Source organism: Parabacteroides sp. FAFU027, from assembly GCF_022808675.1.
GTDB lineage: Bacteria > Bacteroidota > Bacteroidia > Bacteroidales > UBA7332 > CAXXIC01.
This window is the reverse complement of record NZ_JAKZKV010000005.1, coordinates 57,672-115,342: the sequence shown is the minus strand read 5'-3', so window position 1 is coordinate 115,342 and position 57,671 is coordinate 57,672. Positions and strand designations below refer to the sequence as shown.

Sequence of the window (57,671 nt, the reverse complement as noted above, 5' to 3'; positions counted from 1 at the left end):
AAAAGCAGACTTTGAGAAACTCGAACTAAATGCGGGTTATGCAGTCGGACTTGAGCGTGCCCGTGCAGACAATGACGGTTGGCACAAACAAAAAGGATTTTTATCGGAAGCTCGAGTAGAATACCGAGGTCTTGGGATATTCAATACCTTCTATGCCGGTCATGGACAAATGTATTATCACAATCAGTATGTAAGTGCTACCGGTAATCTGCTCTATTGGGGTGATCCGATTTATCAGGCAAAGAGCTACGACCGATTGGATGGTTATATCAATTTCCTGCATACCGATGTGGTAAAAGTTCGTTTTACCTATTCGTTGCATTTTGCCGAGCACACAATGTATCATGAGCAGGGATTAAGCGTAAATTATACGCTGGGCAACATTAAAAAAACACCTGAAAAGAAATATCGTTACCTCTGGGCCGGCTGGTTCAGATAAATGTCCTTAACTTATGCAAGTAACAGTATTTTCAAAGAGATTCTACTATTTTTTAGGCGCGTGGTTTGTGATAAACCTCCTGCAGTCGATATTTACCAATCTGCATAGTGACGAAGCTTATTATGCACTTTACGCGCAACACATGGCGTGGGGCTATTTTGACCATCCACCGATGGTCGCCGTGTTGATAAAGATAAGTTCGTTGCTATTCAATGGGAATCTGGGTGTCCGGTTTATGACGGTGGTTTTACAATTATTTACCCTGATGCTGACCTGGCGCTTGATAGATGATGAAAAAGCAGATAATAAGAAGGTTACACTGTTTTTTATCCTGTCAGCAGCACCTTTTATGTTTGCAGCTTACGGCTTTATTACCACTCCGGATGCACCACTGCTCTTTTTCACTGCCTTATTTTTGTATCTCTATAAGCAATTCCTGAATGATAAGTCGTGGAAACTGGTTATTTTCCTGGGTATCGCTATTGCCGGATTGGTGTATAGCAAATATCAGGCTTCATTGGTCGTAGGTTTGGTTTTGTTATCAAACCTTAAGCTGCTTTGGAGAGGAAAAGCATGGGCCTCAATTGGAGTTGCTTTGCTTTTAGTTTTCCCTCATATTTACTGGCAAATTGATAATCATTTTCCCAGCTTCCAATATCATTTGATTGGTCGTGCGGGTGGCTTCCAATGGCGATTTTTATTGGAATATTTGCCTAATCAGCTGGCTGTTTTCAATCCTTTTGTATTGGGTGCGGTTGTCTTTGTTTTGATAAAATTCCGTCCTGCCGATTTGTTTGAGCGTGCTCTCTTTTTCATGATAGTCGGCTTTATTGCATTCTTTTGGATAATGGGAATGCGGGGGCATGTGGAACCGCACTGGACTATTGCCTGTGTGATTCCGATGATTATTTTGCTTTACAGAAAATGTCAGGAAAGTGCCGGTTTGAATAAGTATATCTATAAGGTGATTTTGCCTTCACTTGCATTGCTATTTATTGCAAGGGTGGCCTTGGCGACCGACCTTTTACCACCTAAGACCGGATTTGGAAACAAAGAGAAAAAGGCAAAAGCCATCGAATCCGTTGCCGGTGATTTACCGGTTGTTTTTACCGGTTCATTCCAGAATCCTTCGGAATATATTTTCTATACGCACAAACCTGCAACCGTTATCAGTTCGCTGGATTCGCGCCAGTCGCAGTTTGATATTTACCAATTTGAAAAAGAGTGGAATAATAAGCCGGCTTTCATTTGTGCCAATGTTCCCGGCAAATCCCAGCACTACAATATTAATGGTGTAGAGTTTGACGGATTCAGGACTGATAGCTTACAGACAGTGAATCGCGTGAAAATTGATTTTGCGCTGAAGAAAAGTGATGTTCAAATGGGGCGGTTACTGATTTTGGATTGCACGTTTGCCAATATGTATAACTACGATATTAACTTTCGCCATCATCAATTCCCGGTGAAAGTGCAAATGGCTTTGATTCAAAAGAAGAACGTTATTCTGACACCAGTGAAATTGTTGGCTCCAATCAAAAAGATTCGCTCCGGTGAGACCATTCATCGCTATATGCTGGTTAGGGTTCCGAATGTTCCTCATGGTGAATATAATCTGGGGGTAACATTAACGACTTCTCTGGGTTCTCCGCTTAACGGTCGCTTTTATAAGGTAAATATTTAACCGATGATAGATAAACTGCTGATATATAAATTTGTAAAGTTCTGTGTGGTCGGGTTCTCAGGACTCTTTGTCGATTTCGGAACTACCTGGTTGCTGAAGGAAAAAGTTCACCTGAATAAGTATGTTGCTAATTCAACGGGGTTTGTTTTGGCGGCAACCTCCAATTACTTCTTCAACCGTTTCTGGACTTTTCACAGCCAAAACAGCCATATTGTCACGGAATATTTTTCGTTTTTCTCCATTTCAATTGCCGGATTGGGGATTAATAACCTGATTATCTATCTGCTCACAGATAAATTGAGACTTAATTTTTATCTGTCCAAGCTGATTGCAGTAGGGGTAGTGACTGTCTGGAACTTTGTGATGAATTATCTTTTTACGTTCAGATAAGCCTTATTTAATTTGACATTTATAGCTCCCGGAATTTGATTTGAAGATTAAGATTCCGGGAGTTGTTTTATCCGCATGGGAAGGCTTTTGAGGATAGTTAAATTCGGGGAAAATCCCTATCTTTGCGATTCATTTTTTACGACAATATCCTATTTAGAAATAACTAAATCTAATTCATTATATGTCAGACGATAAGAAAGTCATTTTTTCGATGGTAGGGGTGAGCAAGACTTTTCCTCCCCAGAAACAGGTATTGAAGAATATTTACCTATCCTTTTTCTATGGTGCCAAAATCGGTATCATCGGTTTAAATGGTTCCGGTAAATCGACTCTGCTGAAAATTATCGCTGGAATTGAAAAATCATATCAGGGTGAAGTGGTATTTTCACCCGGTTACTCAGTGGGTTACCTGGAGCAGGAGCCTCATTTGGATGATGAAAAGACCGTAAAAGAGATTGTTCAGGAGGGGGTTCAGGAAATTGTGGATACCCTGAAAGAATACGAAGAAATCAATGAAAAATTCGGATTGCCGGAGTATTACGAAGATGCCGATAAAATGGATGCTTTGTTTGCCCGTCAGGCTGAATTGCAGGATAAAATCGATGCAACCGATGCGTGGAACCTTGATAACAAGCTGGAGCGTGCGATGGATGCATTGCGTTGTCCGCCCGAAGATCAGCAGGTGAAATTCCTGTCTGGTGGAGAGCGACGTCGTGTGGCTCTGTGTCGACTATTGCTTCAACAACCAGATATTCTGTTGCTTGATGAGCCTACCAACCACCTTGATGCTGAGTCTATCGACTGGTTGGAGCAGCACTTGCAACAATATCAGGGAACGGTTATTGCAATTACGCACGACCGCTACTTCCTTGACCATGTGGCAGGATGGATTCTGGAGCTGGATCGTGGTGAAGGAATTCCCTGGAAAGGAAACTATACTTCCTGGTTGGAACAAAAGACCAAACGCATGGAACAGGAGGAAAAGACAGCCAGCAAGCGTCGTAAAACTCTTGAACACGAGCTGGAATGGGTGCGCATGTCTCCCAAAGCCCGTCATGCCAAAGGTAAGGCCCGTCTGAACGCATATGATAAACTGCTTAACGAAGATCAGAAAGAGCACGAAGAGAAGCTCGAAATATATATTCCTAACGGCCCTCGTCTGGGAAACAAGGTAATTGAAGCAACTGATGTTTCCAAAGCTTTTGGTGAGAAGTTGCTGTTTGACAACCTGAACTTCATGTTACCTCCGAATGGTATTGTGGGTATTATCGGACCGAATGGTGCCGGTAAAACCACATTGTTTCGACTGATTATGGAGTTGGAAAAAGCAGATAAAGGAACTTTTGATGTAGGTGAGACTGTGAAAATTTCATATGTTGACCAGTCGCACAAAGATATTGATCCGCAGAAAACCGTCTATCAGGTAATTTCCGGTGGGCAGGAAACGATTAAACTGGGTGGGCGCGAACTGAATGCACGAGCATATTTGTCGCGTTTCAACTTCACCGGTGCTGATCAGGAGAAACTCTGTAACGTACTTTCCGGTGGTGAGCGTAACCGTTTGCACTTAGCCATTGCCCTGAAAGAGGAAGGTAACGTTTTACTTCTGGATGAGCCGACCAATGATATTGACGTAAATACACTTCGTGCATTGGAGGAAGGTTTGGATAACTTTGCCGGTTGCGCAGTAGTGATTTCGCACGACCGTTGGTTTCTCGACCGTATCTGTACACACATTCTGGCTTTTGAAGGCAATTCGGAAGTATTCTATTTCGAAGGAAGCTATACCGAATACGAAGAAAACAAGAAAATGCGCTTGGGTAATGTTGAGCCTAAACGGGTGCGTTACCGTAAGTTAATGGAGTAGGAGATTACCTCCGACGGACGGAGATAAAGCCTCTGAACCAGCTACCACAAACAATATAAATCATTTCAGCTCCATTTCCCTCCCCCTTTAGGGAGGGTTAGGGTGGGGTCTCTCTATTTATGGATTTCAAACTACACCACACCGACTCCAAAACCAATGCCCGTGCAGGCGAGATTACGACTGATCACGGTACCATTCTTACCCCGATTTTTATGCCGGTGGGAACCGTTGCCTCAGTGAAAGCGGTTCATATTCAGGAGTTGAAAAACGATATCAATGCCCAGATTATTTTGGGAAATACCTATCACCTTTATCTTCGTCCGGGTCTCGATATACTCGAAAAAGCTGGTGGATTGCACAAATTCAACGGATGGGATCGTCCTATCCTGACCGATAGTGGTGGCTTTCAGGTATTTTCGCTTTCGGCAATACGTAAACTGAAAGAAGAAGGAGCAGAGTTTCGTTCGCACATTGACGGTTCGAAGCATTTCTTTACACCTGAAAATGTGGTGGATATCCAACGTATTATCGGTGCCGATATTACCATGGCATTTGACGAATGTCCCCCGGGGGATTCCGACTACAACTATGCCAAAAAGTCCTTGGAACTGACTCAGCGTTGGTTGGACCGCGGTTTGAAGCGCTTTAGCGAAACGGAAGGTAAATACGGATATAGCCAGACTTTCTTCCCGATTGTACAGGGGTGTGTATATCCAGATCTTCGCCGTCGTGCAGCTGAGTATATTGCAGAAAAAGGATGTGATGGAAATGCCATCGGCGGCCTTGCGGTAGGAGAGCCTACTGAGAAAATGTACGAGATGATCGAAGTAGTGAATGAAATTCTGCCAACCGATAAACCCCGTTATCTGATGGGAGTGGGTACACCGGCAAATATCCTGGAAGCGATTGAACGTGGCGTGGATATGTTTGATTGTGTGATGCCTACCCGTAATGGTCGTAATGGTATGCTATTTACTAAAGATGGCATCATGAATATGAAGAATAAGAAATGGGCGGATGATTTTTCTCCAATTGAGATTGATGGTGCTTCGGAAGTGGACCGTCTCTATTCGAAAGCCTATTTGCGTCACCTGTTTGTCAGTGATGAATTGTTGGCCCTGCAAATTGCATCAATCCACAACCTGGCATTTTATGTGTGGTTGACACAGGAAGCCCGTCGTCATATATTAGCCGGGGATTTTGCCGAATGGAAAAGAGAAATGGTAAAAAGAGTGTCCACACGTCTGTAAACTGAGTAAGGATGTTTAAGAGAATAGATATTTACATTATCAAGAAGTTTTTGGGGACTTATGTGTTTTCCATTGGTTTGATAGTTGTGTTAGCAGTTGTATTTGACCTGAATGAGAAGATTGATAAGCTGATTGAAAATGAAGCTCCGGCAAAAGCAATCATTTTTGACTATTACCTCAATTTTATTCCCTATTTCTCTAATCTCTTTAGTCCGCTGTTTACCTTCATTGCGGTAATCTTTTTTACCTCCAAACTGGCTGATAATTCAGAGGTTATTGCTATGTTGTCGAGTGGAATGAGTCTTAACCGACTGATGCGACCGTATATGTTTTCTGCGTTGGTGATTGCGGTGGCCAATTTGCTGCTCAGTTCTTTTATTATCCCTCCGGCCAATGTTAAACGGATTAAATTTCAAAATACTTATATAAAGAATAAAGGAGTAGATTTTGCTCACAATATTCAGCTAAAAGTGGATAGTAATGTCATAGCCCATTTTGATAGTTACGATAAACCCACAAAGACCGGTTCTAGTTTTTCCCTGGAACGCTTTGATGGGAAAACGCTGAAATCGAGACTTACCGCAACTTCTATAAAATACGATACTCTTCATCATTGGGTTGTAAAAGACTATCTTATTCGTAATCTGGCAGGAAAACAAGAGCAAATAAAACGCGGAAGTTCCCTGGATACTACCATTGCGATTGAACCAACAGACTTCCTAATTTCGTTGGGGGACCAGGAAAAAATGAATACTCCTTCACTGCACAAATATATTTCGAAACAGGTCAAACGTGGATTTGCCAATATCAAGGCATTTGAAATCGAGTACCATCGTCGTTTTGCTATGGCATTTGCCTCATTTATTCTTACCACCATTGGGATTTCTATCTCTTCCCGTAAGGTGAAAGGAGGTATGGGGGTAAATATTGGAATCGGTCTTGGTTTAAGTTTTGCGTACATCTTATTTATGACTATATCGTCTTCGTTTGCTGTAAGCGGACTTACTTCTGCGGCTGTTGCAGTATGGATTCCGAACGTTATTTTTTCCGGACTGGCGCTTTATTTGTATTCTAAAGCTCCCCGGTAAGGATAAAATTCTTTCAAAGATGAAAACAATAAGTTCAAACAGCATATTATGTGCCAGTTTGTGCTGTAAAACATATTTGCATTTCGACTTATGCAAATAATCCTTTCTAATTTTACCACCCGATTTTAAGAAAATATCTGCTAAAAATGCAGATGCAAAATAATATACAATGGAAACACAACACACACTTTCCGGCTTGAAAAGAACAGACTTTCAAACCGAAATCAATGGCAAAAAAACAGACCTTTTCGTATTAACCAACAAGAACGGTTGCGAAATGTGCGTAACCAACCTGGGTTGCTTTCCCGTTTCGTTAATGGTGCCGGATAAAAACGGCAAAATGACCGATGTGGTTTTGGGCTACCAGACTATTAAAGGTTATACTGATAATCAACCTACATATCTTGGTGCGGTAATCGGTCGTTACGGAAACCGTATTGCTAAAGGTAAATTTACATTAGACGGCAAAGAATATTCATTGGCTACAAATAATGGCCCGAATAACCTTCACGGAGGAAAAGTCGGCTTTGACTCAAAAGTGTGGGATGCAAAACAGACCGATGCACAAACGCTCGAAATGACTCTGGTTTCTCCCGATATGGAAGAAGGTTTCCCCGGCACATTAACCGTAAAAATGATTTACAAGCTGACTGACGAAAATGTTTTCCACATCTCTTACGAAGCTACTACTGATAAACCGACCCTTTGCAACCTGACCAACCACTCATTCTTCAACCTTTCAGGTGCCGGTGACGAGTATGTAGGTGACCATATCATGCAAATCAATGCCTCTCTTTATACTCCTGCTGATGATGTTTCTATCCCATTCGGAGAAATCGTAAAAGTGGAAGGTACACCAATGGACTTTACTACTCCACAGACGATTGGCTCACGTATCGATGAAGACTTCAATCAACTGGTTTGGGGTAATGGTTATGACCACAATTATGTAATTGACAAGAAATATCCGGGCGAACTGGTTGTTTGTGCGAGAACAGTTTCTCCGAAAACCGGTATCGTGCTTGAAACTATCACTAACGAACCGGGTGTTCAGCTTTATACCGGTAACTGGTTGGGTGATTTCGAAGGTAAAGCCGGTAAAAAATACCCAAAACGCAGTGCATTCTGCCTCGAAACACAACACTTCCCCGATTCACCGAATAAACCACACTTCCCATCTACTGTTCTTCGTCCGGGAGAAGTGTATGGCAGCATCTGCGAATACAAATTTTCTGTAGAGAAATAATCACTACTAAATACTAATCACTAACACTTAACTAACTTAAATTTCAATGACAACACAACAAAAAAACTATGCATTGCCAATCGCAATGATGTTTGCGCTGTTCTTTATGATTGCCTTCGTGACCGGTTTGCCAAGTCCGATGGGGGTGATCGTTGCTAAACAATTCGGAGCTACCAACTTTGAGTCTCAGCTGGGATTCCTCGGTAACTTCCTCGCTTATGCTTTCATGGGTATTCCTGCCGGTTTAATGCTGAAAAAAATCGGTTACAAAAAAACAGCTTTGGCTGCAATTGTAGTAGGTTTCACCGGAGTTGGCGTACAGTTTCTTTCAGGTCAGGTCGGTAGCTTTACCGTATATCTGGTAGGTGCATTTATCTCAGGTTTCTCTATGTGTATGTTGAATACCGTAGTTAACCCGATGTTGAATACCCTTGGCGGTGGCGGTAACAAAGGAAACAAGTTGCTGCAATTCGGAGGTTCTATCAACTCTATCGGTGCTACAATCACTCCGATGTTGGTTGGTTTCCTTATGGGAGCAGCAGCCGGTCGTACCATCGAAAAAGCTAACCCTGCCTTGTTCCTGGCTATGGGTATCTTTGCGTTGGCATTTGTAGTATTGTACTTTGTAAATATCCCTGAGCCTCACCTTGAAACAGCTGAGTCTAAAAAAGAGGTTCACCACCACAGCCCGCTTTCTTTCCGTCACTTCATCTTCGGAGCTATCGCTATCTTTATCTATGTGGGTATTGAAATCGGTATTCCAAGTACAGCTAACTTGTTCATGACAGCTGGAAAGGATGCTTCCAATCCCGGTCTTGGTATTGATGCTACAATTGCAGGAAGTATTGTAGGAATTTATTGGTTGTTGATGCTTGTTGGCCGTCTGGTAGGAGCTTCAATCGGTTCGAAAGTGTCAAGTAAAGCGATGATGACGTTTGTATCAAGCTTAGGACTTGTTTTGGTAACTCTGGCTATTGTTAGCCCGCAATCTTTAGCCGTAACTCTTCCAGTTATTGGTGCTCAGGTTCCTGTTAGCGTTATGTTCCTTGTACTTTGCGGATTGTGTACATCAATCATGTGGGGTGGAACATTTAACTTGGCTGTAGAAGGTTTGGGTAAATATACTGCTGCCGGTGCCGGTATCTTCATGGTAATGGTTTGCGGTGGTGGTATCGTGCCATTGCTCCAGGGATGGGTATCTGACCACTTTGGTTACCTGAACAGCTACTGGGTAATGTTTGCATGTTTGGCTTACATGTTGTTCTATGCATTGATTGGCTGCAAAAACGTAAACAAAGATATTCCTGTAGAATAAATTTCAACCTTTCCAGTGAGGGGGTGACTTTGAGTCACCCCCTCACTAACAAAAAATAATACACACACTAACCATTCAAATTATTTATCATTCAAGATTATGAAAAACCTAGAAATCGTTCGCTCTACATTCAAAGAAAAATTCGGTACTGACGGTTCAGTATATTTTTCACCGGGTCGTATCAACCTGATTGGTGAGCACACTGACTATAACGGTGGTTTTGTACTTCCGGGTGCAGTGGACAAAGGTATGTTGATCGAATTGAAACCTAACGGAACAGATAAAATCCGTGCATACTCTATTGACCTGAAAGAATCTTCAGAATTCGGAATGAACGAAGAAGACCGTCCGGCAGAAGGATGGGCAAGATATATCTTCGGCGTTGTTCGTGAGTTGGCAAAACGTGACGGCAAAGCTGAAGGTTTCGATACAGTATTTACCGGTGATGTGCCTCTCGGCGCTGGTATGTCTTCATCAGCTGCTTTGGAAAGCGCTTATGCGTATGCTTTGAACGATATTTTCAAAATGAATATCGACAAAAAACAGTTGGTGAAAGTAGGTCAGATGACCGAGCACAACTATGTAGGTGTAAACTGCGGTATCATGGACCAGTTTGCTTCTATCTTCGGAAAAGAAGGCCATTTGATTAAACTGGATTGCAGCAACATGGAGTTTGAGTACGTTCCATTCGAGCCTAAAGGTTACAAAGTAGTATTGCTTGACTCTGTAGTAAAACACGCGTTGGTAGGTTCTCCTTACAACGAGCGTCGTCTTTCTTGCGAGCGCGTAGCTAAAGAGGTAAACAAAAAATATCCTGAAGTAGAGCACATGTGCCAGGCTAACTTCGACCAACTGAACGCTGTGAAAGAGTTGGTAAGCGCTGAGGACTTCATGCGTGCAGAATACGCGGTAGGTGAAGCTGAGCGCCTGAGAACGGCTTGCGACGCGATGACCAAAGGTGATTTCGAAACAGTAGGTAAAATGATGTACGGAACTCACTGGGGTATGAGCAAACTTTACGAAGTGAGCTGCGAAGAGCTTGACTTCTTAGCTACTGTAGCTGAAGAAGCTGGTGTAACCGGTAGCCGTATCATGGGTGGTGGCTTCGGCGGATGTACCATCAACGTAGTAAAAGAAGATCTTTACGACGGTTTTATCGCTAAAGCGAAAAAAGAATATTCAGCTAAATACGGTCACGAACCTAAAGTGTACGATGTAGTTATCGGCGAAGGTTCTCGTAAAATCTGCTAAGTTTTTTCCGCAATTCCACAGTGAGAGGGTGACTCCAAGTCATCCTCTCACTACAAAATAAGAAGCTGCTTCCATTGGGGGCAGCTTTTTTCATATCCCCTCAGCTATAAGCGATCTTGATTTTGAGAATGAAATATGCATTTGCTAAATCTGCGCCAGAGATGAGTAGTCTGTGTATAGTTCTAGGGGCTGACTGCGATAATTAAACTTGGAGGAAAAAGCGGCAACCTGTTTTAATGGATAATTTGAGGTATATAAATCTAAAAACAGTTTCTACAAAATGTAGAAATCAGAAAAGTATCCGATTCAAGCCTCTACATTTTGTAGAAACCGGAATGATATCCTGTTCAACCTCCTACATTTTGTAGAAGGTCGAAAGAGTCTTCGTTCAAGCTTCTACAAAATGTAGATTCCAAAATAAACACCTAATCAGGCCTCTACATTTTGTAGAAACCCGATTAAATCCTCAATCAACCTTCTACAAAATGTAGTAACTTGATTGCCTATCTGTTCAAACTTCTACATTTTGTAGTGGCTTAAATGATTATCAAATGATTGCTATTTCTGAAATGATATTTTCTAACAACTCATTGTTGAACCATAAAAAATTGAATGATCATGGAATTTGGATCTCATCTTATCGCAAGAATAGGAGATACCTTCTTTCATAATAAACCAATCGTTCCACTCGTGAAATTTCTATCCCCCGAACGCCATATTTACTCCTCATTTGTTTTATTTTTCAGTAATCCTTCTAACTTTGCATTTAAAGCTACACGATAATTTAAAACCTTAGAATTATGAAAAACCTAGAAATTGTTCGCTCTACTTTTAAAGCGAAATTTGAAGCCGAAGGCTCCGTATATTTTTCACCCGGACGTATCAACCTGATTGGCGAGCACACCGATTACAATGGTGGTTTTGTGCTCCCGGGAGCTGTGGATAAAGGCATGTTAGCCGAAATCAAGCCCAATGGCCTTGCCAAAATCCGCGCTTTCTCCATAGACCTGAATGAATCGGCTGAATTTGGCCTGAATGAAGAAGACCTGCCTGCTGCAAGCTGGGCGAGATACATCTTCGGCGTGGTACGCGAAATCAGCAAACGCGGTGGTAAGGTCGAAGGATTTGATACCGTATTTACCGGCGATGTGCCGCTGGGAGCGGGGATGTCCTCTTCGGCTGCGCTCGAAAGCACCTATGCTTTTGCGCTGAATGATATGTTTGGTCTTGGGATAGAGAAATTCGAACAGGCAAAGATTGGTCAGGCAACTGAGCACAACTACGTGGGAGTGAAGTGCGGTATCATGGACCAGTTTGCTTCCATCTTTGGAAAAGCAGGCCATTTGATTAAACTCGATTGTCGCTCGCTTGAATATGAATATGTCCCGTTTGATCCCAAAGGATACAAACTGGTATTACTCGATTCCGTTGTGAAACACGAGCTGGTAGGCTCTCCCTATAACCGCCGTCGCGAATCGTGTGAACGTGCGGCTGCAACCATTCGTAAGAATCATCCGCAGGTGGAATTTCTCCGTGATGCAACGTTGGACATGCTCAAAGAAGTTAAGTTTGAGCTGAATGATGAAGATTATATGCGTGCTGAATATGTAATCGAAGAAGTGCAACGCTTGCTTGATGCCTGTGAAGCTTTGAAAAAAGGCGATTACGAGACAGTAGGCAAGAAGATGTTTGGTACCCACTACGGTATGAGTAAGCTCTACGAAGTGAGTTGCGAAGAGCTTGATTTCCTCAATGATATAGCCAAAGAATGTGGCGTGACAGGATCGCGCGTGATGGGTGGAGGTTTTGGTGGTTGCACCATTAACTTAGTGAAAGAAGAGCTCCACGATGCCTTTATCGAAAAAGCAACCAAAGACTTTATGGATAAATTCGGCGTATCACCGAAAGTATATGATGTGGTGATTGGCGACGGTTCGCGCAAGATTTGCTGATAATTTTCCCCAATCGGAGCGCGACGTTAAGTCGCACTCCGATTAATTAAACAGAGAACCACAGAGGCCTGGAAACTGGCTTCTGTGGTTCTTTTGTTTTTATTCAGGTGTTGTTAAATATAAAGGATTGCTCCATATTATTCTATCCCATTGACTTTTGTCACCCATAAACCGTCGATAATCGTCTTCAGTTCTATATGTATTAGGGTCAACATAAATTAATCCAACTTTTGTGGATGTGATTTTAAATAGCGTGGAATATTGTTGTTCTGCCAATTTAATAGAATAGCAAATACTATCATGAGGTGGGATCATAAATGTATCTGGATAATTTTTGTCACAACCGTTGAATAGAGCATACATATAAGTATTATTAAGAATAAGATTTGTGTAGAAGTTACAAGTCCACGTCCAGTAACCTCTTGGTTTATTTGATTTGTTGATAACAGCAATATGCAGATCATGACATTTGTGAGTAACAGAATCATCAAGTAAGCTATCATAGGAGCGTATTAAGCTGCAATGTAATGAAATCGGAAAATTATCTTTTCTATTGACGCAGCTGAAAGATAGGAATGTAAATAATAGAATAACGAATACTGAAATGCGCATGTGGAGCTCTTATTTAAATGATTTTTTACTGTCAAAGCAAAGATAGAAATTCCCAGTGTTTTATTTTATAGTCTTCATTTTTTATTACTCCGTGATTTAAAGACAATTTCCGGTGTCGGAGTGTTATAATATAGACGGAGTTGAGTCATTCACCTAAATATATTTAGCCATGAAAAGAGTATTCATTATTGCCTGTCTGGCATTGATAAGCTTCAGTACATTTGGAGAAGGCGCTGCTGACCCCGTTTATGGCAGGAGCAGAATTGGATTGACAGCTGATTTGGGTAGGGGAACCGAAAATCACACCTTGTTCGTTACGCCTGATTTTAAGAACGCAAACATTTCCCTGGGGAAGAATTACGCATTCGGTGTCAGATACGGATACGAATTGACCCGTAGTTTTGAAATGGATGGGGATATTAATTTTGAGGGAAGCACTCTGACGAACCCGGTAACCAATGTAAAAGCACGCGTGGGTTACGGCAGTGTAACATTGACGGCAAATTATGTGTTGATGTTAGGGAAAGACTTTACCAAGAGGCTGAAATTTGGAGCCGGAGCCGATTATAACTTTTCGCCCCGGTTGACGATCAGAGGGCAAAGAGTACAGAATGGCTTTGATGCAACCTGGAATTACGAAAATGCAGCCGGGTATCATGTAAATGCGATGTATGAATACTTTTGGTCTGAATCCTGGTCTGCTGATCTAGGCTTGAAATGGACAGGTATTGCCTATAAATTTAATTCGGGTACAAACCTTAGTTATCTAAAGAATGAATTCAGAGAACCCGGAGGTAATGCGATCAATGTTGTAGCCGGGGTCTATTTCCATTTCTGATAAAGGGATTAATGCATCGTAAAGAATTTACCCATGAGATATTTGAGTCTCCTGCTAATCCCGATTGTTTGCTTTGGTCATGTTTTTGCCGTACAGAAGAAGAGCGTGGAAGTCTTACCTATATCCAAACCGCTGACCATAGATGCCGTGCTTGATGAACCGGTTTATTCACAGGCTAAACCGGCAAAAGACTTTGTGCAATTGCAACCTTTAAACGGAAAACCCTCTTTCCAGCCTTCCGAAGTATTTCTTTTCTACGACCAGACCGCTATTTACGTCGGGGCGCATTTATATGACAGCGCTCCTGACAGTATCTTTAACTTTCTGACCACCCGTGATGATACGGGAATGTCTGACTATTTCGGCATTTACATTGACCCATATAATCAGGGGCAGCTTGCATTTGGCTTTTTTGTTACAACTGCCGGGGTACAGATTGACCTCAAAGCTGTAAAAAGCGATGGAGATAATGAAGATGCCAGTTGGAATGCAGTCTGGGAGAGCAAGACACGCCTTACTTCTGACGGTTGGATTGCGGAGATGCGCATTCCTTTTTCTGCATTGCGTTTTTCCGGAAAGACAGGTAATACCTGGGGCATGAATATGTTTCGCAATATCCGCCGGTATAATTCCAATAATTCCTGGAGTATGGTTGACCGCAATGTTTCGGGATTTATCCATCAGGAAGGCGAGATGACCGGTCTCAAAGATATTAAACCGCCCGTCAGACTCTCTTTCAGTCCTTATCTGGCTACTTACGCCGAAACAAAGGCCGGCGAGAAAGCCGATTTCCTCTACAAAGCCGGAATGGACATGAAATACGGCATCAACGAGAGCTTTACTCTGGATATGATGCTGATTCCTGATTTCGGGCAAATACAGTCTGATGATAAGAAGCTCAATCTGACTCCTTACGAACTTTATTACAGCGAAAAACGGCAGTTTTTTACCGAAGGAACAGAGCTTTTCCAACGGGGAAATATCTTCTACTCCCGGAGAATAGGAGCTTATCCTAAATTTGGAGGGAAAGCAGACGATGCCCTGCGGGATAATGAAGAAATCTACTACAGACCTACCGAAACCCAGCTGGCAAATGCCACGAAAATATCGGGACGTACGGCAGACGGGTGGGGGATTGGCTTTCTCAATGCCGTTTCAGTGGATTCTTATGCAAAGCTTCGCGATACCATTACAGGAAACCACCGCAGGGTTAATATTCAGCCGCTGACCAATTATAATGTTGCGGTGGTGGATAAGTCTTTGCCTCACAACTCCTATTTCAGCCTGATAAATACCAATATGATGATGGCTAATAATTCATTTATGGCCAATGTAACCGCGACTGATTTTCAGTTTCGGGATAAGAGCCTCAAATATGCATTGAAGGCAAAAGGCGCAATAAGCACACGTGGTGATTCTTCACGTGAAACGGGATATTACGGGCAGTTTTCGCTGGAAAAGAACCGGGGCAAACTGCAATTTGGCTTGAATGAATGGCTTTATTCGGATAAATACAATCCCAACGATTTAGGGTATTTGCAACGAAACAATATCATCCTCTCCGAAGGCTGGATTTATTACCAGAAGGTGGAGCCGTTTTCCATTTTCAGAGAGGTCAATGGAAATCTTTGGTGGGATTATTACCGGGTGTTTAACCCTTCGACCGTGTTTAATCACGAGATGGGATACAACCTGAATATGCTCTTCAAAAACAACTACAGTTTCTATGCCAATGGAGGTATCGGCACCGATAAGAAGGATTACTTCGAACCACGGGTGAAAGGCCGTTTTTTCTTTACTCCGCACTATTACTGGCACAATCTTAACCTGAATACTGATACCCGTAAGTCTCTCAGTTTTTATTTCCACATCGGGATGAATGCTCAACCTCATACTGATGCTTATTCCATACTTGGGGATGGTTCTGCCACATTGCGTATCGGCCAGCACACGCAACTCAATTACGGGGTGAGCTTCAACAATGCCTACAACAACATCGGCTTTACGGATAAAACGGATAACGATAGTACAATCGTTTTCGCTAAACGTAATGTCAAGGTGTTGGAAAATATCTTGAGTGCTTCCTATATGCTCAACAACCGTTCGGGACTTACGCTTCGTGTGCGCCATTACTGGTCAGGCAATGCCAACAAGAACTTTTATTATCTGCAAAGGGATGGCAATCTGCTTTCAGCAAACGATTATCAGGAGAATGAGGATCAGAACTACAACGCTTTCACAGTAGATATGATCTTCCGATGGATTTTTGCTCCGGGATCTGAGCTTTCCCTGGGATGGAAAAGTGCAGCCCTCGAAAATCAGGATAAAGTCATCACCAATTACTGGAATAATCTTACCCGATATTGGAAATCTCCGGCAAATAGCCTATCGGTACGTGTGCTCTATTATCTGGATTATAATAATCTGAGAAAGAAGAAGGATTGAGTATCGTCATTTTCAAAAAATCATTGGAAAGTTGAATCCGGGAAATATTTATTTGCTTGTGATTTTTAAAGATTGCATCCCTGGATTTTAGTATAAACTAATGTTGATCATCTGCTTATTTGCAATAAGTCTGTATTGTATGTGTTGTTTTGTGAAAATAAATTTATACTTTTGGAAAACACGATTGTGAATCAGAGCTTCTTGTTATTCAATTTGATGCTGCAAAATGCAGAACCCCGAAAAGCCCCTGATTCAAACCGCTGCAAAACGCAGGACCTTGAACGAGTTCTTTTTCAGTTTCCTGCAAAATGCACGACCTTGATTGGGATTTCATTTCGTCTCCTGCAAAATGCACGAGCTTGGTTGAGTTCTCATTTAACCTACGGCAAAATGCAGGCCCTTGAATGACATCTCGTTCGACCGACTGCAAAATGCAGTGGCAAGAATGACATCTCAGTCAGACTACTGCAAAATGCAGTACATTAAAATAGTCCAATCGTATGTTGAGAATCTTTGTTTGTATGTCCTTATTCTATTTTTTAACAGTAAAAGTAAATTATCATGGATTACATTTCATTTTCTCCCCTTCATGTAAATCATCTGACGATTGAAGGAATCTATTCGTTGAACAAATCGACGATTGAACTTGCAAAACCGGTTTCAGCAGTAATAGGGCCGATAGCTGCGGCAGCCCTTTCCTTGCTCGAATCTACTCAACAAACACTCGGTCTTAGTATGAACCAGGCGCAGAAAAGCGCGCTTTCATCCCTGATCAAAGGATTGGATAAGTCCCGCGATGGCGAGTTAGGTGAAATCAAAGGTATAGTCCGCACTTATATCCGTAGTTCGGATGAGACGAAAAAGTCTGCCGCCTCCACGCTCCATCTCTTCCTGACTCCCTACAAAGGTGTAGCTTCCCTGCCGATAAATATCGAGACCGGCTCTATCTCCGAAATGGTGGATAAATACAAAAGTAATCCGGAACTTGTTGCCGCGGCAACCACGCTCGGTGTTAGTACCCAGTTCGTAAATCTGGAAACGAAAAACAACGAGCTGAATGACGTTTATCACAATCGCAACGCTGATTATGCCGCACATGATACATCCGCGACAGATGTCAAGCCGGCTGTCATAGCTGCTTATATGCAGTTCTGTACCGCCATAGAGCAGGCGCATCATTATACGCCAAGCGATACCCTCACCGCCGTTTTCAATAAAATGGATGAGCTTCGCAAGAAGTATCATGCATTGGAAGGGAAAAAGGGAGATGCAAGTGGCGATGCTAAGGCAGATAATTAAAAAGAGAAAGGAATCCGGGGTGCGTAGTGGACGTGCTCCGGATTTTTGAAATAGAACATAGCTAATACACATTGAATTATGAAACGAGTTTATTGCATTATCATTGGCGGGCTACTATGCCTGAGTTCATTTTCTCAGAGGGTTGCATCACTTGATGTGGTGGGTGAAGCAAGTAAAATGGTTTTACCGGATAAGGGGATAATGAATTTAGAAATCAAAACGATAAAGAATAGCGAATCAGAGGCATATACGAAACTAAATGATATGTCGGGATTGGTCCTTAAAAGATTAAAAGCAGACGGTTTTAGCGATGATCAGATAAAACTTGCCGATTTCTCGATGTCAACGTTACCGGTCGGCAAAAATAAAAAAGTACAATATGAGGCTGCTCAATCCATGATCGTAAAATTCCCGTTGGATAAACAGCGCATCTTCAATATCTATTCAAAGCTAATGAAAGATAGCGTTCAGGGCGTAGAAATTTATATGCAGACTGAATGTTCTGAAGAACTGACCAGAAAAATTCAGGAAGAATTAATAACCCTCGCCCTGAAAGACGCTAAACGTAAAGCGGGAATTATTGCTGCTGAATCAGATTGTGATATATTCTCTGTGTCAAATATTGGCTACAAATACTTTTCTGATAATCGTACATTTGATGTCCCTCCACCTACTAGAAATTCAATCAAGTTTGTCCCACCAGTCCTCAAAGCTGACGCCCTGGCAAGTGAAGAAGATTCTTCAATGCCGACTAACTACTTTAGCATAAACGAGCAGGAATTTTCGGAACAAGTAAAGGTTACTTATTTGATTGGTGCAAAGAAGTAGGTGGAGTATCTCTCTTTATCGTAAGAATAAGAGGTAACTTCTGGTTCAAGTTTACAAAACTTGGACCTAAAACAAGAGCAGTTTGTAACTGCGATTCTAAGAAATAGAAAAAAAGCCGAATCATCGCAATTGAATGATTCGGCTTTTATATTATTCTCCATTAGCAGGCTTGTTCGGCTTATTAGGTCTGTTTGGTCTATTGGGTCTGTTTCCCTGCTTATTTTGATGCTGTGGCGGCGTTTTTCGTGGACGATTGGGATTCGGACGGGATGAACCGCGGCGACCTTTTGGCTTAGCGGCAATCTGCCATTCCGGCCCCTGTCCAAGTCCTTCCGGCAATGCCAGTTTCGGGACAGACATGTCGATCAGTTTCTCGATACGTTGCATCTTGTGCATATCCTTTTCATTCACCAGCGTAAAGGCTTCCCCTTTGGTATTGGCACGTGCGGTACGTCCAATGCGGTGCACGTAATCCTCTGCATCGTGAGGCACATCGTAATTGATCACCATATTGATCTCCTTGATGTCGATACCGCGGCTCATCACATCCGTCGCTACCAGTATACGAGTACGTTTCGAACGGAATCCGCGCAATACCTCTTCACGGTCGTGCTGGTCGAGGTCGGAGGAGATACCCTGAGAGGCATAACCATTACGTCGCAACGAAGTGACGATATCGTTGATTTTGCTTTTTGCCGAGGTAAAGATAATGATACTGTTGTAGTCGGGGCGCTCTTTGATGATATGGGAGAGAACTCCATTCTTTTGTGTATCATGAGTCAGATACAGATTTTGGGAAACACCTTCCGCCGGTTTTGAGATTGACAAAGAAATTTCCTCCGGATTTACAAGGATCTTCTTTGCAAGCGAGCGAATCTTCGGAGGCATCGTTGCACTAAACATCAACGTCTGGCGCTGGTGAGGAATGTGCTGGATGATTTTCTCAATATCGTCGAGGAATCCCATGTCGAGCATTTTATCTGCTTCGTCAAGGATCAGGTGCTTGATACGGGATAGCTTGATATTTCCCATCTTGAGGAATGCCAGCAAGCGTCCCGGAGTAGCCACCACAATGTCTGCACCGTTTTTAATCGCCTGCTCCTGGATTGCAAATTCCTTGCCGTCGCCACCCCCGTATATCGCCGTCGATGAAACCGACAGGAAGTAGGAGAGTCCCTGTATCTCCTGATCGATCTGAATGGCCAGTTCGCGGGTGGGGACAATAATCAGGGTGCTGGTGGTTGACGTAGGATGCTCTACGATTTTGTGCAGAATAGGAAGTACAAAGGCAGCTGTCTTACCGGTACCGGTTTGGGCACAGGCAATCAGGTCTTTGTTATCCAGTATTTTAGGAATGGCCATCTCCTGGATGGGGGTTGCATTGACAAAACCCATGTGCGAAATGGCTTCAAGTATGTTGTCGTTTAATTTAAGTTCTTCGAATGTCATATTTAGAAATGTTGAATTGTTAAGGGTTGACGTTTAAAGGATAGAATGAAAGAATTTCAGAAATGTCAACCGATAAACGTCTCAAAGGTACACAAAACCAGCCAAAGTAGAAAATATATGTTATTTAAGAGGAATTCCGAATTTGTCAAATGCCCGTTTGGTCGAGAGCCAAAGCGTCACCAATACGGAAATCAGCGAAGAGGAAAAAATTACGATCATAATCATAATCTGGTATTTGATAGCAACCGAGGGCGAACTTCCTCCAAGAATCTGTCCCGTCATAATGCCCGGTAGCGAAATCAGCCCCATTACCGCCATCGTGGCAATGGCCGGATTGAGCGATTTAATCAGCGCCTCCCGCATAAAGTAGCGTTGCGCCTCTGCCGGATGTGCGCCATTGGCCAGAGAAAATAGGTAGAGAGTCCTTTCGCGCTCAATGCCCGAGTAGAACGTATTGAGTGAAATCACGTTCGTGTTTAGAATATTCCCCAGCACCATTCCGCAAATGGGTATAAAGTATCTCGCTTCAAATGCCGATGGCAGATTCAATACGATCCCCAGAAAGAATCCGGCACAGATGACCACCGAAATCAGGATGGCCACCGAGACAGGCATCCAGAGTAATCCGATGCGCTGTTTGCTCCGTTTTACCACTGTGTATCCGGCTGTCAGGATCATAACGATTACCCAGAGCATATTTACCCACGGATTATTCAGCTTAAACAAAAACTCCAGATAAATCCCAATGAGGAAAAGCTGAATGCTCATGCGGACGGCTGCCAGTAAAGTGTCTTTGACCAATCCGGTTTTATAATATTGCAGGTAATATACCGGTATTAGCAACAATAGGTAGCCCAATAACAGGCGGGTGTATGATATGTCCATATTTGAAAATAGTTTTATAACCACTAACAGGTAAAAACTGAGTGAAGCTTCGTGAACTTAGTGGCTTAGTGGTAAATTTCTTAATTTATCGGAATGATTCGGTCAAAAGCCTCTGCAAAGCGCCGGTCATGCGTAACTATTACTACGGTAGTATTTTTCATCTCCTTCAAAAAGCGTATCACCAGATCAACACTTCCGGCATCCAGTGCAGAGGTTGGTTCATCCAGCAGTACAATCGGCTTGTCTAACAACGCAATCAGAGCAAGTAATACACGCTGCTTCTGTCCGCCGGAGATTTCATTCAGCTTTTTATGCAAAATCTCTTTTTCCAGATTGAGAGTGGTAAAAACAGACAGAATCCGTTCATCCGAAACAGTTTTCTTTCGGTTTGCCTTGAAGCTGAAAGGGGAGAGGAGCAGCTCTTTCACCGTTGGATAAGGAAATGAAATATCTTGTGGCAGAAACGCCGTTTTCGCGCGAATTGTATGGATAGAATGTGCAGAGATGGCTTCACTATCTATCCGGATTTCACCGCTTTCTGGTTGCACAAAGCCCAGAATGGCATGTAGCAGCGTTGATTTACCGGAACCGGATTCGCCGACAAAACAGATTTTTTCACCTGCTTTGATGTCTGTCGAGAAGTTATTGATTACGGTCTTACCGTTGTAGGAAATGGTGATATTTTCGAATTGAATCATGGGTTTCAGTTCAAGATAAGTTGGTACAAATGTATGAAAATTCAACAGCCATTTCTCCGATTCTGCTCAATAGGAGTTGATTTGTGGCCGGCAGAGTCTATTTTTATTATCTGACGGCTTTTACCACCCGTTTTTTACATGTATTTTTGCACTCGCAAAACTTAACATTCTATATGGGAAAGAACAAACTCAAGAAATTCAGTGATATGGATACTTATCCTCATGTCTTTCAATTTCCTTTCGCCGCTTTGCAGGAGAACGGATTTGACCTGAAAGGCAACTGGGGTAAGCAGTTTTTCAAAAATGACAATCCGATTGTGCTTGAATTGGGTTGTGGAAAAGGGGAATACACCGTAGGACTGGCTAAATTATATCCGGAAAAAAACTTTATCGGTGTAGATGTAAAAGGTGCCCGTATGTGGTCCGGAGCCAAACAATCGCTTCAGGAGGGTATGACCAATGTTGCGTTTCTCCGCACGGATATTGAGCTGATTCATTACTTCTTTGCTGCAAATGAAGTCTCTGAGATTTGGATTACGTTCCCGGATCCACAGATGAAAAAGGTGCGCAAACGTCTGACATCGACCCGTTTCATGGAATTGTACCGTCAGATTCTTACTCCGAACGGTATTGTACATTTAAAATCAGACAGCAACTTTATGTTTACCTATACCAAATATATGGTGGAAGCCAACAGCTATCCGGTGATTCGTTGCACGGATGATTTGTATCATTCGGATATTGTCGACCCGATACTTTCTATCCGCACATTCTACGAGCAGCAATGGCTGGAGCGCGGACTGAACATTAAATACATTCAGTTTGTTTGTGAACCCAGAGAAAATTTAATCGAGCCGGATGTTGAAATCGAATACGATGATTATCGCAGTTTCAACCGTGGCCGTAGAAGTGATACCTCCAAAAAGAAACAGGAAGATGGCATTATATCCTAATTTAATTCTTGACGCACTAAAAAACGTGCGTTATCCAGGTACCGGAAAAGACATTGTTTCTGCCGGTATGGTCGAAGATGACTTGCGCATCGACGGCAATAAAGTGACCTTTTCACTTGTCTTCGAGAAACCGAATGACCCATTTATCAAATCAGTGGTAAAAGCTGCCGAAACCGCTATTCTTACCTATGTGGGAGAAGAAGTTGAGATAAAGGGGAATATTTCAGTGAAAGCTAAACAATTAGCACGTCCTGAGCCAGCGAAGCTTTTACCTCAGGTAAAGAATATTATCGCCATTTCCTCCGGTAAAGGTGGTGTGGGTAAATCCACTGTTTCGGCTAATCTTGCCGTTGCATTGGCAAAGATGGGTTACAAAGTAGGCCTGCTCGATGCCGATATTTTCGGTCCATCGGTTCCTAAGATGTTTGACGTGGAAGAGGTTCGTCCTTTTCTCGAAAACATCGATGGGCGTGACCTGATTATCCCGGCTGAGAAATACGGCGTTAAATTGCTCTCTATCGGCTTCTTTGTTGATAAAGATAATGCAGTACTCTGGCGTGGCGGAATGGCCAGCAACGCTTTAAAACAGCTGATTGCAGATGCCCACTGGGGTGAGCTTGATTACTTCTTGCTGGATTTGCCCCCCGGTACCAGTGATATTCACCTTACCTTGGTGCAAACGCTTGCCATTACCGGCGCAATCGTGGTTTCTACACCGCAGGAAGTGGCGTTGGCCGATGCACGCAAGGGTATTGATATGTTTGTTGGTGAAAAGGTAAACGTGCCTGTTTTAGGTTTGGTGGAGAATATGGCTTGGTTTACACCGGCAGAACTTCCGCAAAATAAATACTACATCTTTGGAAAAGAAGGTGCTAAGCGCTTGTCTGAAGAGATGAAGGTTCCATTGCTCGGACAAATTCCAATCGTACAAAGTATCTGTGAAGGAGGAGACAAGGGTGCTCCAGTTGCTTTGGATGAAAACTCAATGACGGGTCAGGCATTCATACACTTAGCAGAATCGGTGGTGGAGCAGGTGCATCTTCGAAACGAAAAACAAGCTCCAACAAAAAGAGTGGAAGTTAAATAACTCCGTCAACTTTAAGGCGATTTTAATGTGATTTTTAAGGCTTTGTCGAGTGTAAAGGCTTATCTTTGTATAAGCAAAGAAAAACAATACATACTTTCTCTACAAAAGACGCATCAAAGTGATTTCGGTGCGTCTTTTTTTACCGAACTGGCCGTGCAAAAATATTTGCAGAACAAAACGGAGAAAAGCAACAATCTTTATAGAATGCTTTACTCCGTTTTTGTCTTGGATGACGCAAGGGGGGTATTATTCTATTGCATCCAGTTCGGCCTTCATGGCCAAAAGCTCTTCTTTCAGGGTTTGCAGACGGGTAATGATTTCGTGATTTTTGGTGACGCCATCTTTGTTGTCTTTGATTTTCTTTTTGGCCCCATCCAGAGTAAGTCCTTTTTCTTTAACCAAATGGTATATCAGCTTTATATTATCAATGTCTTCTTTGCGGTATGAACGTGTCCCTTTAGTGTTTTTGCGCGGACGGATAATGTCAAACTCTCTCTCCCAGTAACGTAATAATGATTCATTTACGCCAAACATTTCTGCTACTTCACCGATTGAGTAGTATAGTTTCTGATTTTTATTCTCGATAAGTGTCATATTTCTTTCAATATTTTGAATTAGCATGTTTGCTAATTTGTAATTAGTCAAATATTTGTCCGCGGGTTTCAGCTAATTGAATCATGCGGTCGTAATCCCTTGGTGAAAGGTCGAGGAAGTAATAGAGGGCCGGATTTACCGGGCGACCATTTACATGCACCTCGTAGTGAAGGTGAGGGGCGGTTGATTTGCCCGTACTACCCACGTAGCCGATAACCTCACCGCGTTTTACAGTTTGCCCGGCACGAGCCTTGAGTTTGCTCATGTGTGCATATTTTGTCTGGTAGCCGAAGCCGTGATTGATCAAGACGCAATTTCCGTAACCGGAATCCCAGCCTGCTTGTTGTACTCGCCCGTTCCCGGTGGCATAGATTGGCGTACCCACACGTGCGGTAAAGTCCATTCCAGAGTGCATTTTGGCTGTGTGATAGATGGGGTCCACGCGAACACCAAATCCTGAGGAGAGTAGTTTTAGGTCCCGATTCAGGATGGGTTGGATAGCAGGTGTACAAAGTAAACGTTCCTCACGCTTGCCTAATAAACTTACTACATCGTCAAATGACCGTGAGCGCAGATAGATTTGTTTGGCCAACAGATCCATTTTTACAGCAGTTGATTTAATCAGCTTTTCATTTGAAAGCCCGTTGATTTCATCGTATCGGCTTTCGTTTAGAATGGTGATTTGCTGTTTGTCTTGTGTCGGATTTGACTGCAGAATAACGCGGTAAAGGTTGTCGTCACGCTCTTCGATATTTCCCATTACATCCAGTGCCTTGTCCAGCCTTTTGGATAATAATTTGTTTTGCGAAGTGAGTACATCTAGTTCCCTTTTCATTTTTTTATCCGAAGGGGTGTCAAAGTAGAAGGTATAAAGCGCATAGGCGATAATTCCCACCGTGATGCCACTGATAGAGTGACGAACTGCCCCCCAGAAGCGCTCTTTTGCCGTCGGATAAACGCGTTCGTAAGTAAGAGTGGCCGGGTTATATCGGTAAAAGGTTTTCTTTCTCATCGAAAAAATGAAGCTGTTTAGTAAGTTTTATGTGCGAGAATATGGCAAAAATAGGAATTTAAGCTATTTTTGCAAACTGTTTTTGAGATAATTAACCCGTAGGTTGAGATTTTATTTTCAACATCGCTGATTATCAGACAAATAAATATCGAAGAAAGCGGTGCGTAGAATGTATTTACCCTGATGCTGACTGACACCCATTTTTCCGTAACTAACAAATTAAATTATATGTTGACTGCGAAAGAGATCCGCGAATCATTCAAAACTTTCTTTGCCTCGAAAGAACACCTCATTGTGCCTTCTGCGCCAATGGTTATTAAAGACGACCCCACGTTGATGTTTACCAATGCGGGGATGAATCAGTTTAAAGATATCATTCTGGGGAATGCGCCAGCCAAGAGTAAGCGTGTAGCGGACTCACAGAAATGCCTCCGTGTAAGTGGTAAGCATAATGACCTTGAAGAGGTGGGGATTGATACCTATCACCACACGATGTTTGAGATGTTGGGAAACTGGTCATTTGGTGATTATTTCAAGAAAGAGTCTATCGAATGGGCGTGGGAGTATCTCGTTGAAGTGCTGAAGCTAGATCCTAATCGTCTCTATGCAACCGTTTTTGAAGGTTATGCGCCTGAAGGCTTGGAGCGCGATGATGAAGCCGCAGGATATTGGGGGAAATTCCTTCCCGAGGAGCGTATTATCAATGGAAATCGTAAAGATAACTTCTGGGAAATGGGTGATACCGGTCCTTGCGGCCCTTGCTCTGAAATTCACATAGACCTCCGTAGTGACGAGGAGCGCGCCCAGGTAGATGGTCGTTCGCTTGTAAATGAAAGCCACCCGCAGGTGATTGAAATCTGGAATCACGTATTTATGCAGTTCAACCGCAAAGCTGATGGTTCGCTTGAAGCACTGCCGGCTAAGGTGATTGATACCGGTATGGGATTTGAACGCCTTTGTATGGCTATTCAGGGGAAAACTTCCAACTACGATACCGATGTGTTCCAACCTATTATTCGTGCAATTGGTGCTTTGGCGGGAAAAAGTTATGGTGACAGCGAGCAGACCGATATTGCAATGCGTGTAATTGCTGACCATATCCGCACCATTGCATTTTCTATTACTGACGGACAATTGCCGTCTAATGCAAAAGCGGGCTACGTAATCCGCCGTATTTTGCGCCGTGCTGTTCGTTACGGATATACTTTCCTTGGCCAGCACCAGCCGTTTATGCATAAATTGTTGCCGGCGTTAATTGATACGATGGGTGACGCATATCCAGAGTTGATTGCGCAGCAAGATTTGATTCAGAAGGTAATCAAAGAGGAAGAGGAGTCATTCCTTCGTACTCTGGAGACTGGTATTCGTCTGCTTGAAAAGGTAATGGGCGAAGCTAAAGCTGCCGGCACAACCGGTATCAGTGGAAAGGTCGCCTTTACATTATACGATACTTACGGATTCCCGCTCGATCTTACCGAGCTAATCCTGAAAGAAAACGGACTTACCGTCGATTTAGAAGAATTCAGCGCCGAAATGCAAAAACAAAAAGAGCGTGCCCGTAATGCTGCTGCTACTGAAACTGGTGACTGGGTAGTTGTCAAGGAGGGAGATCCTGTTTTTGTCGGTTACGACTTTACAGAATGTGATGCAGAAATTCTTCGTTACCGCAAGATTAAACAGAAAAACCAGGAGCTTTACCAATTGGTATTGGATAAAACGCCTTTCTATGCTGAAAGTGGTGGTCAGGTAGGCGACTGTGGTAAGTTAGTTTTTGAAGGTGAAGTTATCGAAATCATTAATACTAAAAAAGAGAATAACCTCTCTGTCCACTTTAGCGCAAAATTGCCGGCTGATCCTACGCAGGCTTTCAAAGCGGCAATTGATGAGGAAAAACGCAGAGCAACTGCAGCTAATCACTCAGCTACTCACTTGCTGCACGAAGCATTGCGCGAAGTATTAGGTCCTCATGTTGAGCAAAAAGGTTCGTTGGTCACTCCGGATAGCCTTCGCTTTGACTTTTCGCATTTCCAGAAAGTAACAGATGAAGAGTTGCGTGAAGTTGAGCGTATGGCAAATGAAAAAGTGCGTCAGAATATTGCCCTTGAAGAGCATCGTCAAATGCCTATTGCTCAGGCAAAAGAGCTGGGAGCTATGGCTTTGTTTGGCGAAAAATATGGTGATGACGTGCGTGTAATCCGTTTTGGTTCTTCTGTTGAGCTGTGTGGGGGTACTCACGTGTTAGCTACCGGTAATATTGGCTTGATTAAAGTTGTTTCTGAAAGTTCTATTGCAGCCGGTGTCCGTCGTGTCGAGGCTGTAACAGGTGTGAAGACCGAAGAGCTCTTTAATCAGCAACAAGATATCCTTAAAGAACTGCGAGCATTGCTTAATAATGTGCCAAACCTCATCGGTGCAGTCAAAAAAGCGCTTGAAGAAAATAGCGAACTGAAAAAACAGATCGAAGAGTTCATGAATCAGCGAGTCGCTGCAGTTAAAGATGAATTGCTAAAGAATGCTCAAGAGCGTGGTGGCGTGAAGTTGATTCGTTTGGCTGATGAATTACCAGCTGATGCTGTAAAGAATATCGCCTTCCAATTGAGAGGCCAGGTGGCTGAAAACTTGCTTTTCGTAGCTGGTACATTGGCCGACGGTAAGCCGCTTCTGACAGTGATCTTAAGCGATGATCTGGTGGCTAAAGGCATGAATGCTTCAGTAATGGTTCGGGAGGCTGCTAAGCTCATCCAGGGTGGCGGCGGTGGTCAGCCTCACTTTGCAACTGCCGGTGGAAAAAACAGCGAAGGGCTCGATGCTGCGCTTGATAAGATTGTGGCTTTGGCCGGAATCTAACTGAGGCTGTGTACGTAAAGGATTTCAATTTATTGTATGACAATTTGTCGTGGATTCTTGCGATTAACGATTGATTGTTAATTTAACAAACAAAAGAGGCGGTGTAAATTTACTCCGCCTCTTTTGTTTGTTATTTCTTGCACAGCTTTTCCTTAACATATAGTATGAGTTGTTGTCTCTTGGATGGTTGTAAATAACTGATTTACTGTTTGCTGTGAATGAAAGTGATGGGAAATAAAAAAGGGACATTTCTCAATGTCCCTTCTTCAATAGGTTTTCAATAGGTATTAGTTTTTTAAGGTAAAAAAAGATTGTTTAGGTTATTGTCCTGCAAATATCTACCTTTTTCGGTTCGTCTCCAAATAAAAAAACATATTGTACAGCATGTTTTGCAAAGATGTTTCAGTTTTGTGACAAATAAGGCAGTTTTATCTGCGAAACAGCACAAATATAGTGTTGAATTGGAGCGGTTGTACTTCATTTGGTCATAATAATGCTAAATTTCAACTTAGAGATAGCCAATTTGTACAATAAACCGGCTGTTCGTAATAATCTGCCAATGAGATGGGAATGGAGCTTCTATAAAAAGCTTGTGGTTGGTTTCCGGATGATAAATCCGAATCGAGCGAGCGTGCAGAAACATTTCGCTTATTTCCATCTTTTCGGTGAAAATGCGGTTTTGCTTACCATCGCCATGTACCCGGTCGTTGATGATGTAATGTCGAAGTTGAGCCAGATGTTGGCGGATTTGGTGCCAGCGTCCTGTGAGCGGATAAGCATCGATAATAGAGAATCGTGCAGTAGGGTAGCGGTCAGTAGCCAGCGGTAGTTCGAATTGCTTTACCGGAATAAATCGAGTAGAAGCATCCTGAAGATTGCCCCGGTCATTTTTTACCTGGCGTTCACATATAACTTCCTGATGGATCCAGCCGCGAACTAATGCCGAATATTGTTTGTGTAATTCGCCATTAGTCAGTTGTTCGTTGAGCTTTTTTGCGCAGTCTGAAGAGAAAGCAAAGAGTAGCACTCCTGAAGTAGGACGGTCTATGCGATGCACAGGATATAGTTTCCGTCCAATCTGGTCACGAAGCATCTGCAATGCAAATTTTTCGTTCTCCTCTGCAATAGAAGTGCGGTGAACCAGTAATCCGCAGGGTTTATTAATAGCGATTAAACACTCATCTTGATAAAGTATTTCCAGCATACATTGAAATTTGGAGCGCAAAGATAGGGCTTTTCTTCTCCTTCGCGCTTAAACCCGATAAACCCTTTCGACTTTCACGGAAAAATGATTAATTTCGCGCGTTCATTTTAACAAGCATTTATCAGACATACCAAGCATATATTACCGATATGAAAAAATTTAATGAGTATTCCCGTTTTGATTTATCTGAAATCAATAAAGAGATGTTGAAGAAATGGGATGAAAACGATGTCTTTCACAAGAGTTTAGCTACCCGCGAAGGAAAACCGTCATTCGTATTTTACGAAGGGCCTCCATCCGCAAACGGTATGCCCGGTATTCACCACGTGATGGCCCGTTCAATTAAAGACATTTTCTGCCGGTATAAAACAATGAAGGGCTTCCACGTAAAACGTAAAGCCGGATGGGATACGCACGGTCTTCCTGTAGAGTTGGGCGTGGAAAAAGCGCTCGGTATTACCAAGGAAGATATCGGTAGAAAAATCACTGTGGCAGAGTATAACGCTGCCTGCCGTAAAGATGTGATGAAATATACCAAAGAATGGGAAGACCTGACCCATAAAATGGGTTATTGGGTGGATATGAACGATCCATACATCACTTATGACAACCGCTATATTGAGACGCTTTGGTATTTGCTCAAAGAGCTTTACAAAAAAGACTTCCTTTATAAAGGTTACACCATTCAGCCATATTCTCCTGCTGCAGGTACCGGTCTGAGTACACACGAGTTGAATCAGCCGGGATGTTATAAGGATGTCAAAGATACTACCTGTGTGGCTCAGTTTAAGGTAAAAGCTTCTGCTTTGGAAAAACTGAATCTGCCAGAATGGGGTGAAACATATTTCCTTGCCTGGACGACCACTCCATGGACGTTACCTTCCAATACTGCACTTTGTGTAGGCCCGAATATCGAGTATGTTGCTATTCAAACCTACAATCCATATACTCATGTGCCTGAAACGGTGATCATGGCAAAACCATTGGTAGGAACGCTCTTCAGCGCTAAAGCCAATGCCTTGAAGCTGGAAGATTACAAATCAGGTGATAAGCTGATTCCTTTCAATATTATTTCGGAATGTAAAGGTTTTGACCTTGAGGGGCTTGAGTACGAGCAGTTAATTCCATGGATTAATCCGGGAGATGGTGCTTTTCGCGTGATTACCGGAGAGTTTGTAACTACCGAAGACGGTACAGGTATCGTACACATTGCACCTACCTTTGGTGCTGATGACGACCGTGTGGCTAAAGCACATGGCGTGCCGCCGTTGATGCTGATTGATAAAGACGGCAACCGTCGTCCTATGGTTGACCTGAGTGGTAAATACTTCAATCTGGCTGATCTGGATGTTGAATTCGTAAAAGAATCTGTAAACACAGAGCTATATAATGAATTTGCAGGACGCTTCGTGAAAAACGCTTACGATGCGAACCTGAAAGAGGATGATGCAACGCTTGATGTGGACATCTGTGTGATGCTGAAACAGCAAAATCTGGCGTTCAAGATCGAAAAACATACCCACAACTACCCACATTGCTGGCGTACCGACAAACCGGTCCTTTACTATCCGTTGGATAGCTGGTTTATCCGCACTACAGCTTGCCGTGACCGCCTGATCGAACTCAACAATACAATCAACTGGAAACCGCAATCAACCGGTACAGGCCGTTTCGGTAAATGGTTGGAAAACCTGCAAGACTGGAACCTGTCACGCAGCCGTTACTGGGGTACTCCGCTGCCAATCTGGCGTACTGAGGATGGCCTGGAAGAGCTATGTGTGGGTTCGGTAGAAGAGCTTTACAATGAAATCGAAAAAGCCGTTGCCGCAGGGTTGATGGACGAAAATCCGATCAAATCATTCCAACCGGGTGTTTATACCACTGAAAATTATGATAAAATAGATCTACACCGTCCGTTTGTGGATGATATCACGTTGATTTCCGGAAGTGGAAAACCGATGAAGCGTGAGCTTGACCTGATTGACGTTTGGTTTGATTCAGGAGCCATGCCATATGCTCAGATTCATTATCCGTTTGAAAATAAAGAGGCATTTGATAGCAAAGATATTTATCCGGCAGACTTCATCGCGGAAGGTGTTGACCAGACTCGTGGCTGGTTCTTTACATTGCATGCTATTGCAACGATGTGTTTTGATTCAAAAGCATTCAAAACTGTAGTTTCTAACGGTTTGGTTCTGGATAAAAACGGGAACAAGATGTCTAAACGTCTCGGTAATGCTGTGGATCCATTCTCAACAATTGATAAATATGGTTCTGATCCGCTGCGCTGGTATATGATTACTAATGCGTCACCGTGGGATAACCTCAAATTTGACATCGAAGGTATCGAAGAAGTTCGCCGTAAATTCTTCGGTACGCTATACAATACCTATTCATTCTTTGCCCTTTATGCCAATGTGGACAGTTTCGCGTTTGCTGAGGCTGAAATTCCGTACAACGAGCGTCCGGAGATTGACCGCTGGATCATTTCATTGCTGAATACATTGGTAAAAGATGTGGATGAATATTATGCATCTTACGAGCCTACCAAAGCCGGACGTGCTATCTCCGACTTCGTAAACGACAATCTGAGTAACTGGTACGTTCGCCTGAACCGTAAACGTTTCTGGGGTGGGGTGTTGGATGACGATAAAAAAGCGGCATATCAGACATTACATGCATGTTTGGTAACTGTTGCACAGTTAATGGCTCCTATTGCTCCATTTTTCGCAGATAGCCTTTATAATAAATTAATTTCAGACGAGGATAATTTTAAGTCGGTTCACTTGTCTGATTTCCCGGTTTGTCATGCAGAAGTAGTGGACAAAACATTAGAGGAGCGTATGCAACTGGCACAGGATATTTCATCTATGGCATTGGCATTGCGCAAGAAGGTAAATATCAAAGTCCGTCAACCGCTGCATGAGATCAAAATCCCGTATTCGGATGCATCATTAAAAGAGAATATACTTTGTGTAAGCGATATTATCCGTAATGAATTAAATGTAAAAGGAATCGGCTTTATTCCAGCTTCAGAAGGATTTATTGTCCGCAAGATCAAACCGGACTTCAAGAAGTTAGGTCCAAAATGCGGTAAAAATATGAAGCAGGTGGCAGTAATGCTTCAAGAGCTTACACAACCTCAGATTGTGGCATTTGAAGAAGACGGAAATTATGTACTGAAAATCGACAATCAGGAGATTGTGGTTGACCTGACCGACGTGGAATTTATCTCGGAAGATATCCCGGGCTGGTTGGTGGCAAATGAAGGCAAACTAACCGTAGCACTTGACATCACTATCACCGACGATTTGCGTAAAGAAGGGCTTGCCCGTGAGCTGGTAAATCGTATCCAGAACATTCGTAAATCAAGCGGATTTGAGATTACAGATAAAATTAAGATCAAATTATCCAGTCACGAACAAATAAATGATGCGGTCAAAGAATATGCTGATTACATCGCTAATCAGGTGTTGGCAACTGACATTGAACTGGTTGACGAAGTAAAAGATGGTACGGAGTTGAACTTTGATGAATTTATCTTGTTTGTTAATGTAATAAAAGCGTAACCGGTATTGGTATATCTCAAATATTTGTATAATTTCGCAGTATTAGAGAACCGTTTGTAGAACCTTAAAAACTTAGTATTATGTCAGAAAAAACCAGATATTCAGACGAAGAGTTATCAGAATTCAAAGAAATTATTCTGGATAAACTTGAAAAAGCACAGCGTGATTACGATTTGCTTAAATCATCCATCACAAACACGGATGGTAATGACATCAGCGATACATCACCAACCTTTAAAGTATTGGAAGAGGGAGCTGCCACGCTTTCAAAAGAGGAAGCCGGCAGATTGGCTCAACGTCAAATGAAATTCATCCAACACCTTCAGGCTGCGTTGGTACGTATTGAAAATAAAACCTACGGTATTTGCCGTGAAACCGGTAAACTTATTCCGAAGGAACGTCTGCGTGCAGTGCCTCATGCAACATTAAGCATTGAAGCCAAAGACACTCAGAAATAGGAATTTAAATTATTCTATAATTTGCAATTCGACAATGAAGGCTGAATAAAAACCTCAATTGTCGAATTGTTTTTTGCTATAAAGTCACTAAAAATGAAACTTACAACCGGCCATAAGTCCATCTTAATCATCTTTGCTGTATTATTTGTTGACCAATTTGTGAAAATCTGGATTAAGACGCACATGCAGTTGCACGAGTCGATTGAGGTGACCAAATGGTTTTATATCTATTTTACGGAAAACAACGGAATGGCCTTTGGCATGGAGCTTTTCAGCAAGATTTTCCTTTCGTTGTTCCGTATCGTAGCCGTGGGGTTTATAGGGTATTATTTGCATAAGATCATAAAGCGTCAACTCAATACTGGATATATCTATTGTATTTCTCTGATTCTGGCGGGTGCTGCCGGTAATATTTTTGATTGTCTGTTTTACGGGCTGATTTTTGACCATAGCTGGGGACAGGTGGCTGAACTTTTTCCCGTTGGAGGAGGGTATGCCCCCATGTTTTATGGAAAGGTGGTCGATATGCTTTACTTTCCTCTGATAAATACCACTTTACCTCACTGGGTTCCGATTTGGGGAGGGGAAGATTTTATTTTCTTCAGACCGATTTTTAATATTGCAGATGCAGCGATATCTGTGGGGGTGGTCATCTTGATTCTCTTTTATAATAAACAATTAAATGAAGAGACTTCAAAACCGAAAAAACACGAAGATGCGTAAGCAGATTTCCCGAATATTGTGGATAATATTGCTGCTGGCAAGCATTATCGCCTGTTCCAAAACGCCTAAAGGGGTTATTTCAGAGAAGAAAATGGAGAATATTCTTTACGATTGCTATGTCGGTTCGAGTATGACTGAAAACCAGTCAATTGATCCGAGACTTGACCCTTCTCAGGTTAAAAGACAATACCTGTTTTCTGTTCTGAAAAAATATGAAGTATCTAAAGCTGAATATGATTCATCATTGAACTGGTACGCGCAAAATCTTAAAGTCTATTTGAAGGTTTACGACCATGTTATCGCCAGGTTGAAAAAAGAACAGAAGAAAATCCAACTGGAAAAAGGAGAATCGGCTCAACAGCAGGGGAATATTGCATCCGGAGATACTGTAAATATCTGGACAAGAAGCAATCTGGCTTTGTTAAACGAACTACCCGCATTTAGTCACTCATTTGCCGAAATTCGTGCCAATGAGAGTTTTCAGTTGAATGACCTGTATAAGTTTACAGCCAATGTCCGTAACCTTAGAAGTTCAGGGAACTTCTCACCCAAAATGGTGCTGACTGTTTGCTATACCAATGACTCTACTCAGACTGTTAGCAGAAACATCAACAACAGTTCGCGTGTAGAGTTGCAACTGAAAACATCATCAAGCCGCAAGGTTGATAAAGTAATTGCCGGATTTACACAAAACGGTTCAGGTATGGTAATGATTGAAAATATATCATTGCTTCGTATTCACGAAAAGAAGAAACCTTAAATATTCAGTCCTCAGAATTAAGACTGAAGTAACCAAGAAAATAAGCACTAACTGTAACATGACCACATGATATGGGATTACGATTTTTAAGCCTTGCCAGCGGGAGTAGTGGGAATTGCTATTACCTTGGAAATAAAGATTATGGCATTCTGATTGACGCTGGAATAGGGGTAAGGACTATAAAAAAAGCACTGAAGGATAAAGATATACCGTTTGAATCAATAGTTGCATTGTTCATCACACATGATCATGCCGACCATATCAAATCGGCTGGTGTACTGGGTGAAAAATACTATATTCCCGTTTATTCTACAGAGGAAATTCATGTAGGGATGAATAAGAACTACTCGATGACGGAGAAGATTTATCAATCAAAACGGCTGATTACTAAAAATGAGGCCGTTGAGCTGCGTGATTTCATGATAACGCCATTTGAGGTTCCTCACGATGGAACGGATAATGTCGGCTACTTTATCCAGTATAACGGCCAGAATTTTGTCTTTGCAACCGATTTGGGGCATATTCCCAATGATGTGGCGATGTATCTGTCGCAGGCAAACTATCTGGTACTCGAAGCCAACTATGACACGGAGATGCTTAAAAACGGCCGCTATTCGCCTTTCTTGAAACAACGGGTAGCAAGTAATAACGGGCACATGTCAAATAGTGATACGGCTGACTTTCTGGCAACCGTGTATGATGAAAAACTGAAATATGTTTTTCTCTGCCACCTGAGCCAGGATAACAACCATCCGGAATTGGCCTACAAGACGATGGAATATCGTTTAAACCAAAATAATATTAAGCTCGGAAAAGACCTCCATTTAACCGTCCTAAAGCGAACAACGCCTTCAGAACTGTATGAGTTCTAAAAAATACAAGAACAGCGCATCTTCAAAATTGAAAATGCGCTGTTCTTGTTTATGCTTCCTTCCCGACTTCAACTTCCGGGTAAAGTTGCTGCATCAGATTATCCTTATAAATCTTGCCAATGGAGATCTTTCTTCCGGCAATGGAAATCAGGTTCCCTTCTATCACTTCAATCGACTTCAATGCGATAATATAGGATTTATGCACCCGGCAAAAAAGATTGGCCGGTAGTTCCTCTTCCAGCTTCTTTAAAGAATAATAGGCTGTTATTTTCCTTGTTGTCAGGTGAAAGGTCACATATTCGCTTTGTCCTTCGATAAAAATCAGTTCTGAAAAATTGATTCGGTACATTTTGTGATCTGCCCGCACCATCAGGAAATCCTTTTCTGCATGTAGAGATGATTCTGCAACAGAAGAAGCAGTTGCTTGAATTTCAGTCTTTTCTATATTCTTCATACGGAGTCGTTCAATTGCTTTGTTGGCAGCCTGGAAGAAACGGGGGAAGGCAATCGGCTTAAGCAAATAATCTATAGCCTCCAGCTCATAACTTTCCAGTGCAAATTCAGAATAAGCCGTAGTAAAAATGACTGCCGGACGGTTCTTTAGCATTCTAATTAGCTCCAAACCTGTCAGGTCAGGCATATGTATATCGCTGAAAATCAAATCAACACTCTCTTTCTTCAGGAATTCCAGCGTCTCGAATGCATTGGCACAGGTTCCTACAAGTGTCAGATCAGGGATCTTTTGGACATAATCACTCAACAGTTTACGAGCCAGGTGCTCGTCGTCAATTATTAATGTTCTTAGTTGGGACATATTTAAATAAATGTAGTGTTATTCTTAGATTATATATTCTCAGGTGAATTCAGATTAATCAAAAGCTTTACCCGGAACAGATTGTCGCTTTTATTAATCTCCAGAGAATGATTATCCGGGAAGAGCAACTCCAGCCTTTTCTTTACATTATTGATTCCGATGCCGTCGCGTTTAGTAAGTTCGGTTATTAGTTTTTGAGACGGAATCGTATTTTCAGCAATAAATAAAAGTCCGTCGTGATTCTCTGATAACGTAATAGTTATACTCGAATTAGGATTCTGGTCTATGCGACTATGCTTGAAACAGTTTTCCACAAAGGGCTGGAAAAGCATGGGCGGTAGCTGAATCTGTGTGTTGTGAATTGATTTATTGAAAACCACATTCATCATATTTTCGGCCCGTAATTGCTGAAAATCAATGTAATTCTCAATGTAATGAATCTCACGTTCGATGGGAATCAGTTCCGCCTGGCATTCATCCATCACATAGCGCAACATCTCCGAGAGCTTCAGTACGGAATTCCCCGCATTTTTATCCCCCGTGTAAATCATTGAATAGATGTTGTTTAGCGCATTGAACATAAAATGAGGATTAATCTGTGATTTCAGGAATTTCAGTTCCATCAATCCCTTTTCAGTCATCAATTGCTGTGTTCTTTTTTCCTCTTGCTTTACCTTGGAGATTACATGAATGAGGGTTGTGACAAGGAATGAGCCGACAATGGTAAATCCTGTTTTTAGGAGCGGCATAATATCAAATGCCCCGAAAGGAGGCTTGTGCCCGTCAAAAAACATTCGACGAGGACGATGTTCATGTAAAAAAGGCGGTAAAAACCGGTGAATGAGTTCCCTGTCAATAGCAGAAAATATCTGGATAAAAATCAGGATACAAACGATAGATGCGATCACATAAAGGTAATTGCGATGAAATTTGAATAGACGGGGAATCAATACGAAACGGTTCAGAAATGAAATGCCAACCATGCCGAGCAGGCTGAAAAAAGCCAGCAGCAGAGAGGCCGTCAGACTGAAACGGGCATTATTTACCGTCAATAATATAAAAACCGAAAGCCAGAGCAGGAACTCACCTAATTTACTTTCAGTCAGTTGGGAAAAACTGATTTTCTTCATCCGAATGAGATTTTACGTAAAAGTACAAAGATAAGAGGCTAATAATCTAATCTATTCAACCAATGATTCATTCGTATCGACAAAGAGACGGATTTTTTTGATGAAATTCATCTTTGCCTGATTCCTTTCGTAAATGCGTTGATTGATGAAAACCGGCGTTTGGCTGAATTAATTTTCATTCCGGGAAAAGCTGCCTGATATTTGTCACATCAAACTTATCACGAATAAAACGAAATCAACATATGAAACGTATTCAACTATTATTGCTTTTATTAATCTCTGTCGCGGGTACATTTGCCCAACAATGGCAGGTGAAAGGCTCGGTATTCGACGGCTCCTCGAATCTCTCATTGCCGGGTGCCAATCTAACCTTTAATTCTCTTAAGAATGATAAGAAGTACATTGCTACAACCAGTTCTTCAGGGGAATTTACCGTAAACCTTCCAGGTGCAGGGCAATATGAACTCCAGGTTTCATTCATCGGTTACGAGAAGCTGGTAAGAACGATAAAAATAGAACGCGCGGTTCAGAATCTGGGGAAAATGTCGTTAAAAGCCAGTTCAATTACGCTCAAAGCCGTTGAAGCTGAAGGATGCGCAACCCGTGCGATACAGAAAAACGACACGATGGAATACAATGCCACCGCATTTAAAACGCTGAAAGGGAGCACTTCGGAAGACCTGATCGCTAAAATGCCCGGAATTATAGTAAGTAACGGTACAGTCAAAGTCCAGGGCGAAGAAGTGAAAAAGGTATTGGTCGATGGAAAGCCTTTCTTTGATAACGATGTAACGGCTGCATTACGGAATATTCCTTCGGATATTGTTTCAGCCATTCAGGTATTTGACAAAAAGAGCGAACAGGCACAGTTTACCGGTTTTGATGACGGTCAATCGGTGAAGACATTAAATATTGTGACTCGTGAAGATTCCCGAACCGGATATTTCGGGAAAATGACTGCAGCAGCCGGTACGGAAGACAGATATCAGTTGGGAGGTTCAGTAAATTACTTCAAAGGAGACCGTCGCATCACCATTACTGGTCAAAGCAACAATGTCAACCAGCAAAACTTTACACAGGAAGATATTCTTGGTTCAATTGGTAGCGGTAGCCGTAACCGAGGAGGTGGCGGCCCAGACGGACCTCCTCCGGGGGCAGGGGGACCTTTCGGTGGCGGTGGATCATCTGATAACAACATCGGACAGTTGGGCGGTCTATCTACTGTCAATGCGTTGGGATTCAACTATACGGATAAAATCGGCACTAAAGTAGATGTTACGGGTGGATATTTCTTCAATGCATCGGATAATTATGCGACAAAAGATCTGACCAGGACCTATTTTGACGAAACGAATGGCAAACGTGTTTATACGCAGAACAGCACATCCAGTACGCAGACCTACAATCATCGCTTCAATCTGAAGTTTGATTACGCGATAGATGATAAAAACTCGCTGACATTCGTACCCCGGGTGAGTCTGCAAAAAACAAATACGAACAGCACATTGAATGCATCAACTACGACTGATGGTGTTTTATCCAATCAAACATCGACAACTTCTGTGGGGAACGGTGATGGCTACAATATGAGCGGAATGTTGCTTTACCGTCATAAATTCGATAAAGCGGGACGTACTATTTCATTAGGGTTAAACTGTGGTCTCTCGGATAATGATCGGACTTCGCTTTACACTTCGACTTCTCCGGTGTTGAAACAGCAGATTGACAACCTCAGCTCCGGTTACAACTGGGGTGCAAACGTGATGTACACCGAACCATTGAGCAAGAATATGCAATTGATGACCAACTATAATATCAACTACAGTTACAGCGATGCAGACCGCAAAAATTATAATTACAATGGTCTGACCAATATTTACCAGGATTTGGATACAGCATTGTCAAACGTATATAACACCAATTACCTGACACAACGATTCGGAACAGGCATTCGCTTTGCAAATAAAAAAGTGAATACGATGGTTAGCCTGAATTATCAACGTGCTGATCTGGACGGAACTCAACAATTCCCAACTATTGGTACTACATCGAAGAGTTTCTCATCCATCTTACCGATGGCGATGGCAGACATCAAGTTTAACAGTCGGAAAGCGTTGCGTCTGGGACTGTTCTCTTCATCGGCTGCACCATCCGTATCCCAGTTGCAGGACGTGATTGACAATACCAACTCACTTGCTCTGACAAGTGGTAACTCAAACCTGAAAGAGCAGATCAGCACGATGCTGAATGCCCGATATACTTATACATCGCTTACGGGGCAAACCTTTATCGCGATGGTGGGTATATCAAACAAACTCAACTATATTGGAGACTCAACCTATGTGGCTGGTTCGGATCAGACATTGAAAGATGGAATTGTTCTTTCAAAAGGTAGTCAGTTTACCAAACCGGTCAATATGGATGGCTATTGGAGTGTAAATTCAATGCTGACCTACGGTATGCCGTTTGATCCATTGCGCAGTAATCTTAACCTGAGCACAAACCTGAGCTACAGCCGTCTGCCGGGCATTTATAACGGAGCCAGACTGAATACAAACAGCTATAACGTAGCTCCGACGATGGTGATGAGTAGTAATATCAGTGAAAACCTTGACTTTACATTCTCGTATAATGCTTCATGGACGCTGTCAAACAGTACGAAGTCAAATACCTCATACCTGACACAGAATGCCGGATTTAAAATCGACTGGATCACATGGTTGGGAATGACGCTTGGTAGTCAGTTTAACTGGCAGGATTACACCGGATCGACAGAACCTTATTACCTGTGGAATGCCAGCCTGGGTAAGAAAATATTTAAAAACCAGAGGGGAGAGGTTAAGTTCCAAGCGTATGACCTGTTGCACCAGAATAAAGCAATCAGCCATACAATCGCAACTGCTTACGCGGAAGACGCAACGACTAATATACTGAAACCCTATTTCATGCTCTCGTTTGTATATGACCTAAGGGTATTCAATTCGAAATCATAACTTCTCAACGACACGACATTCAATAGAGGTAAATTAGATGTTTAGGTTAGGTGCCGGCGGATAGTGATATTCGCCGGACACAATTCAGATTACATTATTGAAAACGAAATAACTAACGTACAAACTTAAAATTCAAATCAATGAAGAAACAAATTCTGATTGCAGCCCTGGGCTGTATGGCCGGGTTTTGCAGCTTACAAGCACAAAACAAGCCTTCGTGGATTCAAAGTGTCGCTATCGACGGTAAAGTCGATGAGTGGAAAGGCGCCATGCGCTTTTACGACAAGACGGCAAAGATGAAATACGGTTTTGCCAATGATGACAAATATCTCTATCTGGCTTTCCAGGTGATTGAGCCGGACGGGCAGATGAAGATTATGCGCGGGGGACTCAATATTTACCTGAAAACCAAAGTAAAACCGAAATACATCGGAACATTGAAGCTAAACGGACAGAAACCTGACCGCCAGATGATGGAGCAACAGATGGGTGAAAGACCGAAGCAACAGCAACAACAGCAGCAGGAATTTGCGCAGACGAGCGAACAGGATCAGCAGAAAGGTGGTCAGCAAGGCCAGGGAAAACGCGGACCGAATACCGATATGATGAAACAGCTTTACCTGCTGACCAAACCGACCATCGAGACTGAAGGTTTTGCCGAAAGCAATGAGATGATAGTGGCGGGTGAAAATGGAGCTATGGCTTTTCAGGTAGGATGGAATGAGCAGAATCAGATGAATATCGAATGCCGCATCCCATTGAAAGAGCTTTTCGGAGCTAAGTATGATATTGATAAAATATCGGCAAAAGATATCGCACTGATTATCAATCAGACCCAACAGGAGCAAATGCAGGGAGGTCCCGGCGGTGAAGGCGGCCCGCAAGGTGGTGGAATGCCCGGCGGAGGACATAGTGGCCCCGGTGGGGGAGGTCCTGAAGGGGGAATGGGCGGTTCCCGTGGCGGTGAAATGTCACAAAACCGCTCAGCTATGTTTGAGAAGATAAGCATTAAAAATAGTATTATTCTAGCTGTGAAGCCCGAGTAATTCGTTAATCACTTTTTCATAAACTTTTGACTATCAGAAGAGAGAAGAGCAGGAAAGCGTTTCTGCCTCTCTCTTTTTTTGAGATTAATGATGATTATATATCACAGAGGACAACAGAGAAATGCACAGAGAGCCACAGAGAAGTTTATTTACAGAATCCTGTCCTATGTTTTCATTATAGATTTGACAGAGAATCCCCTCATTCCCTCAATACATCATTCCCTCAATCCCTAAACAACCTATGAAACAAACGAAAATTTTACTTTTATTTCTCCTGATTACAGCCTTACAGCGGATTGATGCCCAGGTCAGACTGGACAAGATCGAAGTCAATGGCTGGTATATAGGAACTATGGATCAGGTTTTAGAGAAAATATCCAAGGAAAAAGGTGTCGTATTCAAATACGATAAGGTGAAAGCGCAGAAGATTAAGATTGACTGCCCGCCGTTTCAGCGCACGCTGGAGAGTTTTATCAAGAACATGATCTGTAACGGCAATAAGCTCAAATACTATATATCTGATGACGGCGTGATCTACATCATTGACCAGTGGGAGAAACTGGCTTCGAATGAGGTGAAGAAGGAAGTTGCCTATCATGGCAATGCAGAAAAAGCCAACTTCGCCTTCTCCGGTACGGTGGTCGATAAGGAATCACACGAATCGCTTCCTTATGTAAATGTGCGTGTAAAAAACAGCAAGAACGTGACTACAACCAATGTGGACGGCTATTTTACCCTGCTGAAAGTGCCGACAGATACCTCTACTCTTGTTGTAAGCTACATTGGTTACAAGCCCAAAGAGATTCACCTGACCCCGAATACACCTGTGCATCATGCCGTATTTGAGTTGGAGGCCAATACCGAACTGCTGAGCGAAGTCGTGGTGATGGCAGATAAGCAGGACCTGTTACAGACCAACGAGAAGGTGGGGATGATCAAAATGACCCCACTGAAGATGAGCATCCTGCCCAGTTTGGGAGAAAAGGACATCTTCCGGACTTTCCAGTTGATGCCGGGGATCAGTGCGGCTAACGAAAACTCTTCCGGACTCTATGTGCGCGGTGGGACGCCTGACCAGTCATTGGTATTATACGATGGTATTCCCATTTACAACGTACAACACTTGTTTGGCTTCTTCAGTGCTTTTAACAGTAATGCCATCAAGGACATCCAGCTCTATAAAGGCGGATTTGATGCCAAATACGGTGGTCGCCTTTCAAGTGTGGTGGAAATCACAGGCAAAGAGGGTAACCAGAAGAAGTTTGGAGCAATGGTGGATGTTAGTCTGATGTCGGCAAATGCTTATCTGGAGTTTCCGTTGGGTAAAAACCTCACCTTCCTCTTTGCCGGTCGTCACAGCTGGCAAAGTCCGTTGTATGACCTGATCTACAAGCAATCAACCACATCAAGTAGCGGGTCGATGGCTCCTCCGAAACATGATGGAGGCGGACCTGGTGGTGGTCATGCACCCAATGAAACGAACGCAACCTCTTATTTCTACGATACAAACTCTAAGATTACCTGGCGTCCATCGTCGAAGGATATTCTCTCGTTCAGTACTTATAACGGAAAAGACTACCTGGATAATGCCTTTAGCCCGGGCGGAATGGGCGGGCCTCCTCCGGGAAAAAGCAGCATCACCAGCATGAGCATGACCAATACCGATAATACACAATGGGGTAACACCGGTATTTCCCTGAAATGGTCGCGTAACTGGAGCAACCGGCTCTACTCAAATGCTTTAATCAGTTATTCGGATTATGTGAATGATCGTGACCGGACCAACGAGGGTAGCTATTACACCAGCAGTGGTACTTATGTAGAGTTTACCAAAGGATATGTGGAGCATAACGGCATCAGGGACTTATCACAGAAAATTGATTTCGAATACAAGTTGTCCAACAAGCAATTACTATCATTCGGCTTTGATCACACGACCAACGATGTCCGCTACTCCTATGTGCAAAATGATACATTAACTGTGTTGAGCAAAAAGAACCGGACAAACCTGACCAGTGGTTACCTTCAGGATAAAATTACTTTGCTGAAAAATAGGCTGGAGCTGAATCCGGGTTTGCGTTATACAAACTACGATGTAACAGGTAAAAACTACTTTGAGCCGCGTTTCTCCGGATCGTATAAGGTAAATAACCAGTTGAAGTTGAAGGGATCTTTGGGTAGATATTACCAGTTTGCCAAAAAAGTAACCCGCGAAGATGTGATGCAGGGTGACCGTGAATTCTGGATGATGGCCGACGGTACACAAATGCCGGTCAGCTCATCGAATCTTGCTGTTGCCGGATTTGCATATGAAACAAAGAATTACCTCTTCGACGTGGAAGCCTATTACAAGAAGTTGAAAGATATTTCGGAATACTCCATCCGTTTTGACCAACAGGGGGGAGGCTTTGGTCCCGATGCGGAAACGACTACCAGTCTGAGCGATGATATCAACTATGAAACGAAGTTCTTTACCGGTACCGGCTATTCCAAAGGAATCGACTTCCTGCTTCAGAAAAAATATGGCAACTATACCGGCTGGATGGGATATACCATCAGTGAGACGGTCAACCATTTCCCTGACTTTGGCAATTATGACTTCTATGCCTCTAATGATGTGACGCACGAATTCAAAATCGTCAACACCTACAAGTGGCACAACTGGGACTTTGCCCTGAACTGGATCTTTGCATCCGGCAAGCCTTACACTCGTCCCGAAGGGGTCTATGAAGTGACATTGCCCGATGGATCTACCAAGGAGTATTTCAATGCGACAGTAAAAAACGGTTGCCGTCTGCCCGATTACCACCGCATGGATGTGGCTGCAACCTACAATTTCAAGTTATCGCAGAAATATCCCTGTACAGTCAACTTCTCCATCTTCAACCTCTATAACCGTACAAACATCTGGTACAAAGAGTTCCAGATCGTAAATAGCGAAGTGGTGGAGACGAATGTCAATTACCTTGGAATATTGCCGAATGTCAATTTCAGCATCAAGTTTTAATGCAAAGTCCGAAAGTTATGAAGATAAAACATATATTGATTGCCCTGCTTTTGCCCTTGCTGTTTGCATCGTGCGAGAAAAGCAATATTGCGACAGCCGACTACAATGGGGTAGTGGTTAACGCTTTCCTGAGAGCAGAAGATTCTATTTCCCTGAAACTTAACCGTGAATTTATCATCGACTCCGATGATTCTACCTACGAGCCGGTAAATAACGTTGCCGTCAAGGTCACATGCGACAATATTGCCCATCAGTTGTCCTTTAACGGAGAAGGAAAGTACAGCTCTCCGCTAATCGTACAGGCGGGTAAGACCTACTATCTGTCATTTACTTACTATAATAAGCAAGTTACCGCACAGACCACCGTCCCCACTAAACCCGAAGGTTTTACCGGTGCGGTAGACAGTATTCATGGTGTTGTAAAATGGACGGTAGTCGATACCACCTATTATGCCAAATACACCTGGAATAATCCCAGTGACCTGTATCACTACCTTTCCATCGAGTGTCTGGATGGAAAAACCAGTCCCATCAATCTCAATAACAGTGTGTCAGTCATCCGCTACCTGGAGCCGATAAAGACTACCACTTATTCCCTTTCGGATAAAAGCTTTTCTTACTACGGACTCCACCGGATTGTATTGTTTAAGATTCCGGATGAATATGCCAAGCTTTATCAGCACTATTCAACCAATGCGGAGAGTCTGACTTCACCGCCCACGAATGTTACCAATGGATTGGGCATCTTTACCTCATACAGCACCGACACGCTTTATTTGAAGGTGTATAAATAATAAGTTCGAACCTTTCCCAGCTAAATATAGAGATAGTTATCAGAGCCACAAAGATTCATAAACATGAAATCTTTTGTGGCTCTCTTTATTTTAGTAGCAAGAACTATTATATAAACCACTATAAGTCACAAAATGAAAAGACCTCTGACATATGATGAAAGGACCATCGACATGCGATGAAAGTACCATCGACATAAGGTGAAATGTGTACCGACATATAGTGAAAAGACCACTGACATATGTGGAAATGATGTTTGACATATGGTGAAAAGACCTCTGACGTTAAATCGGAATGGATTGACATGCAAGGAAAAGACCTCAAACATGCAAGGAAAAGACCGAAAGCAAGTAATGAAAAGACCTCAAACATACGAGGAAAAGACCTCAAACATGTAAGGAAAGTACCATTGACATATAAGGAAATGAGTATTGACACCTGGTGAAAAGACCTTTGATATTTGAGGAAAAGAACTCTGACACACTATATAAAGGGTGTTAGAATACAATTCAAATAGTATTAACTATATATCAAATCTACTAATAACTTATTGCAGAAATAAACTTATATCTCTGCTTTAAATATCCACATAATATCTCTGAATAGTCTCTGAAAATGTAAAAATGTTTGTGTAAACAATCTGTTTTTACCTCAATTCTGATAGATTAGGCTTTGTGTAAATATAAATGTTTTGCTGATTTACAGGTTGTTGTATGTCTTTGTGGTATTGTCATAATATTTTGAGTGAAAAAATATAATCAAATTGTTTGGAAATGTAAAACACTTCAGATATCTTTGCCATCAATCAAACGTTTGTTGAATATCACAAACCATTAACATAAAAAACAAATTATGGACAAAAGGAAACGAGCAAAAACGAAAATGTACCATACAACGAATAATGTTATGGATACAGAACAGGTAGCTTTATCAAAATTGCCGGGCTGCACTGAAAATGTGGCAAAATTTAAAAATAGCTTTTCTCAGATTGAAGAGGCAAATGCCCGTTCAGAGTTTGATGGATCAGGAATTACCCAAATTAATCAGGATAACCGGGATAATCTGGAGAATGACACTATATCTGTTGTTGTAAAGGTCAAAGCCTATGCCCGTTATAACAAGGATTACAACTTATTGAATGATATAGATTATACCGCAACCAAATTAAGCAAATTATCGGCTGTCTCACTACTTAATGTTTCCCAGTCAGTTTATATCCGGGGAACTGAGGTATTACCCAAAGCCACAGGATTTGATTTGAAACAGGAGGATCTGGATGCCTTAGATGAAAGTTACAAAGCTTATAAAGCAACTTATAACCAGCCAACAATTAATCGTCTGGATAACAACTTATCAAAGAATAACCTGAATGCTTTATATAAAGAAGCTGATGATACCCTTGAACAGATTGATATCGTAATCGAAATCATCCGTTATACCAATCCGACCCTGTATGAGCGTTATAAAGCCGCTCGCAGAATAGAACCTACAGGTTCTCGCTCATATACCCTCAAAGGGATGGTGACTGATATGTCAGAAAATTCTATCTCCGGAGTGCTGCTTACCTTCCTTGAGGTGGATGAAAACAACACGCTCGTCAGCAGCGAACCGGTCATCACCAAATCAACAGCCGACAAGGGTAGATTTAATGTCAAAACGATCGAAGAAGGGCGTTACCGCGTCACAGCGACCAAAATCGGCTACAAAGCCGCCGAGCAAATCATCAGCATCAATGGCGACAACCCCGATCTGTTTTTCAAACTCGAGACGGTGTGATAAAATTGAAATCCTCAGCTGGCTTTGGGGCTCGCTGGGGATTTTTTTGTTCATAAGAACTTCAACGTTAGTAGCCATACCGGACAGCGGCTTCATGCCGCTTGTCGGGTTGATAAAATGAAGTACCTTATAATAAATTTAGTGGAAGGAATAGGGGATACCGCATGTTTTTTGCTTAAGTATAAAGACAAGCAGTCAGTGCATAGCGCAAGTCTGAGCGCAGCGGGGACTTGTGTTGGAAATCAAAGCAGTCTTTGACTGAAAAGGAGTGGTAAGATAAGAAATCTGAACTAGGCTTCAGTTTGAAAACTGAAACTGTTTTGAGTCCAAGTCCCCGCTGCGCTCAGACTTGAACTAGGGGCTGAGTGCAAGATATTAGACTTGGAAGAAATGAGTTCTTCTTTCGCAAACATATTTACCAAAGTTTATCATTAACTTTGGTATAGGAACAAGATATTGACCGAAATTTATTCTTTAAGCTATGACATACAAGATCTTATTGTTCATCTTTTGTCTCTTCGCTTTTGAGATGAACGCGTTATCACAAACCAGTTCTGGTACCGAAAAAGTTGAAACTGACAGTTTAAAAACTTATCAGATTCAGAAACTAAAACAGGAAATTCAGAAGCTAAAATCCGAGAATTCTATAAGCCCGGGTGTACAGGCCCTTCCCACATATGGCGGAATTGTAACAGCCTTGATTGCTGTATTGGGCACATTTTTCTCATTTTGGAAATACCTGAAAGAAAAGCATACCGAAAACAAAATCCATCTGGAAGCCAAGTTCAATTCGGTAATAAATAATTTAGGCTCATCAAGTCATTCAATACAGGCGAGTGCCGCCGTTTCCCTGTTGACTTTTTTGAACCCGGAGTACAAAGAGTTTCATCACCAGGCGTATTTGATCCTACTTGCCAATTTAAAATCAGAGCTTCCTGACAATGTCAATGCACTTCTGGTAAAAACTTTTGAAAAGGCAATCCGGCTTAAACTTGAAGCCTTACATTCGAAAAAATCTGACGATGGTGGCGGTTACAACATTGAGCTTGACTTAACAAGAGCTAATTTATACAGAATTGATCTTCATGGATTGAACCTTGAAAATGTTGATTTTGCATTCTCAAACCTTCGGAGCGCTAATCTGGACGGTTGCAATTTGAAGAGAGCCAAAGGTTTTAAGACTGACTTAAGTTGTGCCAGGCTTTCACGGACAAATATGGCCGAAGGGCGTTTCGATCAGGCGAATTTTGAAAATGCCCAATTTCATGAAACGAATCTTGTTTCAGCCAAACTCAAAAACACGAATTTAAAAGGAGCAGAATTTCAGCAGGCGCAACTACAAGATGCTCACCTGGATGGATCGGATATTTGTGGTGCTAAATTTGAACATGCAAATTTAAACAATGCCTTTCTAAAAGAAATAAAATACAACAATACTGACCTCATGAGCATATCAAAAGCAAAAGATGCTAGTTGGGAAAAAGCAAATTTCGATAAGGGAACCTTTGAAAAGATAAAACAGTTGCCATTAAATAAAAAGAGAGCTGAATCCAACTGCCCCGATTAACGACGCAGGGTCACAATAAATAACCAAATGGGCTCAGCTCCGAGTTCAAAGATAGTGCAATTTTCTGAATTTGATGTTTTTAGAACAGAAAATAGACTTGGCCTTTGGATTGCAGCACCTTCCCTGTCCCCTGCTAGCGCGGGTCCAATGTCATTAAGTTAAGCGTATAATTATCTAATATTCAACATCCCATCCCATATCGCGCAAGTATAAATAAAAAGCAGTCTGGGGCTAGTTCAAGTCTGAGCGCAGCGGGGACTTGGACTCAAAACCAGAGCAGTTTATAACTGTAAAAGAGCATATCATGAGCCGAAAGTATAAGTTTCGCAATCCTGAAGCAGTTTATTTTGTGAGTTTTGCCACAGTCAACTGGATTGATGTTTTTACCCGACGTGAATACAAAGATATAGTGGTAGATAGTCTGAATTACTGCATCAGGGAAAAAGGTCTGATAGTGTATGCCTGGGTAATCATGAGCAATCATGTTCATCTGGTTATTGAAGGACGAGAAGTTGCTTTGGAAAACGTATTGCGGGATATGAAAAAGCATACAGCCAATAAGATTTTGGATGCAATTAAAAAGAATCAGCAGGAAAGCCGAAGGGAATGGATGCTTTGGATGTTTGAGCGGGCAGGAAAAAAGAATCCAAACAATAGCAAATATCAGTTTTGGCAGCAACATAATCAACCGATCGAACTGACCAGACATGCTTATGGCATCGACGCTGCAATTGATTACGTGCATGAGAATCCGGTAAACGCTGGCTTTGTTTCGCAGGCTGAAAGTTATCCGTACAGTAGCGCTGTTGATTTTGCCGGAGGGAAGGAACTGGTCAATATTGTTCCTTGTTGGTGATACAGCGTCAGTTTATAAACTGAAACTGTTTTGAGTCCAATCCCGATAGTCATCGGGACCCGCTGCGCTCAGAACTAGGGGCTGAGTGCAAGTTTGAAAGAAAAATGAGAAATATGAAAAATAACTACACAATGAATTTTACCCGAACATTCTTTTTAGCCATCATCTTTTGTCTGTTTATTAGTTTTAAAGCTAAGTCACAAACACCTTTCACGATACATGCAGGACCATCTACAGTATTGAACAATAATAAATTCAAGAATCTATCGGTTGGAGTAGATTTAGGAGTCGAATACAAACTGCCAATACAAAAAGATGTCATCAATCTGATATGTAGTGCTGATTTTATGAATGATAAGTATCTATTACCGAATTCGATAAAGACATTTTATTCATATAATGGTGAAATGGGAACATTACCAGAAACGAAATATATCAGAATTTCAAATGTTCCTTTATTAGCTGGAATATCGTTACCTAAGGAGTTATCCGATGAAGTTCATTTGTTTATATCAGGTGCTATTGGTCCTGATTTTATGTTTGTGCCGAAAGTGTCATACACAGCCATTGGTCAAAGTTTTACCGAGATAAAATCTGATGTTAATACTCTATTTACTTATAAACTGAATGCGGGTATAATATTTGATGATCAGTACTCTTTACGAGTTGAATATTTTAATTTTAATGGAAAGGTTCCTGAAGACTTATCACGGAAAGGATTTGCGCATGACCCAATAATTACAGTGTCGTTAGGTATGTCATTCTAATTGGAGAAAAACAGATGAATTTATTCTTGACAGTAAATATCGGAATGTTGTCATCTATTGGGATTCATATAAATCTGAAATTAATTTAGAGTATGCATACAGTGCACCTGTATTTGATTAAAAACAGAGAAATCACGTATAGAGGGGATAACCTCAGCAAACAGATAATCACTCAAACACAAATACCTACAATTATGAAAAAGTTATTCGTATCGTTATTCGCATTCATCGTAATGCAAAGTGCAGCAAATGCCCAGTTTACCAAAGGCTCGACATTTCTGGGAGGAAGTTTCAATTTTACTTCGCAAAAGCAAGGAGGGAATTCATCATCTTCTGCATCTAGTACCAGCATATATCTAACTCCGGAATTAAGCTATATGCTAAACAACAATACCGCTTTAGGTGTCGGACTTAGTCTTTCTAATAATTATCAGAAATCATCGAGTGGTACCAAATACACGACAAACATTATATCTCCGTCATTATTTATCCAGAACTACTATCCGTTAGCTCAAAAGTTATATTTGTCCCTAAAATCAGAAGTGGGATTTGGATGGGCAACAAGTAAAACCGAAAATAGCTCATATAGTAGCAAAGACGAATATAATGTACTGGGATGCAGTATCTCACCTGAGTTAGACTATTTTATTACATCCAAAGTCGGAATGAAAGCGAATTTCAATGGATTTAGCTTCGCTCACTATTACAATGATGAAAACTATTATTCCAACAAGGTCCAGTTTGACCTAAATCCTTCTAACTGGAGTTTTGGGTTCTTCGTAAAACTGTAATTTAGCTCCAAAAAACAACGATAACAGTAGAGACGTGGCCTGCCGCGTCTCTATTGTTATATATAAAATCAACCACTATGGAACCCATTGCAAATAGTCAAACAATCCCTTCTTATTTGGCGCTACATCCGGTAGGCTTCTGGAAAAGAGTCCTCAATTGCCTCATTGATACGATCTGTTACTGTACAATATATTTCATTGCAAAAGACACTTTACTTGAAACCTTCTTTAAAACTTATCCCGAAGATGGAGTCGTAGGTATTCGTTCATCCCAGCTTGTAAATGTACTCATCATGTTTTTCTACTATCTGATCTGGGAGGCATCGTGTGGCAGGACTGCAGGGAAATTCATTACCCGCTCAGTGGTCATTGACGAAGACGGCAATCTGCCCTCATTCAAGACCACCCTCTATAGAACCCTCTGCCGTTTTATCCCGTTTGAGCCTATTTCCGTGCTCATACACGAACGGATAGGCTGGCATGATATGTTTCCCCGTACCCGCGTGGTTGACGTCAATGAATACCGCGCAGAGAGGCAGGAATCTGCGTCTTGATTTTTTGAGGAAACCTTCATAAAGCAGAAAAAACCCAGATTAAACAATCAACCCAACTAAAATCTTACACTATGGGACTATTCTCAGCATTACTCGGCAACGCAGGAGCCGTAAGCCTGGAAGAACTTAACAAACACTACAGTCTGCTACTGTGTGAAGAAGAAGAAATTGAGCTTGGCTTTAAGCTAATCCGTGATACCTTCATCTTCACCAACAAGCGACTTATCCTTGTGGCCAGGCAAGGCATCACAGGCAGCAAAACAGAGTACAAATCCATTTCCTATAAAAGCATTACCCGTTTCAGCGTAGAGACAGCGGGGGCGTTTGACCTTGATGCCGAACTGAAGATCTGGATCTCCAGTGAACAACAGCCCAGTATCACCAAGCAATTTGATAAATCTGTCAATGTATATGATGTGCAGAAGGTACTGGCTCACTATGTATTAAAATAACAGTCTAGTCACCAGGTAAGTAAAAGTCCACACAAACAATAGTAACAATGAGAAAAACAACGATTGCAGGCATATTAATTTCGACCTGCTTATGCACTACACTTTATGCAAATAAACTACTCTTTAAAGGAATGGTGGTCGATATGTATGGTGCTCTCCTGAAAGAGATTTCAATCAAAGTAAAAAACGAATCGAATCTATTCCCTGATAACCGGTTTGCCATTCAGGTGAATAAAGGTGATACGTTAAAGTTTGAGCTGGAAGGTATTACCGTGAAGGATACGGTATTGACAGATACCACTAAGCTACATTTGATCAGAGTAAAACCACAAATGGTGGAAACCGGAGAAGAACTCTATGAGAGCTCTTCAGTTAGATTTCAGGATAAACGGTTTTCTCCGGAAAATTTTATCGATTTGAATCTTCAATACCCTGCTGATGCACTAAAAGATAGCCTTTCAGGTGTAGCACACGTACGTTTCAAGGTAAATGCCGATGGTGAGAAGTACGGTTTTTATGTCCGGCCCTCTCTGTCACCGTCTCTCGATCAGGAAGCTATTCGTCTGGTTCGCTCAATGCCAGGGGTGATTCCAGTGCTTCAAGGCAATCATTATGTGTCGATATATTCATTTGTTCCGGTACGGTTTAATGTCAGAAGTTATCTTTATCAAAGAACGGACGAAGAAAAATCGGTTTCTTCAAACCCAAACGGACTTGACCGTAAGCATATCTACGAAAAAACAGAATTTAAACCCGAATTTCCCGGAGGAAGCATAAAAATGAAGGACTTCATTAGTAAAAGTCTTGTCTATCCGACTGACGTGGAAAAAGGAGAGACAGCAAACGCCGTGGATTTGAAATTTATCGTTGACAGTATGGGAACAATCACGAACCTTTCGGTTTATAGAGGAATCACACAATCTCTGAATAATGCAGCTATACAAATGGTAAATAAAATGCCGAAATGGACTCCTGCAACGATCCAGGGCAAGAGAGTATCTGCCAGGGTAAATCTGTCGGTTAGTTTCAGCCTGAATAAGAAATATCCATTTATGAAATCTGCATTTGATTCGATTGACCATAAAAGAAATGATCCGGGGGCTTTTGTTATCGTAGAGGAGATGCCTGAATTTCCAGGTGGAATAGGACCGATGATGTCATTTTTATCCAGTAATGTCAAATATCCCGTAGAAGCGCAGAAAAAAGGGATTACAGGTATGGAAATAGTCTCCTTTGTTGTTAATAATACAGGTAAAATTGAGGATATTACAGTCGTACGAAGCGTCGGAGCTTCATTTGATGAAGAGTCTATTCGGGTCATACAGAAAATGCCATCTTGGAAACCCGGAAGACAAGGCGGGAATTATGTTTCTGTGAAATTTACACTGCCGATCCGGTTTGCTCTCAAATAAAGTCAGCCCCATATCGGATAAAAAAAGACGCGAAAACATTAAGTAATCACTTAGCGTTTTCGCGTCTTTGTATTTATGAATAGAATGGATTAGAATCCGCCAGGGCCACCACCATCCGGTCTGCCACCACCTCCGGGGAAACCACCACGACCACCGCCATCCGGTCTGAAATCACCGTCAGGACGTTGGAAGTTACGGTTACCACTTCTGTTTCCCATCGTATTGAAGCGATAGTTGAACGAGATCATGTAGTAAGAGGTAAGCGTATTGTACTGAGTATCGGTAATAGCAATATCCGAAACCGAACGGTTGATATTTAATTGTTGACGCAGGATATCATTCATCTTAAAGCGGATTGTTCCTTTCTTATTCAGTATTTGCTTGCTGATTTCTGCATTCCACATCGTTTCATTCTTATTGTATCCGGTAGATAGTCCAGCTTGTCCGGTATATCGCAAATCACTCGCTAATGTAAAACTGTAAGGAAGATAGATTTGTGTATTGAATGAACTACCATAACTCATATTTTCCTGACCTTTACGAGCAGACACGCTATTATCGACTTTCGAATAACGTATATTACCTCTGATCTGAGCATAAATAAAATCATTACGGTAGCTAAATCCCAGGTTCTCATTCAAGTTGATTGTTTTTGATATGTTTCGTTCAATATCGCTTTTACCCAGAGAAATATATCCAATACCATTATTGAAAGATGCATTTGCAAAGCTGTTTACCTGGAATTTACTCTTGCCTATAGGGGTGTTAACCATCAAACCTGCATTCATGTTCCAGTTTCCGTTTTCATTGACAGGACGTGTTGTCTGTGCTCCGGTATTTGCATCATACGTAGATTTATTGATGATGTCATTTACCACAAAACCTCCCTGAATAGTGGCCATGATGGAGCGCATAGCTTCGCGGTTATAGTCGTTATATCTGGCAGAAATATTATTTGAATAGGTAGGTAGCAGATCCGGGTTACCTAATTTAATATTAAGTGGATTGGAGTTATCCGGTGTGGGATCCAGTTGGGTAATACTTGGCTGTGAAGTACGTCCACGGTAGTCAATACGCAGGTTCTGCTGTTTGCTAAAGCGGTAGGTGTAGTTCAGATTCGGAGAATAGTTCATTACATTCCGTTCTTTGCCAAAGTTAACTTTATCTTCCACATAACTTTTACTTTTGCTGTAAGAAGGCTGAAGATCCACCCCGATTGTATATGAATAAGAGGCTTCTGTAGCACGGAAACTTAAACCCAATTGCTGATTGATAAAGTTGTTAGACAGGCTTTTACTATAAGCCGTATCAAGAACATTGTACAATTCCGATAAAGCATCACGGCTATAGGTCATCTTATCTGACTGAGTGATATTTCTGCTTATAGAATAGGAGAGCTGCAGGAAACGATTCGTTCTGAGTGGCTCCATATAGGATGCATATAAACGGTAATTCTTACTTTCGGAACTATTGTTGATTTGTTGATCAAGATTGGATATTGAATCGGCTCTCTGGAAAATCATCTGAGAAATGTTATACGCTACTCCATCACTATTATTATATCCACCACTCAGGCTCATGCTTAACCGACGTCCTTTCTTTTTGAACTGATAGGACATGTCTAATTGTCCGCTCAGGCTGATACCGTCAGCATCACTGATATAAGTACCAGTCTTGCTATTGATTGAGTCTCTGATTTCACCGGCTAAAGTAGCAGAGGTTGACTCTGATTCGCTGTGTGATTTATTATAACTGAACGATGGCGTAAAAACGAATGCCCATGATGAATCGGGAGTGTATTCCATTCTCATTTGTACATTCAGGTTGTTGCTGTTATTTATATTATTACCAGTAGAGTTGACAAAAGAAGTACTGTCTTGAAACAGCTTCTGAGTACTGCTCCGGGTCTTTGCATCAGTATTAAAGTGGTTATACATCGCGCTACCACCAATCTTCAGCTTTTTGTTCAGTTCTGTAGCGAAGTTTGTTCCAAATACATCAGAGGTAGTAATACCATTACCTGCACTCATACCGCCTCCGCGACGTCCCATTTGCTGACCAAATCCTGAGCCCCAGTCACGTGAGCCACGCTCATTGATATTGTTTGCATTTTCAATAAAAGACAACTGGCTGTCATTCAGGAAGCGGTTAACCATTGCACGTGACTGGTAACGGGTACCATTGTCACTTTCCATCACTTCGTGGCCCAGACCACCTTCAGCATTGACCATCCAGCCTTTCTTCATCCCTTTCTTGATGGTCAGGTTGATGACTGTTTCGCTTTCACCATCATCGATACCGGTCAGCAAAGCTAAGTCAGACTTCTTATCTACCACCTGAATTCTGTCGATGATATCCGTGGTGAGGTTCTTGGTAGCCATAGTCGGGTCGTTGCCAAAGAACTGTTTCCCATCTACATAGACCTTTTTCACCTCTTTCCCGGCAACGGTAATCTTACCTTCAGAGTCAATCTCCACGCCATTGATACGCTTCAGCAGGTCTTCAACAACAGCTCCAGGCTGCATTTTGAAAGCTTCGGGGTTGTATTCAATGGTATCTTCTTTTACTACCATTTCTGTGATTTTACCCACCACTGTCGCTTCTTTCAGCATGACCGAATTCTCTGAGAGGGAAATATCACCAAGATTGAAAACCGGTTTAGCTGAACCAATCACTCTTACAACGCGTGTTTCATTATTATATCCCAGAAAGCTAATTTGCAGTACATAATTGCCAACAGTAATATTTTTCAGGGTAAAAGTACCGTTATTATCGGTAGCAGTACCGCCTAACAGGGCAGTGGAACCTTGTTTCATCAACCGGACGGTAGCACCTTCGATAGCTGTCTTGGTTTTGGCATCCAGAATGCGCCCCGTAGCTGTAAACTTAACTGTAGAAGCGGTTGTCGGAGTTGATGTGGTTTGCGCATTAAGCAGCACACTCCAAAGCACGGCGCAAATGGCTGTAAGTACAATTCTTTTCATGAATTAATTATTAATGGATTACGGATATTGTGTTTTCATTGAGTAGGTTTGACAGGAATATTAGAAAAAGGTTTAGTTAAGGGGAATAACATTTCAGAATGAATCTGTCTGATAAGGGTATATTTTCAATAGAGTAGGGCTCTTTTATGGAGCAATTACACCTCATAAAGTCCTAAACTATATACATATAACAAAATGACATGCTTTATGAGTGGTTCTGCAATAAAAAAATCCGCCAATCCTCTGAATATTCAAAAGATTGACGGATAAAATATGGTTTTACAACAAGATGAGAATACTCAAATCAGCCGAATTTGCTTTTCACCAGCTCTTCTAGCTTGACCATCTCGTCTCGATACTGTGCTGCTTCAATGAATTCCAGCTTCTTGGCAGCTTCCTGCATCATCTTGCGGGTCTTTTCGATGGCTTTCTCTAATTGAGCTTTACCCATATACTGAACAACCGGATCGGCGGCCACTTCGATAGTCTCTTTTTCCACGTAAATATCAGGATGTGATTTTCTGAAATCTTCTCCCAGAATCGAAGTACGAGCCTTCTGAATAGCCTGTGGTGTAATACCGTTAGCTTCGTTATAAGCGAGCTGTTTTTCCCGACGACGATTGGTCTCGTCAATCGTTTTGCGCATGCTGTCGGTGATTTTATCGGCATACATGATCACTTTCCCGTTCAGGTTACGTGCAGCACGTCCTGCCGTCTGTGTCAGCGAGCGGTGGGAGCGAAGAAATCCCTCTTTATCCGCATCCAGGATAGCCACAAGCGAAACCTCCGGCAAGTCAAGACCTTCACGTAAGAGATTCACACCAATCAAAATGTCATAAAGTCCATTACGTAAATCCTCCATCAGTCGCACACGATCAAGCGTATCCACGTCGGAGTGAATATAGTTGCATCGGAAATTCAATCGTCCCAGATAGGCATTCAGCTCTTCGGCCATACGTTTGGTCAGCGTAGTAATCAGTACACGCTCGTCACGTTCCACTCGAAGCTGAATTTCCTCCATCAGGTCGTCAATCTGATTCAGACTCGGACGAACTTCAATAATCGGATCCAGCAATCCGGTTGGACGAATGACCTGTTCGACAACGACACCTTCAGAT

General features: G+C 42.1%; 45 protein-coding genes (2 of these 45 cut by a window edge). 34 read left to right on the top strand and 11 right to left on the bottom strand.

Annotated elements, in window-relative coordinates; all coding sequences use genetic code 11:
* From MLE17_RS09265 to galK (MLE17_RS09220), 10 genes are all read left to right on the top strand, one after another.
* A protein-coding gene (locus MLE17_RS09265; protein WP_243348509.1) for a hypothetical protein crosses the window boundary here: on the top strand, positions 1-439 show its 3' portion. 644 nt of this gene lie to the left of the window's left edge; only the last 439 of its 1,083 coding nucleotides appear in the window; its start codon lies beyond the left edge, outside the window; the stop codon is at positions 437-439.
* Between the two features lie 13 nt (positions 440-452).
* The gene (locus MLE17_RS09260) at positions 453-2,120 is read left to right on the top strand and encodes an ArnT family glycosyltransferase (protein WP_243348508.1); all 1,668 of its coding nucleotides are present in this window, start codon (positions 453-455) and stop codon (positions 2,118-2,120) included.
* 3 nt (positions 2,121-2,123) lie between these two features.
* On the top strand, positions 2,124-2,510 hold the full coding sequence (locus MLE17_RS09255; RefSeq protein ID WP_410795619.1) for a GtrA family protein: 387 nt from the start codon (positions 2,124-2,126) through the stop codon (positions 2,508-2,510).
* Positions 2,511-2,691: 181 nt separating this feature from the next.
* On the top strand, positions 2,692-4,377 hold the full coding sequence (gene ettA / locus MLE17_RS09250; protein ID WP_243348507.1) for an energy-dependent translational throttle protein EttA: 1,686 nt from the start codon (positions 2,692-2,694) through the stop codon (positions 4,375-4,377).
* Between the two features lie 119 nt (positions 4,378-4,496).
* Positions 4,497-5,627, top strand: coding sequence for a tRNA guanosine(34) transglycosylase Tgt (gene tgt / locus MLE17_RS09245; protein WP_243348506.1), 1,131 nt, complete (start codon positions 4,497-4,499; stop codon positions 5,625-5,627).
* Positions 5,628-5,638: 11 nt separating this feature from the next.
* Entirely contained in the window at positions 5,639-6,715 is a 1,077-nt protein-coding gene (locus MLE17_RS09240; protein WP_243348505.1) for an LptF/LptG family permease, read from the top strand.
* A gap of 169 nt (positions 6,716-6,884) precedes the next feature.
* Positions 6,885-7,961 (top strand): aldose epimerase family protein, encoded by a 1,077-nt coding sequence (locus MLE17_RS09235; protein WP_243348504.1) that lies wholly within the window; start codon positions 6,885-6,887, stop codon positions 7,959-7,961.
* A 46-nt stretch (positions 7,962-8,007) separates the two neighbouring features.
* On the top strand, positions 8,008-9,276 hold the full coding sequence (locus MLE17_RS09230; RefSeq protein ID WP_243348503.1) for an MFS transporter: 1,269 nt from the start codon (positions 8,008-8,010) through the stop codon (positions 9,274-9,276).
* Positions 9,277-9,375: 99 nt separating this feature from the next.
* A complete protein-coding gene (galK, locus tag MLE17_RS09225; RefSeq protein ID WP_243348502.1) occupies positions 9,376-10,527 on the top strand; it encodes a galactokinase in 1,152 nt (383 codons plus the stop codon).
* Positions 10,528-11,327: 800 nt separating this feature from the next.
* The gene (gene galK, locus MLE17_RS09220) at positions 11,328-12,479 is read left to right on the top strand and encodes a galactokinase (protein WP_243348501.1); all 1,152 of its coding nucleotides are present in this window, start codon (positions 11,328-11,330) and stop codon (positions 12,477-12,479) included.
* A gap of 99 nt (positions 12,480-12,578) precedes the next feature.
* On the opposite strand, the gene MLE17_RS09215 is transcribed toward galK (MLE17_RS09220), so the two are convergent.
* Complete coding sequence (locus MLE17_RS09215) at positions 12,579-12,842, bottom strand: hypothetical protein (protein WP_243348500.1); 264 nt, start codon at positions 12,840-12,842, stop codon at positions 12,579-12,581.
* 418 nt (positions 12,843-13,260) lie between these two features.
* Here MLE17_RS09215 and MLE17_RS09210 point away from each other — a divergent pair, with 418 nt between their 5' ends.
* The 4 genes from MLE17_RS09210 to MLE17_RS09195 all read left to right on the top strand — a co-directional run bounded on the left by MLE17_RS09210 (position 13,261) and on the right by MLE17_RS09195 (position 18,501).
* Entirely contained in the window at positions 13,261-13,929 is a 669-nt protein-coding gene (locus MLE17_RS09210; RefSeq protein ID WP_243348499.1) for a hypothetical protein, read from the top strand.
* Positions 13,930-13,962: 33 nt separating this feature from the next.
* Positions 13,963-16,374: a DUF5916 domain-containing protein gene (locus MLE17_RS09205; RefSeq protein WP_243348498.1), complete on the top strand. Its 2,412-nt coding sequence runs from the start codon at positions 13,963-13,965 to the stop codon at positions 16,372-16,374.
* Between the two features lie 561 nt (positions 16,375-16,935).
* On the top strand, positions 16,936-17,673 hold the full coding sequence (locus MLE17_RS09200; protein WP_243348497.1) for a DUF6261 family protein: 738 nt from the start codon (positions 16,936-16,938) through the stop codon (positions 17,671-17,673).
* 78 nt (positions 17,674-17,751) lie between these two features.
* Positions 17,752-18,501: an SIMPL domain-containing protein gene (locus tag MLE17_RS09195; protein ID WP_243348496.1), complete on the top strand. Its 750-nt coding sequence runs from the start codon at positions 17,752-17,754 to the stop codon at positions 18,499-18,501.
* 150 nt (positions 18,502-18,651) lie between these two features.
* Here the strand turns inward: MLE17_RS09195 and MLE17_RS09190 are convergent, their stop codons facing one another.
* The 3 genes from MLE17_RS09190 to MLE17_RS09180 all read right to left on the bottom strand — a co-directional run bounded on the left by MLE17_RS09190 (position 18,652) and on the right by MLE17_RS09180 (position 21,533).
* Positions 18,652-19,950: a DEAD/DEAH box helicase gene (locus MLE17_RS09190; RefSeq protein WP_243348495.1), complete on the bottom strand. Its 1,299-nt coding sequence runs from the start codon at positions 19,948-19,950 to the stop codon at positions 18,652-18,654.
* Positions 19,951-20,070: 120 nt separating this feature from the next.
* Complete coding sequence (locus MLE17_RS09185) at positions 20,071-20,835, bottom strand: ABC transporter permease (protein WP_243348494.1); 765 nt, start codon at positions 20,833-20,835, stop codon at positions 20,071-20,073.
* Between the two features lie 80 nt (positions 20,836-20,915).
* Positions 20,916-21,533 (bottom strand): ATP-binding cassette domain-containing protein, encoded by a 618-nt coding sequence (locus tag MLE17_RS09180; protein ID WP_243348493.1) that lies wholly within the window; start codon positions 21,531-21,533, stop codon positions 20,916-20,918.
* A 173-nt stretch (positions 21,534-21,706) separates the two neighbouring features.
* Here MLE17_RS09180 and trmB point away from each other — a divergent pair, with 173 nt between their 5' ends.
* Complete coding sequence (gene trmB, locus MLE17_RS09175; RefSeq protein ID WP_243348492.1) at positions 21,707-22,486, top strand: tRNA (guanosine(46)-N7)-methyltransferase TrmB; 780 nt, start codon at positions 21,707-21,709, stop codon at positions 22,484-22,486.
* Positions 22,470-23,573: an Mrp/NBP35 family ATP-binding protein gene (locus tag MLE17_RS09170; protein ID WP_243348491.1), complete on the top strand. Its 1,104-nt coding sequence runs from the start codon at positions 22,470-22,472 to the stop codon at positions 23,571-23,573. Before trmB ends, MLE17_RS09170 begins: the two co-directional genes overlap by 17 nt.
* 246 nt (positions 23,574-23,819) lie before the next feature.
* Here MLE17_RS09170 and MLE17_RS09165 read toward each other — a convergent pair whose 3' ends face one another.
* A complete protein-coding gene (locus MLE17_RS09165) occupies positions 23,820-24,167 on the bottom strand; it encodes a MerR family transcriptional regulator (protein ID WP_243348490.1) in 348 nt (115 codons plus the stop codon).
* A 43-nt stretch (positions 24,168-24,210) separates the two neighbouring features.
* On the bottom strand, positions 24,211-25,179 hold the full coding sequence (locus tag MLE17_RS09160; protein WP_243348489.1) for a M23 family metallopeptidase: 969 nt from the start codon (positions 25,177-25,179) through the stop codon (positions 24,211-24,213).
* A 228-nt stretch (positions 25,180-25,407) separates the two neighbouring features.
* On the opposite strand from MLE17_RS09160, the gene alaS reads away from it, so the two are divergent.
* Positions 25,408-28,026 carry an alanine--tRNA ligase gene (gene alaS / locus MLE17_RS09155; protein WP_243348488.1) on the top strand — a complete coding sequence of 873 codons (2,619 nt, stop codon included), beginning with the start codon at positions 25,408-25,410 and terminating at the stop codon, positions 28,024-28,026.
* A 508-nt stretch (positions 28,027-28,534) separates the two neighbouring features.
* Here alaS and MLE17_RS09150 read toward each other — a convergent pair.
* The gene (locus MLE17_RS09150; protein ID WP_243348487.1) at positions 28,535-29,230 is read right to left on the bottom strand and encodes a pseudouridine synthase; all 696 of its coding nucleotides are present in this window, start codon (positions 29,228-29,230) and stop codon (positions 28,535-28,537) included.
* A 149-nt stretch (positions 29,231-29,379) separates the two neighbouring features.
* On the opposite strand from MLE17_RS09150, the gene ileS reads away from it, so the two are divergent.
* The 5 genes from ileS to MLE17_RS09125 all read left to right on the top strand — a co-directional run bounded on the left by ileS (position 29,380) and on the right by MLE17_RS09125 (position 35,612).
* Positions 29,380-32,799, top strand: a complete 3,420-nt coding sequence (gene ileS, locus MLE17_RS09145) for an isoleucine--tRNA ligase (protein WP_243348486.1) — start codon at positions 29,380-29,382, stop codon at positions 32,797-32,799.
* Positions 32,800-32,879: 80 nt separating this feature from the next.
* Entirely contained in the window at positions 32,880-33,257 is a 378-nt protein-coding gene (locus MLE17_RS09140; RefSeq protein ID WP_243348485.1) for a TraR/DksA family transcriptional regulator, read from the top strand.
* 93 nt (positions 33,258-33,350) lie between these two features.
* Positions 33,351-33,980, top strand: a complete 630-nt coding sequence (locus MLE17_RS09135) for a lipoprotein signal peptidase (protein ID WP_243348484.1) — start codon at positions 33,351-33,353, stop codon at positions 33,978-33,980.
* Positions 33,940-34,740, top strand: a complete 801-nt coding sequence (locus MLE17_RS09130; protein WP_243348483.1) for a DUF4296 domain-containing protein — start codon at positions 33,940-33,942, stop codon at positions 34,738-34,740. Before MLE17_RS09135 ends, MLE17_RS09130 begins: the two co-directional genes overlap by 41 nt.
* Before the next feature lie 71 nt (positions 34,741-34,811).
* Complete coding sequence (locus tag MLE17_RS09125; RefSeq protein ID WP_243348482.1) at positions 34,812-35,612, top strand: MBL fold metallo-hydrolase; 801 nt, start codon at positions 34,812-34,814, stop codon at positions 35,610-35,612.
* A gap of 49 nt (positions 35,613-35,661) precedes the next feature.
* Here the strand turns inward: MLE17_RS09125 and MLE17_RS09120 are convergent, their stop codons facing one another.
* Complete coding sequence (locus tag MLE17_RS09120) at positions 35,662-36,426, bottom strand: LytR/AlgR family response regulator transcription factor (RefSeq protein ID WP_243348481.1); 765 nt, start codon at positions 36,424-36,426, stop codon at positions 35,662-35,664.
* A gap of 29 nt (positions 36,427-36,455) precedes the next feature.
* Entirely contained in the window at positions 36,456-37,556 is a 1,101-nt protein-coding gene (locus MLE17_RS09115) for a sensor histidine kinase (protein ID WP_243348480.1), read from the bottom strand.
* A gap of 242 nt (positions 37,557-37,798) precedes the next feature.
* Between MLE17_RS09115 and MLE17_RS09110 the strand changes: the two genes are divergently transcribed.
* From MLE17_RS09110 to MLE17_RS09055, 12 genes are all read left to right on the top strand, one after another.
* A complete protein-coding gene (locus MLE17_RS09110) occupies positions 37,799-40,549 on the top strand; it encodes an outer membrane beta-barrel protein (RefSeq protein WP_243348479.1) in 2,751 nt (916 codons plus the stop codon).
* Positions 40,550-40,689: 140 nt separating this feature from the next.
* Entirely contained in the window at positions 40,690-41,595 is a 906-nt protein-coding gene (locus tag MLE17_RS09105; RefSeq protein WP_243348478.1) for a hypothetical protein, read from the top strand.
* A gap of 241 nt (positions 41,596-41,836) precedes the next feature.
* The gene (locus tag MLE17_RS09100; protein ID WP_243348477.1) at positions 41,837-44,602 is read left to right on the top strand and encodes a TonB-dependent receptor; all 2,766 of its coding nucleotides are present in this window, start codon (positions 41,837-41,839) and stop codon (positions 44,600-44,602) included.
* Between the two features lie 17 nt (positions 44,603-44,619).
* Positions 44,620-45,396 (top strand): DUF4249 family protein, encoded by a 777-nt coding sequence (locus MLE17_RS09095; RefSeq protein ID WP_243348476.1) that lies wholly within the window; start codon positions 44,620-44,622, stop codon positions 45,394-45,396.
* 904 nt (positions 45,397-46,300) lie between these two features.
* Entirely contained in the window at positions 46,301-47,170 is an 870-nt protein-coding gene (locus MLE17_RS09090) for a carboxypeptidase-like regulatory domain-containing protein (RefSeq protein ID WP_243348475.1), read from the top strand.
* Between the two features lie 481 nt (positions 47,171-47,651).
* Entirely contained in the window at positions 47,652-48,737 is a 1,086-nt protein-coding gene (locus tag MLE17_RS09085; RefSeq protein ID WP_243348474.1) for a pentapeptide repeat-containing protein, read from the top strand.
* 304 nt (positions 48,738-49,041) lie between these two features.
* Positions 49,042-49,593 carry an REP-associated tyrosine transposase gene (locus MLE17_RS09080; RefSeq protein WP_243348473.1) on the top strand — a complete coding sequence of 184 codons (552 nt, stop codon included), beginning with the start codon at positions 49,042-49,044 and terminating at the stop codon, positions 49,591-49,593.
* A 113-nt stretch (positions 49,594-49,706) separates the two neighbouring features.
* Positions 49,707-50,360 carry a hypothetical protein gene (locus tag MLE17_RS09075; RefSeq protein WP_243348472.1) on the top strand — a complete coding sequence of 218 codons (654 nt, stop codon included), beginning with the start codon at positions 49,707-49,709 and terminating at the stop codon, positions 50,358-50,360.
* A 194-nt stretch (positions 50,361-50,554) separates the two neighbouring features.
* The gene (locus tag MLE17_RS09070) at positions 50,555-51,151 is read left to right on the top strand and encodes an outer membrane beta-barrel protein (protein ID WP_243348471.1); all 597 of its coding nucleotides are present in this window, start codon (positions 50,555-50,557) and stop codon (positions 51,149-51,151) included.
* 77 nt (positions 51,152-51,228) lie between these two features.
* Positions 51,229-51,705, top strand: a complete 477-nt coding sequence (locus MLE17_RS09065) for an RDD family protein (RefSeq protein ID WP_243348470.1) — start codon at positions 51,229-51,231, stop codon at positions 51,703-51,705.
* A gap of 71 nt (positions 51,706-51,776) precedes the next feature.
* Complete coding sequence (locus tag MLE17_RS09060) at positions 51,777-52,157, top strand: PH domain-containing protein (RefSeq protein ID WP_243348469.1); 381 nt, start codon at positions 51,777-51,779, stop codon at positions 52,155-52,157.
* Between the two features lie 47 nt (positions 52,158-52,204).
* Positions 52,205-53,569, top strand: coding sequence for a TonB family protein (locus tag MLE17_RS09055; RefSeq protein ID WP_243348468.1), 1,365 nt, complete (start codon positions 52,205-52,207; stop codon positions 53,567-53,569).
* Between the two features lie 89 nt (positions 53,570-53,658).
* Here the strand turns inward: MLE17_RS09055 and MLE17_RS09050 are convergent, their stop codons facing one another.
* Together MLE17_RS09050 and uvrB are read right to left on the bottom strand one after the other, a co-directional pair.
* A complete protein-coding gene (locus tag MLE17_RS09050; RefSeq protein WP_243348467.1) occupies positions 53,659-56,553 on the bottom strand; it encodes a TonB-dependent receptor in 2,895 nt (964 codons plus the stop codon).
* 304 nt (positions 56,554-56,857) lie between these two features.
* A protein-coding gene (gene uvrB, locus MLE17_RS09045) for an excinuclease ABC subunit UvrB (protein WP_243348466.1) crosses the window boundary here: on the bottom strand, positions 56,858-57,671 show its end. Its footprint extends 1,202 nt past the window's final position; 814 of the gene's 2,016 nt are visible here — the last part of the coding sequence; its start codon lies off the right edge, out of view; its stop codon occupies positions 56,858-56,860.

What these genes read in the sequence shown, in the direction of transcription:
- MLE17_RS09260 (WP_243348508.1), top strand. Translation starts at nt 453, where the DNA reads ATGCAAGTAACAGTATTTTCAAAGAGATTCTACTATTTTTTAGGCGCG.
- MLE17_RS09255 (WP_410795619.1), top strand. Translation starts at nt 2,124, where the DNA reads ATGATAGATAAACTGCTGATATATAAATTTGTAAAGTTCTGTGTGGTC.
- ettA (WP_243348507.1), top strand. Translation starts at nt 2,692, where the DNA reads ATGTCAGACGATAAGAAAGTCATTTTTTCGATGGTAGGGGTGAGCAAG.
- tgt (WP_243348506.1), top strand. Translation starts at nt 4,497, where the DNA reads ATGGATTTCAAACTACACCACACCGACTCCAAAACCAATGCCCGTGCA.
- MLE17_RS09240 (WP_243348505.1), top strand. Translation starts at nt 5,639, where the DNA reads ATGTTTAAGAGAATAGATATTTACATTATCAAGAAGTTTTTGGGGACT.
- MLE17_RS09235 (WP_243348504.1), top strand. Translation starts at nt 6,885, where the DNA reads ATGGAAACACAACACACACTTTCCGGCTTGAAAAGAACAGACTTTCAA.
- MLE17_RS09230 (WP_243348503.1), top strand. Translation starts at nt 8,008, where the DNA reads ATGACAACACAACAAAAAAACTATGCATTGCCAATCGCAATGATGTTT.
- galK (WP_243348502.1), top strand. Translation starts at nt 9,376, where the DNA reads ATGAAAAACCTAGAAATCGTTCGCTCTACATTCAAAGAAAAATTCGGT.
- galK (WP_243348501.1), top strand. Translation starts at nt 11,328, where the DNA reads ATGAAAAACCTAGAAATTGTTCGCTCTACTTTTAAAGCGAAATTTGAA.
- MLE17_RS09215 (WP_243348500.1), bottom strand. Translation starts at nt 12,842, where the DNA reads ATGTATGCTCTATTCAACGGTTGTGACAAAAATTATCCAGATACATTT.
- MLE17_RS09210 (WP_243348499.1), top strand. Translation starts at nt 13,261, where the DNA reads ATGAAAAGAGTATTCATTATTGCCTGTCTGGCATTGATAAGCTTCAGT.
- MLE17_RS09205 (WP_243348498.1), top strand. Translation starts at nt 13,963, where the DNA reads ATGAGATATTTGAGTCTCCTGCTAATCCCGATTGTTTGCTTTGGTCAT.
- MLE17_RS09200 (WP_243348497.1), top strand. Translation starts at nt 16,936, where the DNA reads ATGGATTACATTTCATTTTCTCCCCTTCATGTAAATCATCTGACGATT.
- MLE17_RS09195 (WP_243348496.1), top strand. Translation starts at nt 17,752, where the DNA reads ATGAAACGAGTTTATTGCATTATCATTGGCGGGCTACTATGCCTGAGT.
- MLE17_RS09190 (WP_243348495.1), bottom strand. Translation starts at nt 19,950, where the DNA reads ATGACATTCGAAGAACTTAAATTAAACGACAACATACTTGAAGCCATT.
- MLE17_RS09185 (WP_243348494.1), bottom strand. Translation starts at nt 20,835, where the DNA reads ATGGACATATCATACACCCGCCTGTTATTGGGCTACCTATTGTTGCTA.
- MLE17_RS09180 (WP_243348493.1), bottom strand. Translation starts at nt 21,533, where the DNA reads ATGATTCAATTCGAAAATATCACCATTTCCTACAACGGTAAGACCGTA.
- trmB (WP_243348492.1), top strand. Translation starts at nt 21,707, where the DNA reads ATGGGAAAGAACAAACTCAAGAAATTCAGTGATATGGATACTTATCCT.
- MLE17_RS09170 (WP_243348491.1), top strand. Translation starts at nt 22,470, where the DNA reads ATGGCATTATATCCTAATTTAATTCTTGACGCACTAAAAAACGTGCGT.
- MLE17_RS09165 (WP_243348490.1), bottom strand. Translation starts at nt 24,167, where the DNA reads ATGACACTTATCGAGAATAAAAATCAGAAACTATACTACTCAATCGGT.
- MLE17_RS09160 (WP_243348489.1), bottom strand. Translation starts at nt 25,179, where the DNA reads ATGAGAAAGAAAACCTTTTACCGATATAACCCGGCCACTCTTACTTAC.
- alaS (WP_243348488.1), top strand. Translation starts at nt 25,408, where the DNA reads ATGTTGACTGCGAAAGAGATCCGCGAATCATTCAAAACTTTCTTTGCC.
- MLE17_RS09150 (WP_243348487.1), bottom strand. Translation starts at nt 29,230, where the DNA reads ATGCTGGAAATACTTTATCAAGATGAGTGTTTAATCGCTATTAATAAA.
- ileS (WP_243348486.1), top strand. Translation starts at nt 29,380, where the DNA reads ATGAAAAAATTTAATGAGTATTCCCGTTTTGATTTATCTGAAATCAAT.
- MLE17_RS09140 (WP_243348485.1), top strand. Translation starts at nt 32,880, where the DNA reads ATGTCAGAAAAAACCAGATATTCAGACGAAGAGTTATCAGAATTCAAA.
- MLE17_RS09135 (WP_243348484.1), top strand. Translation starts at nt 33,351, where the DNA reads ATGAAACTTACAACCGGCCATAAGTCCATCTTAATCATCTTTGCTGTA.
- MLE17_RS09130 (WP_243348483.1), top strand. Translation starts at nt 33,940, where the DNA reads ATGAAGAGACTTCAAAACCGAAAAAACACGAAGATGCGTAAGCAGATT.
- MLE17_RS09125 (WP_243348482.1), top strand. Translation starts at nt 34,812, where the DNA reads ATGGGATTACGATTTTTAAGCCTTGCCAGCGGGAGTAGTGGGAATTGC.
- MLE17_RS09120 (WP_243348481.1), bottom strand. Translation starts at nt 36,426, where the DNA reads ATGTCCCAACTAAGAACATTAATAATTGACGACGAGCACCTGGCTCGT.
- MLE17_RS09115 (WP_243348480.1), bottom strand. Translation starts at nt 37,556, where the DNA reads ATGAAGAAAATCAGTTTTTCCCAACTGACTGAAAGTAAATTAGGTGAG.
- MLE17_RS09110 (WP_243348479.1), top strand. Translation starts at nt 37,799, where the DNA reads ATGAAACGTATTCAACTATTATTGCTTTTATTAATCTCTGTCGCGGGT.
- MLE17_RS09105 (WP_243348478.1), top strand. Translation starts at nt 40,690, where the DNA reads ATGAAGAAACAAATTCTGATTGCAGCCCTGGGCTGTATGGCCGGGTTT.
- MLE17_RS09100 (WP_243348477.1), top strand. Translation starts at nt 41,837, where the DNA reads ATGAAACAAACGAAAATTTTACTTTTATTTCTCCTGATTACAGCCTTA.
- MLE17_RS09095 (WP_243348476.1), top strand. Translation starts at nt 44,620, where the DNA reads ATGAAGATAAAACATATATTGATTGCCCTGCTTTTGCCCTTGCTGTTT.
- MLE17_RS09090 (WP_243348475.1), top strand. Translation starts at nt 46,301, where the DNA reads ATGGATACAGAACAGGTAGCTTTATCAAAATTGCCGGGCTGCACTGAA.
- MLE17_RS09085 (WP_243348474.1), top strand. Translation starts at nt 47,652, where the DNA reads ATGACATACAAGATCTTATTGTTCATCTTTTGTCTCTTCGCTTTTGAG.
- MLE17_RS09080 (WP_243348473.1), top strand. Translation starts at nt 49,042, where the DNA reads ATGAGCCGAAAGTATAAGTTTCGCAATCCTGAAGCAGTTTATTTTGTG.
- MLE17_RS09075 (WP_243348472.1), top strand. Translation starts at nt 49,707, where the DNA reads ATGAAAAATAACTACACAATGAATTTTACCCGAACATTCTTTTTAGCC.
- MLE17_RS09070 (WP_243348471.1), top strand. Translation starts at nt 50,555, where the DNA reads ATGAAAAAGTTATTCGTATCGTTATTCGCATTCATCGTAATGCAAAGT.
- MLE17_RS09065 (WP_243348470.1), top strand. Translation starts at nt 51,229, where the DNA reads ATGGAACCCATTGCAAATAGTCAAACAATCCCTTCTTATTTGGCGCTA.
- MLE17_RS09060 (WP_243348469.1), top strand. Translation starts at nt 51,777, where the DNA reads ATGGGACTATTCTCAGCATTACTCGGCAACGCAGGAGCCGTAAGCCTG.
- MLE17_RS09055 (WP_243348468.1), top strand. Translation starts at nt 52,205, where the DNA reads ATGAGAAAAACAACGATTGCAGGCATATTAATTTCGACCTGCTTATGC.
- MLE17_RS09050 (WP_243348467.1), bottom strand. Translation starts at nt 56,553, where the DNA reads ATGAAAAGAATTGTACTTACAGCCATTTGCGCCGTGCTTTGGAGTGTG.